The organism is Streptomyces sp. NPDC104309, from assembly GCF_055584025.1.
In genome coordinates this window covers 342,664-400,334 of the sequence record NZ_JBVJMV010000001.1, presented here as the reverse complement: position 1 = coordinate 400,334, position 57,671 = coordinate 342,664, and the positions used below count along the sequence as shown (strand labels likewise).

The 57,671-nt window shown below is 71.9% G+C and carries 4 protein-coding genes (2 of these 4 only partly in view); all 4 read right to left on the bottom strand.

Annotation, left to right across the window (positions count from 1 at the left end; all coding sequences use genetic code 11):
• Positions 1-19,845: the 5' portion of a type I polyketide synthase gene (locus ACZ68L_RS01255; RefSeq protein WP_469573318.1), read on the bottom strand. It extends 1,146 nt beyond the left edge of the window; only the first 19,845 of its 20,991 coding nucleotides appear in the window; it begins with the start codon at positions 19,843-19,845; its stop codon lies off the left edge, out of view.
• Positions 19,846-19,890: 45 nt separating this feature from the next.
• Positions 19,891-29,415, bottom strand: coding sequence for a type I polyketide synthase (locus tag ACZ68L_RS01250; protein ID WP_469573173.1), 9,525 nt, complete (start codon positions 29,413-29,415; stop codon positions 19,891-19,893).
• A gap of 104 nt (positions 29,416-29,519) precedes the next feature.
• Complete coding sequence (locus ACZ68L_RS01245) at positions 29,520-39,827, bottom strand: type I polyketide synthase (RefSeq protein WP_469573172.1); 10,308 nt, start codon at positions 39,825-39,827, stop codon at positions 29,520-29,522.
• A gap of 626 nt (positions 39,828-40,453) precedes the next feature.
• On the bottom strand, positions 40,454-57,671 hold the 3' portion of the coding sequence (locus ACZ68L_RS01240) for a type I polyketide synthase (RefSeq protein WP_469573171.1). Its footprint extends 12,593 nt past the window's final position; only the last 17,218 of its 29,811 coding nucleotides appear in the window; its start codon lies off the right edge, out of view; the stop codon is at positions 40,454-40,456.

Here is a 57,671-nt window from a genome sequence, read left to right as displayed (position 1 = left end):
GTCGCACGCGGCGACCGTGACCCGCACGCCCGTCCCCGCGAGCTCGTCGCGCAGCCGCTCGACGCCCGGCGCCCGCAGCCCGCTGCGGCCGATCAGGACGACGTGTTCCGCGCCACTGCCGCCGAGCCGGCGGGCCACCCGCGCCCCTATCGCCCCGGTACCGCCGGTGAGCAGCACCGTGCCCTCCGGCTCCCAGGCCCGGCCCGCCGCCGTCGCCGGCGCGGGCAGCAGCCGCCGGGCGAGCACGCCCGCCGACCGCACCGCCAGCTGGTCCTCCTCGCCGCCCGCGGCGAGCAGCGCGCCCAGCCGGGCCACCGCACGCTCGTCGAGCACCTCGGGCAGGTCGATCAACCCGCCCCAGCGGTCCGGGTGTTCGAGCGCGGCCACGCGGCCGAGCCCCCATACCTGCGCCTGCGCCGGGCGCGCGGCCCCGTCCGCGGAACCCGTGGACACCGCACCCCGCGTCAGGCACCACAGCGGCGCCGTCACGTCCGCGTCGCCCAGCGCCTGCGTCAGGGCCAGCGTGGCGGCCAGACCGGCCGTGGCCTCCGGCAGCCCGGGGACCGGCTCCTCGTCCAGGGCGCACAGCGAGAGGACGCCCTCGACGGCAGTTCGGCCGCCCAGTGCTCCGGTCAGCTCCCCGGCCAGCGCCGCGCGGTCGAGCACGTCGCCCGGCACACACCGCACGACGTCGACTCCCAGCCCGCGCAGCCCTTCCGTGACGGCCTCGACGGCGTCACCGCCCGCTCCGGTCCCGGGCGCCACAAGGAGCCAAGTCCCCGACGGGGATGCCGTGTTCTCGACGAGCGGCTTCCAACTGATGCGGTACCGCCAGGAGTCGGCGGCGGCGTTCTCGCGCCGCTGCCGCCGCCACGACGAGAGGGCCGGCAGCACTTCGCCCAGCGGAGAGTCCGGCACCTCCTCCAGATCCAGCGTCGCGGCCAGCGCCGCGAGATCGCCCTGCTCGACGGCATCCCAGAACTGGGCGTCCACCGGATCCACGATGCCTGCGGCCGGCAGGGCCATGGCCTCGGGCCAGTAGCGCTGGCGTTGGAAGGGGTAGGTGGGCAGATCCACATGCGTGGCCTGCTGCCCCGCGAACACCGCCTCCCAGTTCAGCTCCACACCGTGGACGTGTGCTTCGGACAGTGAGGTCATGAAGCGGTGTGCCTCGTCCTCGTCACGCCGCAGGGTGCCCAGCGCCACTGCCTCGCTGTCGGCCGCGTCGAAGATCTCCTGCAGGCCCAGGTTGAGGACCGGGTGCGGGCTCACCTCGATGAACACGGACAGGCCGTCGGCTTCCGCCGCACGCACCGCCTGCTCGAACTCCACCGTGGAACGCAGGTTGCGGAACCAATATCCGCCATCCAGACCCGTCGTATCGTCCAGCAGCGCGCCGGTCAGCGTGGAATAGAACGGCACCCGACGCGACACCGGCACGACACCCGCCAGCAGCCCCGCCAGGTCCTCCTCGATCAACTCCACCTGGGCCGAATGCGAGGCATAGTCCACCGCGATCCTCTTCGCCCGGACTCCCTGCTCCGTGCAGGACTCGACCAGCTCCTCCAACGCATCCGGCTCACCCGACACCACCACGGAAGACGGACCATTGACCGCGGCCACCGAGATCCGTCCGTCCCAGACGGTCAGACGCTCGCGGACCTCCGCGACCGGAAGCGACACCGAAACCATGCCACCACCACCCGACAACGCCAGCAGAGCCCGCGACCGCAAGGCCACCACCCGCGCACCGTCCTCCAACGACAGACCACCCGCAACCACCGCAGCCGCGATCTCACCCTGTGAATGACCGATCACCGCCGCAGGCTCCACACCGCACGCCCGCCACAACTCCGCGAGCGACACCATCACCGCCCACAGGACCGGCTGCACCACGTCGACGCGGTCGAAGCCCGGGGCACCCTCCGCACCACGTACGACGTCCAGCAACTGCCAGTCCGTGAACGGATCCAGAGCCGCCCCGCACTCCGCCATCCGCGCCGCGAACACCGCCGACGACTCCAACAGCCCAGCCGCCATCCCAGCCCACTGCGCACCCTGACCCGGGAACACGAACACCGGACGCACAGCACGGCCCGCCACACCCCGCACCACATCCCCAGCAGCACGCCCCTCGACCACCGCCGACAACGCACCCGCCAAAGAACCCGCGTCACCCGCAAGCACCACCGCACGATGCTCGAACCGCGACCGGCGCACCGCCAGGGCGTTGCCGAGGCCCTTGAGCGAGATGCCCGGGGTGTCGGCCAACGCAGCGTGGATTCGCTCTGCTTGGGCCCGCAGCGCCTCGGCCGAACGGGCCGACACCACGAACGGCAGCACCGCGTCCCCGAAGGGCGGCGTGGTGTCGCCCGGCGCGACGGCCTCGGCGGCCAGGGCCTCTTCAGCCGGGGCCTGCTCCAGGATCACGTGGGCGTTGGTGCCGCTGATGCCGAACGACGAGACACCCGCACGGCGCGGCTCGCCCGTCTCCGGCCAGGTCGTCTGCTCCGTCAAGAGCTCGACGGTCCCTGTCGACCAGTCCACATGAGTGGAGGGCTTGTCGACGTGCAGCGTCCGCGGGAGCAATCCATGGCGCAACGCCTGCACCATCTTGATCACACCCGCCACGCCCGCCGCGGACTGCGAGTGGCCGATGTTCGACTTGACCGAGCCCAGCAGCAGCGGCCTGTCCTCCGAGCGCTCCTGACCGTACGTCGCGATCAGCGCCTGCGCCTCGATCGGGTCACCCAGCGTCGTACCCGTCCCGTGCGCCTCCACCGCGTCCACCTGCGACGCCGACAGACCCGCACTCGCCAACGCAGCCCGGATCACCCGCTGCTGCGACGGACCATTCGGAGCCGTCAGACCATTCGACGCACCGTCCTGGTTCACCGCAGAACCACGCACGACCGCGAGGACCCGGTGACCATTGCGCCGCGCGTCCGAGAGACGCTCGACCAGCACCATGCCGACGCCCTCGGACCAGCCGGTGCCGTCCGCCGCGTCGGCGAACGCCTTGCAGCGTCCGTCCGCCGCGAGCCCCCGCTGACGCGAGAACTCCGCGAAGATGCTGGGGTTCGTCAGGACGGTCACGCCGCCGGCCAGCGCCATGCTGCACTCGCCCGAGCGCAACGCCTGCGTCGCCAGGTGCAGGGCGACCAGGGACGACGAGCACGCCGTGTCGACGGTCACCGCAGGCCCCTCGAAGCCGAACGTGTACGAGACGCGGCCGGAGATGACGCTGGTCGCGTTGCCGGTCAGCAGATGCCCCTCGGCGCCCTCGGGCAGTCGCATCCCCACCCCGTAGCTGGACGAGGCGGTACCGGCGAAGACACCGATGTGGTGGCCTCGTACGGACTCGGGGTCGATGCCCGCGTGCTCGAAGGCCTCCCAGGAGGTTTCCAGGAGCAGCCGCTGCTGCGGGTCCATGGCGACGGCCTCGCGCGGCGAGATCCCGAAGAACGCCGGGTCGAACTCCGCCGCACCGTAGAGGAATCCGCCCTCCAGCGTCGCAGACGTCCCGCCGTCGGCCACCTCCGAGTAGAGGCCGTCCAGGTCCCAGCCACGGTCGGTGGGGAAGGCCGAGATGCCGTCGGCTCCGGTGGCCACGAGGCGCCAGAGGTCGTCGGCGTTCGCCACCCCGCCCGCGTAACGGCAGCTCATGCCGACGATCGCGATCGGCTCGTCGTCCGCGAGCCGCGTCACCGGAGCGACCGCCGCGGCCTCCGGCTGCGTACCCAGGGCCTCTCCGAGCACGTAGTCGGCCAGCGCCTCGGGGGTGGGGTAGTCGAAGATCAGGGTCGCGGGCAGTCGCAGGCCAGTGGCCCGGTCGAGCCGGTTGCGCAGTTCGACGGCGGTCAGCGAGTCGAAGCCGAGGTCCTTGAACGGCCGGGTGACGCCCACCCCTTCGACGCCGCTGTGGCCGAGTACCGCGGCCGCCTGGCCACGCACCAGGTCGAGCAGTGCCTTGCGGCGTTCCGCGCGCGACAGCCCCGCGAGGCGCTGCAGCAGCTTCACCGATCCGGCGAGCGCTCCCGCCCTGCGCCGCGAACTCGTGCGGACGAGTCCGCGGAACACGCCCGCGAGCGCGCCGACACCGGCCTGGGCGCGCAGGACGGCCAGGTCCAGGTGGACGGGGAACAGCGCCGGGCGGTCGAGGGCGAGCCCCGCGTCGAACAGCTCCAGACCTTCGTCGGAGGTCAGCGGAACCACTCCGGACCGGGCCATCCGGCTCGTGTCGCCGTCGTGCAGCCGTCCGACCATGCCGTCCGCGATGCCCCACGGGCCCCAGGCCAGTGACGTGGCCGCGAGGCCGCGGCCTGCGCGGTGCTGTGCGAGGGCGTCGAGGAACGCGTTGGCGGCCGCGTAGTTGCCCTGTCCCAGCGAGCCGAAGGTTCCGGCGACGGAGGAGAACAGGACGAACATCGACAGGTCGAGGTGCTCGGTGAGTTCGTGCAGATGCACCGCGGCGTCGACCTTGGGCCGTAGCACGACGTCGAGCCGGTCGGCGGTCAGCGAGGACACGACGCCGTCGTCGACGACACCGGCGGCGTGCACCACTCCGGTCAGCGGCCGCTCAGTGGGAATCGCGTCGAGCACCGCGGCAAGTGCGTCCCGGTCCGCGACGTCGCAGGCAGCCAGGGTCACCTCGGCACCAGCGCGGGTCAGCTCGGCGGCGAGCTCCGCCGCACCCGGTGCCTTGGCGCCGCTGCGGCTGGTCAGTACCAGGCTGCGTACGCCGTGCCGGTCGACGAGGTGGCGCGCGATCAGGACACCGAGGGCGCCGGTCGCGCCGGTCACCAGGACCGTGCCGTGCCGCTCGGGCTCGGGCTCGGGCTCTGTCTCCGGCACCAGCTCCGACGCGGACTCGTGCTCGGGCTTGGGCTTGGGCTCGACGAGGGCCTCTTGGGGCACGGTCCGGGCGAGGCGCGGTACGAGGACGCTGCCCTCGCGGACCGCCACCTGCGGTTCCCCGCCGGCCAGGATCTCGGTGAAGACGTCCACAGGGGTGTCGTCCAGGTCGGCGAGGAGCAGCCGTCCCGGGTTCTCGGACTGGGCGGACCGCACGAGACCCCAAGCGGCGGCGCCCGCGAGGTCGACCGGGCCGGTGCCGTCGCCCGCGGTGACCGCGCCCCGGGTCACGACGGCAAGGAGCGCGTCGCCGTACCGATCGTCGGCCAGCCACTCCTGCACCGTCGCGAGGACGGCGTGCGCGGCGGCACGTACGGAGGCGGCCAAACCGTCGCCCGTGCCGGGTGCGGGGGCGGGCGTGGGGGCGTAGAAGACGACGTCCGGCACTCGGTCCAGGGAGGCGAGGTCCTCATACGTGGGGATGCCGAGCGCTTCGAACGCGGCCGACTCCCCCAACAGCGCCCAGTCCCTTGCCCCTTCCTTTGTCCCTTCCTTTGTCCCTTCCTTCGCCGACGCCGAAGCAGAGCCCGAAGCGGAGCCCGACGGCGACGCGGGTGCCGTCTGCGGCGACCACTCCAGGGTGAACAGGGCGTCCGTACTGCCGGTCTCGCTCCGGAGCAGCTCGGGCGAGACCGGGGCGAGCGTCACACGGTCCGCCACCGCGACCAGCCCGCCGGTCTCGTCGGCCACGGCCACCGAGACGCCCTCGCGTACGGGACGGACCCGTACGCGCAGCGCGGTCGCGCCCACAGCCGCCAAGGACACTCCGGACCACGCGGACGGCACCCCGCCCGCTGCCGCGTGCAGGGCGGCGTCGAGGAGCGCCGGGTGCAGGCCGAAGCCGTCGACGTCCGTGCCCTCGGGCAGCGCGACCTCGGCGTACAGCTCGTCACCTCGCCGCCACAGCGACCGCAGCGCGCGGAACGCGGTGCCGTGGTCGTAGCCCTCGTCGGCCAAGTCGTCGTACACGCTCTGCGCCGCCGCCTCGACGGCGCCCCTCGGCGGCCAGACGGCGAAGTCCGACTCGTCCGCCGACTGCGGCTGGGCGGGGGTCAGTTCGCCGGTGGCGTGCAGGTTCCACTCCGCCTCGGGGCCGTCGGCCTCGGCTCGCGCGTACACCTCCACCGTACGGCGCCCATCCGCGTCCGCCGCACCCACGGCCAGCTGGACGGCGACACCCGCCCGCTCCGGAAGCACCAGCGGAGTCCGTACGTTCAGCGTGGCCAGCGAATCGCAGCCGAACCGCTCCCCCGCGTGCAGCGCCAGCTCGACGAAGACCGTGCTCGGCACGACGACCGTGCCGTACACCTGATGGTCGCCGAGCCACGGGTGCGTCTCGACCGAGAGCCGTCCGGTGAACAGGAACCCGTCCGAACCGGCCAGCCGCACGCCGGCCGCCAGCAGCGGATGACCGGCACCGCTGAGGCCCGCCGCCGTGATGTCGCCCACGGGGGCGACCGGAGCGGAGAGCCAGTAGCGGTCGTGCTGGAAGGCGTAGGTGGGCAGGTCGACACGGCGGGCGCCGGTGCCGGCGAAGTACGCGGTCCAGTCGACTGCCCTGCCGCGTACGTGGAGTTCGGCGAGGGCGGTGAGGAGTGCGTCGGGCTCGTCACGGTTCTTGCGGAGGGCGGGTACGAAGGCGAGCTCATCGCCGTCCTCGGAACGGGACGTCACACAGTCCTGCGCCATGGCGGAGAGGACGCCGTCCGGGCCCAGTTCCAGGAAGGCGGTCACGCCCACAGACTCCAGGGCGCGGATGCCGTCCAGGAAACGGACAGCCTCACGGACGTGGCGGACCCAGTACTCCGGGTCCTGGACCTCATCAGCCGACAGGACCTCACCCGTCACGTCGGAGACGATGGCCAGCTGCGGGGCGTTGAAGCTCAGCCCCTGCGCGACCGCCCGGAAATCGTCCAGCATCGCGTCCATGCGGGGCGAGTGGAACGCGTGGCTCACCCGCAGACGCTTGGACTTGCGACCTTCGCCTTCGAAGTGCGCGGCAATGGCAACTACCGCGCTCTCGTCGCCGGAAATCACGGTGGCGGACGGCCCGTTGAGCGCGGCGATCGAGACGCCGTCGACCAGCAGCGGCAGCACCTCGTCCTCCGCCGCCTGCAACGACACCATCGCGCCACCCGCCGGGAGCGCCTGCATCAGACGACCCCGCGCCGCCACGAGAGCGGCAGCGTCTTCGAGCGACAGCACCCCGGCCACATACGCGGCCGACAGCTCACCGATGGAGTGACCCAGCAGATAGTCCGGCTTAACGCCCCACGACGTCACCAGCTCGAACAGCGCGACTTCGAGGGCGAACAGACCGGCCTGGGTGAACTGCGTCTGATCCAGCAGTTCACCGCCTTCGAAGACCACCTCTCGAAGAGGCATTTCCAGGTGCCGGTCCAGCTCCGCACAGACCGCGTCGAACGCATCCGCGAACACCGGGAAAGCCGCATGGAGCTCACGCCCCATGCCGGCACGCTGCGAACCCTGCCCCGAGAACAGCACACCCGTCTTACCGGGCGATACCGAACCCTCCACGGTCCGCTCGCCGAGCAGGACCGCCCGGTGCTCCAGCACCGCACGCGATGTCACCAGCGAGAAACCGACGTCGAGCGGCGACAGCTCCGGGCGCTCGGTGACGAACGTCCGCAGCCGCTCCACCTGCCCCGACAGCCCCGCCTCCGACTTCGCGGACACCACCCACGGCACCACCGGCAGCGCCACCGGAGCCGCAACCGCCGCCGGCTCATCGGCCTCCGGAGCCTGCTCCACGATCACGTGGGCGTTCGTACCGCTGATGCCGAACGAGGACACCGCTGCACGGCGCGGTGCGCCGGTCTCCGGCCACGCCATCGGCTCCCGCAGGAGCTCGACGGCGCCGGCCGACCAGTCCACATGGGTGGACGGCTCGTCCACGTGCAGGGTGCGCGGGAGCACACCGTGGCGCATCGCCTGCACCATCTTGATCACACCCGCCACACCGGCAGCCGCCTGCGTGTGACCGATGTTCGACTTGATCGAGCCCAGCAGCAGCGGCCGGTCCTCCGCACGCTCCTGCCCGTACGTCGCGATCAGCGCCTGCGCCTCGATCGGGTCACCGAGGCGGGTGCCCGTGCCGTGCGCGTCCACGGCGTCGATCTCGTCGGCGGTGACGCCCGCGTTGGCGAGGGCCTGGCGGATGACGCGCTGCTGGGACGGTCCGTTGGGGGCGGTCAGGCCGTTGGACGCACCGTCCTGGTTCACCGCACTGCCACGCACGACCGCGAGGACGTCATGGCCGTTGCGGCGGGCGTCCGAGAGACGCTCCACCAGGACCATGCCGACGCCCTCGGACCAGCCCGTGCCGTCGGCGGCCTCCGCGAACGGCTTGCAGCGGCCGTCGGGAGCCAGACCGCGCTGGCGGCTGAACTCGACGAAGATGCCCGGGTCGGCCATGACGGTGACGCCGCCGGCCAGGGCCATCGTGCACTCGCCGGACCGCAGCGCCTGCACCGCGAGGTGCAGGGCGACCAGCGAGGAGGAGCACGCGGTGTCCACCGTGACGGCCGGGCCTTCCAGGCCGAACGTGTAGGCCACCCGGCCCGACACGACGCTGGTCGCGCTGCCGGTCAGGGCGTTGCCCTCGAAGCCCTCGGGCAGTTGGGCGCCGGCTCCGTACACGTTCGAGGACGCGCCCGCGAACACTCCGGTCGCGCTCCCCCGCACAGTGGCCGGGTCGATGCCCGCGTGCTCGAACGCCTCCCAGGCGGTTTCGAGGAGCAGCCGCTGCTGCGGGTCCATGCCCAGGGCCTCACGCGGCGAGATCCCGAAGAAGCCCGGGTCGAAGTCGCCCGCTCCGGACAGGAAGCCGCCCTCGCGCACGACGGTCACGCCGGTGTCCGCCGATTCGGCGGGATTCAGCCGGGCGGCGTGCCAGCCGCGGTCCTCGGGGAACGCCGTGATCGCGTCGCCGCCGTCGAGCAGCAGCCGCCACAGCTCGTCGGGCGAGCGTACGTCGCCGGGGAACCGGCAGCTCATGCCCACGATGGCGATGGGGTCGCCGTCCGCGGCGACCGCGTCGGGCAGCGTGCTCGTGGTCTCCGGGACGACGCCCAGGACCTCGGTCAGGAGGAAGGCCGCGAGCGCGGCGGGTGTGGGGTAGTCGAAGACGAGGGTCGCGGGCAGTCGCAGGCCCGGGACACCGAGCGTGGCGTTCAGGCGGTTGCGCAGCTCGACGGCGGTCAGCGAGTCGACGCCCAGTTCCTTGAACTGCTTCTCCGCGCCCACCGTTTCGGGCCCGGCGTGGCCGAGCACGACGGCTGCCTGGGTGCGGACGAGGTCCAGCATCTCGCGGTCGCGCTCCTCCGGGGCGAGCCCCGCGAGTCGCTGTCCGAGCGTCGACGCGCCCGCCGCGGCGGCCAGGGCCTTGCGCCGGCCGGGGGCGCGGACGAGCCCGCGGAACAGTCCGGGCAGCACGCCCGCGGTGGCCTGTGCCTGGAGGGCGGTGAGCTCCAGGGCGACGGGCAGCACGGCGGCGCGTGCGCCGTCCAGGGCCGCGTCGAAGAGGGCGAGGCCCTGCTCGTCGGTGAGCGGCAGGATGCCGGAGCGAGTCATGCGCTCCACGTCGGCCGTGTCGAGCCGGCCGAGCATGCCGTCCGCCGAGGCCCACGGGCCCCAGGCCAGTGAGGTCGCGGTCAGCCCGTGGGCCCTGCGCTGCTGGGCCAGGCCGTCGAGGAAGGCGTTGGCGGCCGCGTAGTTGGCCTGGCCGGGGCCGCCGAGTACGCCCGCCGTGGAGGAGAAGGTGACGAACAGGGACAGGTCGAGGCCTGCGGTCAGTTCGTGCAGGTGGGCCGCGCCGTCGACCTTGGGACGCAGTACCGTGTCGAGCCGCTCCGGCGTCATCGACGAGACCACTCCGTCGTCGAGCACACCGGCGGCGTGCACCACGCCGGTCAGCGGCCGTTCCGCGGGGATCTCGGCGAGGACCGCCGAGAGCGCATCGCGGTCGGCGACGTCGCAGGCGGCGAGCACCACGTCGGCGCCGGCCGACGTCAGTTCGTCCGCCAGTTCCCTCATGCCGGGCGCGGCCGCACCGCGACGGCCCACGAGCACCAGGCCGCGTACGCCGTGCTCGGCCACGAGATGGCGTGCCACCAGGGCGCCGAGCGCGCCGGTGGCGCCGGTGACGAGCACCGTCCCGTGCCGCTCCACAGGCTCGGGCACGGTCAGAACGACCTTGCCGATGTGGCGGGCCTTGGCGAGGAAACGGAACGCCTCCGGGGCGTGGCGCACGTCCCACGTACGGATCGGGAGCGGCTTGAGCGCGCCGCTCTCGAAGAGCGCGAGGACCTCGGTCAGCAGTTGGCCGATCCGCTCGGGCCCGGCCTCGATCAGGTCGAAGGCCTGGTAGGCGACGCCGGGGAACGCCTCGGCCACCGCCTGCGCGTCACGGATGTCGGTCTTGCCCATCTCCATGAACCGGCCGCCGCGTGGCAGCAGGCGCAGCGAGGCGTCCACGAACTCCCGGGCGAGGGAGTCCAGGACGACGTCGACGCCGCGTCCTTCGGTGGCGTCGAGGAACCGGCCCTCGAAGTCGAGGGTGCGGGACGAGGCGATGTGCGCGCCGTCGAGCCCGAGGGAACGCAGCACGTCCCACTTGCCGGTGCTCGCCGTGCCGTAGACCTCGGCCCCCAGGTGCCGGGCGAGCTGCACGGCGGCCATGCCGACGCCGCCGGCCGCGGCGTGCACGAGGACGGACTCCCCGGACCGCAGTCCCGCCAGGTCGACCAGCGCGTAGTAGGCGGTCATGAAGACGACCGGGGCCGATGCCGCTTCGGTGAAGGACCAGCTGTCCGGGATCCGCGCCAGGGTGCGGCGGTCGGTCACCGCCACCGGGCCGAAACCGCCGGAGAAGAGACCCATGACGCGGTCCCCGGGCGCGAGTCCGGTGACGCCGGGACCGACCTCAAGGACGACACCGGCGCCCTCGATGCCCATGGTGGCGTCGCCGGGGTACATGCCGAGGGCGATCAGTACGTCGCGGAAGTTGACGCCCGCGGCGCGCACGCCGACCCGGACCGCTCCGGGAGCGAGCGGCCCGGCGGCATCGGGGCACGGGGTCAGGGAAAGGTTGTTGAGAGTGCCCTTCTCCGTGATGTCGAGCCGCCACGGGCCGTCGCCGGACGGGGGCACCAGGGCACCGTCGGAGGTGGCGCGGGCGAACCTCGGCACGAGGACATCGCCTGCCCGCAGGGCCAGTTGGGGCTCGCCCGTGGCCAGCGCCGTGGTCAGCGCGGCGTACGAGTCGTCGTGTCCGTCGAGGTCGACCAGGACCAGGCGGCCGGGGTTCTCGGACTGCGCCGAGCGGATCAGACCCCAGGCAGCGGCACCCGCCAGGTCGGACACTTCGTCCTCGCCGCTCGCCGCGACGGCGCCGCGGGTCGCGACGACGAGCGGGGTGTCGTCGGTGAAACGCGTGTCGGCCAGCCACTCCTGGATCAGCGCGAGCAGCTCCTGGACGTCGCGGCGCACACCGGTCGCCAGGTCGGCCGCCGCCTCCGAGGCGTGCAGGACGACGACGGCGTCGACGTCCGGGGCCACGGAGGCCAGGTCCCGGGTCGGTTCGGCACCGTGGGGCACGGCCCAGTCCGCGTCGCCGAGCACCGCCCACCGCCGGGCGGGCTCGCCCTCGGGCGGCGGCGACACGGCCGGCGGCGACCATGCGAGGTGGAACAGCTGGTCGGGCTCGGTACCGGGCGCCGCCAACTGCTCGGCGGACACCGGACGCAGCACCAGGGAGTCCACGCGCGCCACGGGTGCCCCGGTGCCGTCGGCGACCTCCAGGCCGACGCCCGACGCCGTGGGGGTGATCCGTACCCGCAGTGCGGCGGCACCCACCGCGTACAGCGACACTCCGGACCAGGCGAAGGGCAGACCGACACCGCCGGCCGCACCGGCGTTCTCCTCGCCTGCGTTCTCCGCACCGTGCAGGCCCAGCGCGTGCAGGGCGGAGTCGAGCAGCGCGGGGTGGAGCCCGAACCGGTCGGCATCCGCGCCGTCGGGCAGCGCGACCTCGGCGAAGATCTCCTCGCCACGCCGCCATGCCGCACGCAGCCCCTGGAACACCGGCCCGTAGCCGTAGCCACGCTCCGCCAGGTTCTCGTAGTGCCCCTCGACGGCAACGGGAACGGCGTCCCGCGGCGGCCACACGGCCGGCTCTCCACCAGCGGCGGCATCTGCGGCGGCCGTACCGGCGACGACATCGGCCGACGCCAGCGTGCCTGCCGCGTGCTGCCGCCACGGCGCCTCGTCGTCCCCTTCGGCGGGCCGCGAGTGCAGGGCGACGGAACGCCGCCCGTCCGCGTCCTCCGCACCGACCGTCACCTGAACCGCGACTCCGCCGCGTTCGGGCAGCACCAGGGGCGCCTGCAGCGTCAGCTCTTCGAGGACACCGCATCCGAGGCGCTCGCCGGCCTGCAGAGCCAGCTCCACGTAGGCCGTGCCCGGCAGCAGGACCGAGCCCAGGACGACGTGATCGCCCAGCCAGGGATGCGACTGCAGCGACAGCCGCCCCGTCATCATCAGGCCGTCCGCCTCGGCGAGCGTCATCACCGCACCGAGCATCGGGTGCCCCACCGACCGCAGCCCGAACGCGGTCGCGTCACCGGCCCACACCCCAGTGGTAGGCCAGAAGTGCTCGTGCTGGAAGGCGTAGGTGGGCAGGTCCACGCGACGGGCGCCGGCGCCGGCGAAGTACGCGGTCCAGTCAACTGCCCTGCCGCGTACGTGGAGTTCAGCGAGGGCGGTGAGGATTGCGTCGGGCTCGTCACGGTTCTTGCGGAGGACGGGTACGAAGGCGAACTCATCGCCGCCCTCGGAGCCGCCGCTCACGCAGTCCTGCGCCATGGCGGAGAGGACGCCGTCCGGGCCCAGTTCCAGGAAGGCGGTCACGCCCGCAGACTCCAGGACATGGATGCCGTCCAGGAAACGGACAGCCTCGCGAACGTGGCGGACCCAGTACTCCGGGTCCTGGACCTCCTCCGCCGACAGGACCTCACCCGTCACGTCGGAGACGATGGCCAGCTGCGGGGCGTTGAAGCTCAGCCCCTGCGCGACCGCGCGGAAGTCGTCGAGCATCGCGTCCATTCGGGGCGAGTGGAACGCATGGCTGACCCGCAGTCGCTTGGTTTTACGACCTTCGGTCTCAAAGTGCGTGGCAATCTCAAGAACCGCCGCCACGTCACCCGAAATCACGGTGGAGCGCGGGGCGTTGAGGACGGCGATCGAGACGCCGTCGACCAGCAGCGGCAGCACCTCGTCCTCCGCCGCCTGCAACGACACCATCGCCCCACCCGCCGGAAGCGCCTGCATCAAACGCCCCCGCGCCGCCACCAGAACGGCAGCGTCTTCCAGCGACAGCACCCCGGCCACATACGCGGCCGACAGCTCACCGATCGAGTGACCCAGCAGAAAGTCCGGCTTAACGCCCCACGACGTCACCAGCTCGAACAGCGCAACTTCGAGAGCGAACAGACCGGCCTGCGTGAACTGCGTCTGATCCAGCAGCCCACCCTCGCCCTCGCCCTCGCCCTCGCCCTCGCCCTCGTCGAAGACCACCTCACGAAGAGGCCGGTCCAGATGCCGGTCCAGCTCCGCACACACCGCGTCGAACGCGTCCGCAAAGACGGGATACGCCGCGTACAACTCCCGGCCCATACCGGCCCGCTGCGACCCCTGACCCGAGAACAACACACCTGTCTTACCGGGAGTCAGCGGGCCTTCCACGGTCCGCTCGCCGCCGATCAGGACCGCCCGGTGCTCCAGCGCCGCACGCGTCGTCGCCAGCGAGAAGCCGACGTCGAGCGGCGACAGGTCGGGGTTCTCGGTGACGAACGACCGCAGCCGCTCCACCTGCCCCGACAGCCCCGCCTCCGACTTCGCCGACACCACCCACGGCACCACCGGCAACCCCACCGGAGCCACAACCGCCGCCGGCTCCTCGACCTCCGGCGCCTGCTCCAACAGCACATGGGCGTTCGTGCCGCTGATGCCGAACGACGAGACGCCCGCACGCCGCGGCGAGCCGGTCTCCGGCCACGCCATCGACTCCGTCAGGAGCTCGACGGCGCCGGTCGACCAGTCCACGTGGGTGGACGGCTCGTCCACGTGCAGGGTCTGGGGCAGGACGCCCTCCCGCATCGCCATGACCATCTTGATGATCCCGGCGACGCCCGCGGCGGCCTGCGTGTGACCGATGTTCGACTTCACCGAACCGAGCCAGAGCGGACGTCCCTCGGGGCGCTCCTGGCCGTACGTCGCGAGCAGCGCCTGCGCCTCGATGGGGTCGCCCAGCGTCGTGCCCGTGCCGTGCGCCTCCACCGCGTCGATGTCCGCCGCCGACAGGCCGGCTCCGGCGAGGGCCTGGCGGATGATGCGCTGCTGGGACGGGCCGTTGGGGGCGGTCAGACCGTTGGAAGCGCCGTCCTGGTTGATCGCAGAACCGCGGACGACCGCGAGGACCTCGCGGCCGTTGCGGCGTGCGTCCGAGAGGCGCTCGACCAGCAGTACGCCCACGCCCTCGCCCCAGGCCGTGCCGTCCGCCGACTCGGCGAACGCCTTGCAGCGGCCGTCGGGAGCCAGGCCGCCCTGCCGGGAGAACTCCACGAACGTGCCCGGCATCGACATGACGGTGACGCCGCCCGCCAGCGCCATCGAGCACTCGCCGTCGCGCAGGGCCTGCGCCGCGAGGTGCAGGGCGACCAGCGACGACGAACACGCTGTGTCGACCGTCACCGCGGGACCCTCAAGGCCCAGCGTGTAGGAGACGCGGCCGGACAGGACGCTGGCCGAGCTGCCCGTGGCGCCGTAGCCCACGACCTCGTCGCCCGCGCCGCCCAGCACATAGCCGTAGTCCTGGCCGTTGGTACCGGTGAACACGCCGATACGGTCGCCCTTGAGTGACGTCGGGTCGATGCCCGCCCGCTCGAAGACCTCCCAGGAGGTCTCCAGGAGCAGCCGCTGCTGCGGGTCCATCGCCAGCGCCTCACGCGGCGAGATCCCGAAGAACGCCGGGTCGAAATCCGCCGCGTCGTGCAGGAAGCAGCCCTCTGCGACGTAGGAGGTACCGACGCCGTCGGGGTCCGGGTCGTACAACGAACCCAGGTCCCAGCCGCGGTTCTCCGGGAAGCCCGATATGCCGTCGGCACCCGCCGTGAGCAGCTCCCACAGCGCTTCCGGGGACTCCGCGCCGCCGGGGAAACGGCAGCTCATCCCGACGATGACGATCGGGTCGTCGGCGCGGTCCACGGCCACCGGCGCGCTGTCCGCCGCGACGACGCCGTCGCCGAACACCTCGGTCCTGAGATGTCTGGCGAGTTCCGCCGGGGTCGGGTAGTCGAAGACCAGGGTGGCGGGCAGGGAGAGACCGGACTCCTTGGTCAGCCGGTTGCGCAGTTCGACCGCCGTGAGCGAGTCGAAGCCCAGCTGCTGGAACGCCCGGTCGGCCGGGACCGCCTCGGCGCTGCGGTGCCCGAGGACGGCCGCGGTCTCGCGGCGTACCAGTGCGAGTAGTTCGGCGTCGCGCTCGGCGGTGGAGAGGCCGGCGAGCTGTCGCCGCAGTTCGGAGTCCGCGTCACCGCGCGCGCCCCCGGAGGCGCCTTCGGAACTCTCGGCGAGGTCGCGCACCTCGGGCAGGCCCGTGAGGAGCGGGCTCGGGCGCAGCGCGGTGAACGCGGGCGCGAACCGCTCCCAGTCGACGTCGGCGACGGCGACATGGGTGTCGTCCTCCGTCAGCGCCTGGTGGAGCGCGGTGATCGCCGACTCCGGTGCCAGCGTGGGCAGTCCGCGCCTGCGCAGCTCGGCCTCGCCGACGTCCTCGATCATGCCGCCCTCGCCCCACGGCCCCCAGCTGACGGAGGTCGCGGTCAGGCCACGGGAACGCCGGTCCTGCGCGAGGGCGTCGAGGTGGGCGTTGGCCGCGGCGTAGGCGGCGTGACCACCGCTGCCCCATACGGCGGAGATCGACGAGAACAGCACGAAGGCGTCCAGGTCTTCACCGTCGACCGGGGCACTGAACAGGGCATCGAGGTGCGTGGCGCCTTCCACCTTCGCCCGCAGCACCTCGGTGAACTCCTCGGCGCTCATGTCGGACAGCGCCGTCACCTGCCCCAGGCCGGCGGCGTGGACGACCGAGCGGACCGGCGTACCGGCCCGGCGAAGCCCCTCCACCAGCCCGGCCAGCGCCTCCCGGTCGCTCACGTCACACGCAGCGACCTCCACCGCCGCACCCAAAGCCTTCAGCTCGGCCACCAACTCGACCGCACCCGGAGCCTCCGGACCACGACGGCTCGTCAGCACCAGCCGCTCGGCACCGTTGCTGGCCGCCCAACGGGCCACATGCGCACCGAGCGCACCGGTACCGCCGGTCACCAGGACCGTGCCACGCGGCGACCACCCACCCGACGCCGTACGACGGTTGCCAGGCGCGTGCACCAGACGACGCCCATACACACCCGACGCACGTACCGCGAGCTGGTCCTCACCAGCAGAACCGGTGCCCATGTCCGTGCCGGTCAGCGCGGCGCAGACACGGGTCACCGCCCGCTCGTCCAAGGTCTCGGGCAGATCGATCAACCCGCCCCAGCGGCGGGGATGTTCCAGCGCGGCCACCCGGCCCAGACCCCACACCTGGCCCTGTGCCGCATCCACCGCACCATCGGAACGACCCACCGACACCGCACCCCGCGTCACGCACCACAACGGCACGGACAACTCCGCATCGTCCAGCGCCTGCACCAGCGACAGCGTGCCCAGCGCCGCACCCTCCCGGCCCAGGGCCAGCAACGACACCACACCGGCGAACTCGGAGGCGTCCTCGGCGAGCCGCGCGGCCAGCGCTTCACGGCTCACCTCACCGCCCTCCACCAACCACTCCACGACTTCTCCGCCACGCGCACGCATCCCCGCCACCACCGGGTGATCCGCACACGCCGACGGCGAAACCACCAGCCACCGCCCGGACAGCCCGGCACGGTCGGCACCGGAGACCTGCTGCCATGTGACCCGGTAACGCCACGCGTCGGCGGCCGCAACCTCACGGGACTGCCGACGCCACGACGACAGAACCGGCAGCGCCGCGCCCAGCGACTCCAGCTCGTCCGAGCCCAGAGCCGCCGCGAAGGCGTCCACGTCCTCCTGCTCCACGGCGGCCCAGAACGCACCGTCCACCGAGGAGGCGAGCGAGGCGGACGCGTCCGCCATGAACGGCGAACCGGCCTCCGGCCAGAAGTGCTCATGCTGGAAGGCGTAGGTGGGCAGGTCGACACGGCGGGCGCCGGTACCGGCGAAGTACGCCGTCCAGTCAACTACCTTGCCGTGTACGTACAGTTCGGCGAGAGCGGTGAGCAGGCTCTCCGGCTCCTCACGACTCTTGCGCAGAGCGGGTACGAAGGTGAGCTCATCGCCAGCCTTGGAACCGGACATCACACAGTCCTGCGCCATCGCGGAGAGGACACCGTCGGGGCCCAGCTCCAGGAACGCGGTCACGCCCGCAGATTCCAGGCTGCGGATGCCGTCCAGGAAACGGACCGCTTCGCGGACGTGGCGAACCCAGTACTCCGGGTCCTGGACCTCATCGGCCGTCAGGACCTCACCCGTCACGTCCGAGACGATCGACAGCTGCGGAGCGTTGAAGGTCAGCCCCTGCGCGACCGCACGGAAATCTTCCAGCATCGCGTCCATACGCGGCGAGTGGAAGGCATGGCTCACCCTCAGACGCTTGGTCTTACGGCCCTCACCCTCGAAGTGCGCGGCGATCTCAAGAACCGCCGCCACGTCACCCGAGACAACCGTGGAACGCGGGCCATTAAGCGCGGCGATCGAGACGCCGTCGACCAGCAGCGGCAGGACCTCGTCCTCCGCCGCCTGCAACGACACCATCGCCCCACCGGTCGGGAGCGCCTGCATCAGACGACCCCGCGCGGCCACGAGAGCGGCAGCATCTTCGAGCGACAGCACCCCGGCCACGTACGCAGCCGACAGCTCACCGATCGAGTGGCCCAGCAGATAGTCCGGCTTCACGCCCCACGACGTCACCAGCTCGAACAGCGCAACTTCGAGGGCGAACAGACCCGCCTGCGTGAACTGCGTCTGATCCAGCAGCCCACCACCCTCGAAGACCACCCCGCGAAGAGGCGTTTCCAGGTGCCGGTCCAGCTCCACACAGACCGCGTCGAACGCCTGGCTGAAGGCGGGATACGACTCGTACAACTCACGGCCCATACCGGCCCGCTGCGAACCCTGACCCGAGAACAGCACACCCGTCCTGCCGGGCGAAACAGAACCCTCGGCCACCCGCTCGCCGCCGAGCAGCACCGCCCGGTGCTCCAGCGCCGCACGCGACGTCGCCAGCGAGAAGCCCACATCCATCGGCGACAGCTCACGGTTCTCGGCAACGAACGACCGCAGCCGCTCCACCTGCGCCGCCAGTGCCGCCTCGGAGCGTCCCGAGACCACCCAGGGCACCGCCGGCAGCGCCGCCGGATCCCCGGCCGCCGTCGGCTCCTCCGCCTCCGGCGCCTGCTCGACGATCACATGGGCGTTCGTGCCGCTGATCCCGAAGGACGAGACGCCCGCACGGCGCGGCTCGCCCGTCTCCGGCCAGGCCACCGGCTCGCTGACCAGCTCAACAGCCCCTGCCGACCAGTCCACGTGGGAGGACGGCTCGTCCACGTGCAGGGTCTGGGGCACCACACCGTGGCGCATTGCCATGACCATCTTGATGACGCCCGCGACACCGGCGGCGGACTGCGTGTGACCGATGTTCGACTTGATCGAGCCGAGCAGCAGCGGCCGGCCCTCGGGGCGCTCCTGGCCGTAGGTGGCGAGCAGTGCCTGCGCCTCGATGGGGTCGCCGAGCGTCGTGCCCGTACCGTGCCCCTCGACGACGTCGACCTGCGTCGGGGAGAGCCGGGCCCCGGACAGCGCCTGGCTGATGACGCGCTGCTGGGACGGGCCGTTGGGGGCGGTCAGACCGTTGGACGCGCCGTCCTGGTTGACGGCGGAACCGCGTACGACCGCGAGGACCTCGTGGCCGTTGCGGCGGGCGTCCGAGAGCCGCTCCAGGAGCAGCAGGCCCACGCCCTCGCCCCAGCCCGTGCCGTCCGCCGCCTCCGCGAACGCCTTGCACCGGCCGTCCATGGCGAGGCCGCGCTGACGGGAGAACTCCACGAAGACACCGGGGTTGGACATGACAGTGACGCCGCCGGCGACGGCCTGGGTGCACTCGCCCGAGCGCAGGGCCTGGATCGCCCAGTGCAGGGCGACCAGCGACGACGAGCACGCCGTGTCGACCGTCACCGCGGGGCCCTCAAGGCCCAGCGTGTAGGAGACGCGGCCGGACAGGACGGATGCCGCGTCGCCGGTCAGGGCGTGCGCGTCCGAGCCCGGGGCGGCCCCCGCACCGATGCCGTAGCCCTGGGTGGAGGCTCCGATGAAGACGCCGGTGCGGCTGCCGCGCACGGAGAGCGGGTCGATGCCGGCGCGCTCCAGCACCTCCCAGGTGGTCTCCAGGAGGAGCCGCTGCTGCGGGTCCATCGCCAGCGCCTCACGCGGGCTGATCCCGAAGAGGCCCGGGTCGAACTCGGCGGCGTCGTAGAGGAATCCGCCCTGGTTCGCGTAGGAGGTGCCCACATGTTCCGGGTCGGGGTCGTACAGCTTCTCCAGGTCCCAGCCGCGGTCCGTGGGGAACTCCGCGACGGCGTCGCCACCGGACGCCACCAGTTCCCACAGCTGCTCCGGGGAGCGCACGTCACCGGGGTAGCGGCAGCTCATCGCGACGATGGCGACGGGCTCCGACTCCTCCGACTCGGCATGGCGAAGCCGCTGGCGCGTCTGCTGGAGCTCGGCGACCACCCGTGCCAGGTAATCGCGCAGCTTCTCTTCATCCGCCATCAGTACATCGCTCCCGTGAGTCGTGCAGGAAAGTTCGTTCTTGTCACGTCAAGAGATCCCGAGGTCGTTGTCGATCAGGTCGAACAACTCCTCGTTCGTCGCGGACTCGAGCCTCTCCGCGGCATCCGTCCGGTCCCCGGGCCCGTGGGTCTCGTTGAGCCTGGACAGGAGGGACTCCAGGCGCATGACCACCCGTACGCGCCCGATGTCGTCGTGTGCGCGGGCGGCGAGGACCTGTTCGAGACGGTCGAGTTCGGCGCCGGGCGGCAGATCGCCCTCCGTGTCCTGCAGGATCTCCGTCTGCAGGTGGCGGGCGAGCGCGGCCGGCGTCGGATGGTCGAACACGGAGGTCGCGGGCAGCCGCAGGCCGGTCGCGGCGGCGAGCCGGTTGCGCAGTTCGACCGCGGTGAGCGAGTCGAAGCCGAGCTCGCGGAAGGCCCTGCCCGGTTCGACGCCGTCCGGCGTCGCATGCCCGAGCACCGTCGCCGCATGCTCCCGCACCAGGTCGAGGAGCAGCCGTTCCCGGTCGGCCTCGGCCAGCACGGTCAGTTCCGCGCGGAGCGTGTGTGCCTCGCCCGTCTCTTCGGCCCGGCCCGCGTCCGGGGCCGCCACCGCCGCCCTCACCTGCGGAATGTCGCCGATCAGGGGGCGTTCTCGGGCCATGGTGAAGACGGGCGCGAAACGCTCCCAGTCGACGTCGGCCACCACCACGGACGTGTCGTCGTTCTCCAGGGCCTGCCGCAGCGCGGTCATGCCCGTCTCCGGCTGGATGAGGCGCACGCCCTGGCGGTCGAGGAGGATCTTCGCGTCGTCGCTGACCATTCCGCCGCCGGCCCACGGGCCCCACGCCACCGACAGGGCGGGCACGCCCTCGGCCCTGCGCTGCTCGGCGAGGGCGTCCGTGTATGCGTTGGCCGCCGCGTAGGCGCCGTGGTCGCCGACGCCCCAGATCGCCGAGACGGACGAGAAGTAGACGACCGCGTCGAGGCTCTCCCGGTCGAGGAGCTCGTCCAGGTGCCTGGCCCCCGCGACCTTCGCCGACGCGATGTCCGCGAAGAGGGCGTCGTCCGTCACCGTCAGGGGCGCGAGCACGCCGACTCCGGCGGCGTGCACGACGGTGCGCACCACGTCGCCGTCCGCGGCGAGCTGCTCCAGGAGCGCGGCGACCGCCGCGCGGTCGGTCACGTCGCACGCCGCGACGGTGACCCTGGCGCCCGACTTCTCGATGTCCACGACCAGTTCGTCGACACCTGCGGCCTTGCCACCGCTGCGGCTGGTGAGGACGACGTGCTCGGCTCCGTTGCCGGCGAGCCACCGCGCGACATGGCCGCCGAGCGCGCCGGTGCCTCCGGTGATGACCGCCGTGCCCGACGGCTTCCAGGGCCTGGCCGGCACCGGACCGTCGAGCGGAGCGGGCACCACGCGCCGGGTGAGCACACCGGCCTCGCGCACGGCCACCTGGTCCTCGTGGTCGGTACGCGCGAGAACGGACATCAGACGGTTCAGCGCGGTCGTGTCCACCCGCTCCGGCAGGTCGACCAGGCCACCCCACAGCTTCGGGTGCTCCAGCGAGGCGACCCGCCCGAGCCCCCACGTCTGGGCCTGCGCCGGCCGCGCGAGGACGTCGGAGCGGCGTACCGAGACGGCGGTCCGCGTGGCACACCACAGGGGCGCCTCAAGACCCAGCTCGGTCATCGCGCGCAGCAGGGCCAGCACGGCGAACGAACCGACGGGCAGCGCACCGTGCACGGGGTGCGGCCGCTCGTCGAAGCTGAGCAGCGACAGCACTCCGGAGAGCGTCCCCGGCTCGGCGACCGCTTCACCGAGCCGCTCGGCGACGTCCTTCACGGTGTCCCTGCCGCCGTCCACGGGCAGCACGATCACGTTCGCGCCGTGCTCGCCGAGCGCCGTCGCGCAGTCGGTCAGGGCGGTGCTCGCGGCATCCGACTCGGGCACCGCGAGCACCCACGTCCCGTTCAGCAAGGGGGTCTTCTGCGCGGCCGTGGCGCCCGAGGTGCCCTGGGTGCCCGCATCCGCGAGCGGCTGCCACGTGACGCGGTACCGCCATCCGGCGACGGCCGAGTCCTCGCTGCGCTTCCGGTGCCAGCTGGAGAGCGCGGGGAGCACGCTCGCCAGAGAGGACTCTCCGCTGTCCGCGAGGTCGAGGGTCCTGGCCAGCTCGTCCACGTCGCCGCGCTCGACCACGCCCCAGAACTCGGCGTCCACCGGGCCCTGTCCACCGTCCGCCCGGACGGCCACCGGTGCGGGCGCGGCGCTCGGCCAGTAGCGGTCGTGCTGGAAGGCGTAGGTGGGCAGGTCGACGCGTCGGGCGCCGGTGCCGGCGAAGTACGCGGTCCAGTCAACTGCCCTGCCGCGTACGTGGAGTTCGGCGAGGGCGGTGAGGAGTGCGTCGGGCTCGTCGCGGTTCTTGCGGAGGACGGGTACGAAGGCGAGCTCATCGCCACCCTCGGAGCCGCCGCTCACGCAGTCCTGCGCCATGGCGGACAGCACACCGTCGGGACCCAGCTCCAGGAACGCGGTCACACCCGCGGACTCCAGGCTGCGGATGCCGTCCAGGAAGCGCACCGCTTCGCGAACGTGGCGGACCCAGTACTCCGGATCCTGGACCTCCTCCGCCGACAGAACCCCACCCGTCACGTCCGAGACGATCGACAGCTGCGGAGCATTGAAGGTCAGCCCCTGCGCGACCGCCCGGAAGTCGTCCAGCATCGCGTCCATGCGCGGCGAGTGGAACGCATGGCTCACCCTCAGACGCTTGGTCTTACGACCCTCACCCTCGACGTGCGCGGCGATCCGCAGGACCTCCGCTTCATCACCTGAGATCACGGTCGCGGAAGGCCCGTTGAGGGCAGCGATCGAGACGCCGTCGACCAGCAACGGGAGGACCTCATCCTCCGCCGCCTGGAGCGAGACCATCGCCCCATCGGTCGGGAGTGCCTGCATCAGACGACCCCGAGCCGCTACCAGCACCGCCGCGTCTTCCAGCGACAGCACCCCGGCCACGTACGCAGCCGACAACTCACCGATGGAGTGGCCCAGCAGGTAATCCGGTCGTACCCCCCATGCCTCGACGAGACGGAAGAGGGACACCTCCAGCGCGAACAGACCGGCCTGCGTGAACTGCGTCTGATCCAGCAGCCCGCCCTCGCCCTCGCCGAAGACCACCTCACGCAAAGGCCGGTCCAGGTGCCGGTCCAGCTCCGCAGACACCGCGTCGAACGCATCCGCGAAGACGGGATACGACTCGTACAGCTCTCGGCCCATGCCCGCCCGCTGCGAACCCTGACCCGAGAACAGCACACCCGTCCTGCCGGGCGACACCGAGCCCTGAACCGTCCGCTCACCGAGCAGCACTGCCCGGTGCTCCAGCACCGCACGCGACGTCACCAGCGAGAAACCCACATCCACCGGCGACAGCTCAGGGCGCCCGGCAACGTACGACCTCAGCCGCTCCACCTGCGCCGACAAGGCGCCCGCGGAACGTCCCGACACCACCCACGGCACCACCGGCGGCACCACCGGAGCCGCAACCGCAGCCGCAACCGCCTCCGGCTCCTCGGTCTCCGGAGCCTGCTCCAGGATCACATGCGCGTTCGTGCCGCTGACGCCGAACGAAGACACCGCGGCGCGCCGCGGTTCGCCCGTCGCCGGCCAGTCGACCGAGTCCGTGAGGAGCTCGACGGCGCCCGCCGACCAGTCCACGTGGGAGGACGGCTCGTCGACGTGCAGGGTCTGCGGCAGCACACCCTCCCGCATCGCCATGACCATCTTGATGATCCCGGCGACGCCCGCGGCGGCCTGCGTGTGGCCGATGTTGGACTTCAACGAGCCCAGCCACAGGGGGCGGTCCTCCGGACGGTCCTGACCGTACGTCGCGAGCAGCGCCTGCGCCTCGATGGGGTCGCCGAGAGTCGTGCCCGTGCCGTGGCCTTCCACGACGTCGATCTGTGCGGGTGAGAGGCCCGCTCCTTCGAGGGCCTGGCGGATGACGCGCTGCTGGGACGGGCCGTTGGGGGCGGTCAGACCGTTGGACGCGCCGTCCTGGTTGACGGCGGAGCCGCGCACGATACCCAGCACCTGGTGGCCGTTGCGGCGGGCGTCCGAGAGGCGCTCCAGGAGCAACAGGCCCACGCCCTCGCCCCAGCCCGTGCCGTCCGCCGCCTCCGCGAAGGACTTGCACCGGCCGTCCGTGGCCAGCGCGCCCTGCCTGCTGAACTCCATGAACGCCGCAGGGGTCGACATCACGGTGGCGCCGCCCGCCAGGGCCATGGCGCACTCGCCCGACCGCAGCGCCTGCACCGCGAGGTGTAGGGCGACCAGCGACGACGAGCACGCCGTGTCCACCGTCATCGCCGGGCCTTCCAGGCCGAACGTGTAGGAGAGGCGGCCCGACACGACGCTGGCCGCGTTGCTCGTGGCGAGGGAGCCCGCACCGGCGTCGGCCGAGCCGAGCAGGACCGTCGCGTAGTCCTGGCCGTTGGTGCCGGTGAACACGCCGGTGCGGCTTCCGCGTACCGATGCGGGGCTGATCCCGGCGCGCTCGAAGGTCTCCCAGGCGGTCTCCAGGAGCAGCCGCTGCTGGGGGTCCATGCCCAGGGCCTCGCGGGGCGAGATGCCGAAGAGAGAGGCGTCGAACTCCGCGACGTCGTGGACGAATCCGCCCTCGTGGGCCTGGGTGGTGGCGGGCTGCCCGTTGTCGCCGCGGTACAGCCGGTCCATGTCCCAGCCGCGGTCGTGCGGGAACTCGCTCATCCCGTCGCCGCCCGATGCCACCAGGCGCCACAGGTCCTCGGGCGTCCGGACGCCGCCGGGGTACCGGCAGCCCATGGAGACGATGGCGATGGGCTCGTCATCGGCGTGTGCCGACAGCCGGCCCGCCGTCTCCCCGGCCGCTGCCGCGGTCGGGTCGGCGGCGCCGAGCTGAGGTGCGAGGAGGCGCAGGGCGATATCGCCCGCTGTGGGGTGGTCGAAGACGAGGGTGGTGGGCAGAATCAGGCCGGTGGCCGCGTTCAGACGGTTGCGGAGTTCGACGGCGGTGAGCGAGTCGAAGCCCAGCTCGCTGAAGGCCCGGTCCGGGGCGACCGCGTCGGGCGACGGGTGGCCGAGCACGGCCGCGGCCTCCGCCCTGACCAGATCGAGCAGCGCCCGGTCGCGTTCGGCCGTCGACAGCGCGGCGAGCCGCTCGCGCAGTGCCTCCGCGACGTCCCGTCCGCTCGCGCCGTCGGCCTCCGGCGCCCGCAGAGCTTCGGCCACTTCGGGGATGTCGTCGATGAGGGGCCTGGGGCGCGCCATGGTGAAGGCGGGTGCGAACAGCGCCCAGTCGACGTCCGCGACGGTCAGGCAGGTCGCCCCCGCACCGACCGCCTGGACCAGGGCGCCGACCGCGAGTTCCGGGTCCATTCCGCCGAGTCCGCGGCGGGCGAGCATCTCCTGTGCCGTGCCCACGGCCATGCCGCCTCCGGACCAGCCGCCCCAGGAGATCGACGTGGCCGTGAGGCCGCGGGCCCGCCGGTGCTCCGCGAGGCCGTCGAGGTAGGCGTTGCCCGTGGCGTAGGCGCCCTGTCCCGCGCCACCCCACACACCGGCGCCGGAGGCGAAAAGGACGAAGGCGTCCAGCGAATCGCGGGTGTCGGCACCGAAGAGCGCGTCGAGGTTGGCGGCGCCTGCCGCCTTGGCGGCGAGGGCGTCGGCGAAGGCGGCAGGCGCCGCGTCCGCGAGGCCCGCCTGTGTGGTGACACCTGCGGCGTGGACCACCGTGCGGATGGGCCTGCCGTCCGCCTCCTGCACGTGGGCGACGAGTTCGGCCAGCGCCTCGCGGTCGGCGACGTCGCAGGCCGCGATCGTCACCCGGGGTCCCGACGCGGTCAGTTCGGCCTCAAGTTCGGCGGCACCCGCCGTCTCCGCGCCTCGCCGGCTGGTCAGTACCAGATGCTCCACGCCGGCGCGGGCGAGCCACCGCGCGGTGTGGGCGCCGAGGGCACCCACTCCTCCGGTGATCAGGGCCGTACCCTGCGGGCGCCAGGGCTCGGGCGTCTGCTCGTCGCCCTCCGGGGCCCGGACGAGACGGCGTCCGAACACGCCGCCCGAACGCAGCGCCACCTGGTCCTCGCCCGCCGGGTCCGCGAGGACGCCCGGCAGCCTCGACCAGGCACGTGCGTCCAGCGCCCCCAGCTCCGCGGGAAGGTCGATCAGCCCGCCCCAGCGGTCGGGGTGCTCCAGGCCGAAGACCCGGCCCAGGCCCCAGGTCTGCGCCTGCACCGCGCCGGAGACCGATTCGGACCTGCCGATGGACACGGCGCCGCGCGTCACGCACCACAGCGGAGCGTCCACGCCCCGCTCCACCAGGACCTGCATCAGAACCAGCAGGGAGGCGACACCGCCAGGGAGCGTCGGGTGGGCGTGGTCGGGCGCCTCGTCGAGCGCGGTCAGCGACACGATGCCGCCGACCGGCCGGTCCTCGGGCAGCGCTCGGCGCAGCGCCCGTGCGAGCTCGACGCGGTCGGCACCGCCCGCCGCGACGGGCACCGTCACGACCTCGGCGCCACCGGCGGAGAGCGCCCGACCAACGGCCTCCGCCGTCTCGTCGGCCCCGACGTCGGGCACGACCAGCAGCCAGGGCTCGCCGATTCCGGTGTCCGCCTGAAGCGTCAGCGGCTTCCAGGTGATGCGGTAGCGCCAGCCGTCGACCTTCGACGCGTCCCGCCGCTGCCGCCGCCACGCGGACAGCACGGGCAGCAGATCGCCGAGCGCCGCCTGTGTCTCGTCCTCGACGCCGAGCGTGCCGACCAGCGCCGCCAGGTCACCCTGCTCGACGGCCTCCCAGAACCGGACGTCCACCGGATCGGCCGAGGCGACGACCGAAGTGGGGGCCTGTCCCTGCGGCCAGAACTGCTGGTGCTGGAAGGCATAGGTGGGAAGGTCCACGCGACGGGCGCCGGTGCCGGCGAAGTACGTCGGCCAGTCGACTGCCTTGCCGTGTACGTGGAGTTCGGCGATGGCGGTGAGGATTGCGTCGGGCTCGTCGCGGTTCTTGCGGAGGGCGGGTACGAAGGTGAGCTCATCGCCACTCTCGGAGCCGCCGCTCACGCAGTCCTGCGCCATCGCGGAGAGAACGCCGTCCGGACCCAGCTCCAGGAACGCGGTCACGCCTTCCGCTTCGAGCGTGCGGATGCCGTCCAGGAACCGCACGGCCTCGCGGACGTGGCGCACCCAGTACTCCGGGTCCTGGACCTCCTCCCCCGACAGGACCTCACCCGTCACGCCCGACACGATCGACAGCTGCGGAGCATTGAAGGTCAGCCCCTGCGCAACCGCCCGGAAGTCGTCCAGCATCGCGTCCATGCGCGGCGAGTGTGACGCATGGCTCACCCGCAGACGCTTGGTCTTGCGGCCTTCGGTCTCGAAGTGCGCGGCAATCTCCAGAACCGACGCCTCATCGCCCGAAATCACCGTGGAACGCGGACCGTTGAGGGCGGCGATCGAGACGCCGTCGACCAGCAGCGGCAACACCTCGTCCTCCGCCGCCTGCAACGACACCATCGCCCCGCCCGCCGGGAGCGCCTGCATCAAACGCCCCCGCGCCGCCACCAGAACGGCAGCGTCTTCCAGCGACAGCACCCCGGCCACGTACGCGGCCGACAGCTCACCGATCGAGTGACCCAGCAGATAGTCCGGCTTCACGCCCCACGCCTCGACGAGACGGAAGAGAGAAACCTCCAGCGCGAACAGACCCGCCTGCGTGAACTGCGTCTGATCCAGCAGCTCACCGCCCTCGAAGACGACCTCGCGAAGAGGCCGGTCCAAATGACGGTCCAGCTCCGCGCAGACCGCGTCGAACGAGTCCGCGAAGACGGGATACGACTCGTACACCTCCCGTCCCATGCCCGCCCGTTGCGAACCCTGACCCGTGAACAGCACACCCACCCGACCCGGCGACGCCGAGCCCTGAACCGTCCGCTCACCGAGCAGCACCGCCCGGTGCTCCAGCACCGCACGCGACGTCACCAGCGAGAGACCGACATCCACCGGCGACAGGTCGGGGTTCTCGGTGACGAACGACCGCAGCCGCTCCACCTGCCCCGACAGCCCCGTCTCCGACTTCGCCGACACCACCCACGGCACCACCGGCAACCCCACCGGAGCCACAACCGCCGCCGGCTCCTCCGCCTCCGACGCCTGCTCCAGCACCACATGCGCATTCGTACCGCTCACACCGAACGACGAGACACCCGCGCGACGCGGCTCCCCCGTCTCCGGCCACGCCACCGACTCCGTCAGCAGCTCAACAGCACCCGCCGACCAGTCCACCTGCGGCGTCGGCTCGTCCACGTGCAGGGTGCGCGGCAGCACACCCTCCCGCATCGCCATGACCATCTTGATGATCCCGGCGACGCCCGCGGCGGCCTGCGTGTGACCGATGTTCGACTTCAGCGAACCGAGCCACAGCGGCCGGTCCTCCGGACGGTCCTGACCGTACGTCGCGATCAGCGCCTGCGCCTCGATCGGGTCACCCAGCGTCGTACCCGTACCGTGCGCCTCCACCGCGTCGATCTGTTCGGGTGCGAGCCTCGCGCCGGCCAGGGCCTGGCGGATGACACGCTGCTGTGACGGGCCGTTGGGCGCCGTGAGGCCGCTGCTCGCGCCGTCCTGGTTGACCGCGGAACCCCTTACGACGGCCAGCACTCGGTGTCCCAGGCGGCGTGCGTCGGACAGGCGCTCCACCACGAGCATGCCCGCGCCCTCGGCCCAGCCAGTGCCGTCCGCGCTCGCGGCGAAGGACTTGCAGCGGCCGTCGAACGACAGTCCGCCCTGGCGGCTGAAGTCCACGAACGTGCCAGGAGTCGCCATGACCGTCACACCGCCGGCCAGCGCCATCGAGCATTCGCCCGATCGCAGCGACTGCACCGCGAAGTGGAGGGCGACCAGCGACGACGAGCACGCCGTGTCCACCGTCACCGCAGGCCCTTCGAGGCCGAGCGTGTAGGAGACGCGGCCGGACAGGACACTGCCCGAGTTGCCTGTGCCCAAGTAGCCTTCCACGCCGTCCGGTACGGACTGAAGCTGGCTGATGTAGTCGTGGTACATCAGGCCCGCGAACACTCCCGTCCTGCTCCCCTTGAGCGAGGTCGGGTCGATGCCGGCGCGTTCGAAGGCCTCCCAGGACACTTCGAGGAGCAGCCGCTGCTGCGGGTCCATCGCCAACGCCTCGCGCGGCGAGATCCCGAAGAAGCCCGGGTCGAAGGCGCCGGCCTCGTGCAGGAAGCCGCCTTCGTGCACGTACGACGTGCCGGACTCGCCCGGGTCGGAGCTGAAGAGCCCTTCCACGTCCCAGCCGCGGTCGGTGGGGAACGGGGATATCCCGTCCCCGCCCGCGGCGACGAGCTCCCACAGCTGCTCGGGGCTGTTGACGCCGCCGGGGTAGCGGCAGCTCATGCCCACGATCGCGATGGGCTCGCGCTCCCGGTCCTCCATCTCGCGCAGCCGATGGCGAGTCTCGCGCAGGTCCGCCGTGGCCCGCTTGAGGTAGGCGAGGAACTTCTCCTCGTTCGCCATGGGGGTGTCACTCCTTGAAGAGGTGATCGACGTGATCGGGATGTTCGAGGGGTTGGGGGTGTTCGGGGTGGGCGGAGGCAGATACGGAGGGAACCCGGAACCCGTCAGGACGTTTCGAGCTCCTCGTCCAGCAGGTCGAAGATCTCGTCGGCCGTGGCCGATTCGAGGTCCTGGCCGCCCGGTGCGTCGACCTCGGTTCCGCCGCCGTTCCACGCGGACATGAGCCCCCGCAGCCGGTCGGTGACCGCGGCCCGGTCGGCGTCGTCCGACGCGACTACGGCCAACGCCCTTTCCAGCCGGTCGAGCTCGGCGAGGAGGGCCAGCGCCGAGGTCGCCCCGTCCTCGACGAGCTCGTCCCGCAGGTGGGCGGCCAGCACCTCCGGGGACGGGTGGTCGAAGACCAGCGTCGAGGGGAGCCGCAGGCCGGTCTCGGCGTTGAGCCGGTTGCGCAGCTCCACCGCCGTGAGCGAGTCGAAGCCGATCTCCAGGAAACCGCGGGTGACTTCCACGGCCGCGGGAGAGCCGTGGCCGAGCACGTCGGCGATGGCGGTGCGCAGGGTGTCGAGCATGATCCGGTCCCGCTCCGCGGTGTCCGCGGCGGCCAGTCGCTGCTTGAGGTCCGCGGCCGACGCGCCCGTCGGACCGCTCTTGCCGGCCGCCGCCGGCCGGACCGGTCCGCGGATCAGCCCGCGCAGCAGCGGCGGGATCGCGTCGGGCCGCATCTGCGGGGAGCCCGCGGTGAGCCGCGTCGGCATGAGCACCGCGTGCCCCGCCGCCCGGCCTGTGTCGAACAGCTCGATGCCCTGTTCCTGCGTGAGGGGCGCGAGCCCCGAGCGGGCCATGCGGGCGATGTCGGCCTCGTCCATCCGGCCCGCCATGCCGCTCTCCGCCCAGGGGCCCCAGGCGAGGGAGACGGCGGGGAGGCCCTGGGCACTCCGGTGCTGGGCCAGTCCGTCGAGGAAGGCGTTGGCGGCCGCGTAGTTGGCCTGTCCCGGGCCGCCGAAGGTGCCGGCGGCCGAGGAGAACAGTACGAACTCCCGTACCGCGAGTTCCTTGGTCAGCTCGTGCAGGTGCCAGGCCGCGTCGACCTTGGGACGGAGGACGTCCGCGAGCCGCTGCGGGGTCAGGGACGCGAGGACGCCGTCGTCCACGATGCCCGCGGCGTGCACCACCGTGGTCAGCGGGTGCGCCGCGGGGATCTCCGCGAGCACCGCGGCGAGCGCGGAACGGTCCGAGGTGTCGCAGGCGGCGAAGGTGACCTCCGCACCCGACTCGGCCAGCTCCTCGGCGAGTTGCGCCGCGTTCGGCGCGTCAGCGCCGCGGCGGCTGACCAGCAGCAGGTGGCGTGTGCCCCGCTCGGCGAGGCGGTGGGCGACCAGGCCGCCGAGGAAGCCGCTGGCGCCGGTGATCAGCGCGGTGCCCGGCTGACCGACGGCGCCTACCTGGTCTGCGTCTTCCCGGTCGGCTGCGTCGGGGCCGGGGTCGGCCACCGACTCGGCGTCCACCTCGGCGACCGCGACCCGGTCCAGGCGCGGGACGAGTATCTCCCCTGCGCGGATGGCGAGTTGCTGCTCACCGCAGGCGACGGCCGTCACGAGGCTCTGCGCGGACACGTCCGCGTCATCGATGTCGACGAGCACGAACCTGCCCGGAGCCTCGGACTGCGCGGAGCGCAGCAGCCCCCACACGGCCGCCTGTGCCAGGTCGGTCACGTCCTCGCCGTCGACCGCCACCGCGCCCCGCGTCGCGACGACCATCAGGACGTCGGTGAACCGCTCGTCGGCCAGCCATGCCTGGACGGTTTCCAGGGCCTCGGCCGTGCGTTCATGAGCGGCCTCGGAGACGGCCGCGTCCGTGGCGGACGGGGCGAAGGCGAGCAGGGCGGCGGGCGGCGGAGTGGGCGCGGCCGCCAGGTCGTCGAGGCCGGCGAAGGCGTCGACGCCGACACCGGATGCCGCGAGACCGAGGTGGTCGGCCCCGAGCACGGCCCAACGGGCGTCGGGGAAGGTGCGGTCGACCGCGGTGGGTGACCAGCCGAGGCGGAACAGCGAGTCGTGGTGTGTGGACTGCCGCGCCCCGTCGAGCTGTGCCGCTGTGACGGTGCGCAGTACCAGGGACTCGATGACCGCGACGGGCGCGCCCTTCGGGTCCGCGAGCGTCAGCGAGACCCCCTCCGGGCCCTTGGCACCCGTGGAGCCCTCAGTACCCGTGGAGTCCTGGGAGTCCTTGGGGGTGATCCGCACGCGCAGGGCGTCGGCGCCCGCCGCGTACAGCGTCACGCCGTTCCAGGCGAACGGCAGACGGTTGCGGCCCCCGCCGTCACCGTCGGCGTCGTGCGACGTGCTCAGGCCCATCGCGTGGAGCGCCGAGTCGAGGAGCGCGGGGTGCAGTCCGAACCGTGCCGCCTCGGTCTCCGTGCGGTCGGGCAGGGCGACTTCGGCGAAGACCTCCTCGCCGAGCCGCCATGCCGCGCGCAGACCCTGGAACACCGGGCCGTAGCCGTAGCCGATGGCTGTGAGGTAGTCGTAGAGCCCGTCGACGGGCACTTCGGTGGCGCCTTCCGGCGGCCAGACCGTGAGGTCGGCCGCGTCCGGCCGGTCGCCGCCCGACGTGAGGGTGCCGCTCGCGTGGCGTGTCCAGGCCGCCTCCGCTCGGCCGAGGTCGCGGGAGTGGATCTCCACGGCCCGGCGGCCTGCCTCGTCGGCGGGCCCCACCCACAGCTGGAGGCCGACGGCCCCTTCGGGGGACAGGACGAGCGGTGCCTCGATGGTCAGTTCTTCGAGGTGGTCGCAGCCCACGTCGTCACCGGCCTTGACGGCCAGTTCCACGAACGCGGTGCCGGGCATCAGCACCGTGCCCATCACGGTGTGATCGGCGAGCCAGGGGTGGCTGTCCAGCGCCAGCCGGCCGGTGAAGACGTACTCGTCGGAGTGGCCGAGCTCGACCGTGGCATTCAGCAGCGGGTGATCGGCCGTCCCGAGCCCCGCCGCCCGGACGTCTCCCGCCGCCGCACCGCCTTCGAGCCAGTAGTGGCCGTGCTGGAAGGCGTACGTGGGCAGGTCGACCCGGCGGGCACCGGCGCCGACTTCGGAGAAGTACGTCCCCCAGTCAACTGCCTTGCCGCGTACGTACAGTTCGGAAAGGGCGGTGAGCAGACTTTCCGGCTCGTCACGGTTCTTGCGGAGGGCGGGTACGAAGGTGAGCTCATCGCCACCCTCGGAGCCGCCGCTCACGCAGTCCTGCGCCATCGCGGAGAGGACACCGTCCGGGCCCAGCTCCAGGAAGGCGGTCACGCCCGCAGACTCCAGGGCACGGATGCCGTCCAGGAAACGCACAGCTTCGCGGACGTGGCGCACCCAGTACTCCGGGTCCTGGACCTCATCGGCCGACAGAACCTCACCCGTCACATCGGAGACGATCGACACCTGCGGAGCGTTGAAGCTCAGCCCCTGGGCAACCGCACGGAAGTCGTCGAGCATCGCGTCCATGCGCGGCGAGTGGAACGCATGGCTCACCCGCAGACGCTTGGTCTTGCGTCCCTCACCCTCGAAGTGCGCGGCGATCTCAAGAACCGACGCCTCGTCGCCCGAAATCACTGTGGCGGACGGCCCGTTGAGGGCGGCGATGGAAACGCCGTCGACCAGCAGCGGCAGAACCTCGTCCTCCGCCGCCTGCAACGACACCATCGCGCCACCCGTCGGGAGCGCCTGCATCAGACGACCTCGCGCGGCCACGAGAGCGGCAGCGTCTTCGAGCGACAGCACCCCGGCCACGTACGCGGCCGACAGCTCACCGATCGAGTGACCCAGCAGGTAATCCGGCTTCACGCCCCACGACGTCACCAGCTCGAACAGCGCAACTTCGAGAGCGAACAGACCGGCCTGGGTGAACTGCGTCTGATCCAGCAACCCACCCTCGCCCTCGCCCTCGCCCTCGCCGAAGACCACCTCGCGAAGAGGCCGGTCCAGGTGCCGGTCCAGCTCCGCACACACCGCGTCGAACGCATCCGCGAAGACGGGATACGACTCGTACAACTCACGGCCCATGCCCGGCCGCTGCGAACCCTGACCCGAGAACAGCACGCCTACCCGGCCGCGCGCTCCCGCGTCCCGAACCAGTCCTGCGGCGGTTCCCTGGTCGGCGAGGGCGGTGAGCCCGTCGAGGAAGGCGTCGCGGTCGTTCGCGACCACCACGGCGCGGCGTTCGTGGACGGATCGGGTGGTGGCCAGCGAGTACGCGACGTCCAGCGGATCGAGACCAGGGGCGGCGACGACCGTCGTGCGCAGGCGCTCCGCCTGGCCGCGCAGCGCTTCCTCGTCCCGTGCGGACAGCACCCACGGCAGTGCCGCGGGCCCGCCCTGCGTGCGGGGCGCGGGCGGTGAGATGGCGGCGGGGGTGTGCTCCGGAGCTTGTTCCAGGATGACGTGGGCGTTCGTGCCGCTCACGCCGAACGAGGAGATGCCGCACCTGCGGGGGTGGCCGGTCTCCGGCCAGTCCCGCCGCTCGGTCAGGAGTTCAACGGCGCCTTCCGTCCAGTCCACGTGGGTGGAGGGCTCGTCCACGTGCAGGGTCTTCGGGAGCACTCCGTGCCGGAGCGCCATCACCATCTTGATGATTCCGGCGACACCTGCGGCGGCCTGGGTGTGGCCGATGTTCGACTTCAACGATCCGAGCAGCAGCGGCAGTCGGCCGTCCCGGTCCCTGCCGTACGTCGTGAGGACGGCCTGCGCCTCGATGGGGTCGCCCAGCGTCGTGCCGGTGCCGTGCGCCTCCACCGCGTCCACCTGGTTCGCGGTGAGGCCCGCGTTGACCAGGGCCTGGCGGATGACGCGCTGCTGCGAGGGTCCGTTGGGGGCGCTGATGCCGTTGCTGGCGCCGTCCTGGTTGATGGCGCTGCCCTTGACGACGGCCAGCACCCGGTGGCCGTTGCGCTCGGCGTCGGACAGCCGCTCCAGGAGCAGCACGCCGACGCCCTCGCCCCAGCCCGTGCCGTCGGCGGCTTCCGCAAACGCCTTGCAGCGGCCGTCGGACGACAGGCCGCCCTGGCGGCTGAACTCGGCGAAGACCGCCGGCGTTGCCATGATCGCGGCGCCGCCGGCCAACGCCATGGAGCACTCGCCCTGACGCAGCGCCTGCGCGGCCAGGTGCAGGGCGACCAGCGACGACGAGCACGCGGTGTCGATGGTGACGGCCGGGCCTTCGAGGCCGAGCGCGTAGGCGATGCGGCCGGAGATCACGGCGGTGGCCGTGCCGGTGAGGAGGTAGCCCTCGACGCCCTCCGGCGGCTGGCGGACGTCGCTGGCGTACCCCTGCGACGAGGCGCCGATGAACACACCCGTGCTGCTTCCGCGCACGGCCGCGGGGACGATCCCGGAGCGCTCGAAGGCCTCCCAGGAAGTCTCAAGGAGGAGCCGCTGCTGCGGGTCCATCGCCAGCGCCTCACGCGGGCTGATCCCGAAGAACCCTGCGTCGAAGGCGGCCGCACCGCTGAGGAAGCCGCCCATCGGCGTGAAGCCGGGGCCGCTGCCGTCGTCGGCGAAGGCACGCTCCCAGCCACGGTCGGCGGGGAACCCGGATATGGCGTCGGTGCCGGTGGCGGCGAGGTCCCACAGCTGTTCCGGCGTCCGCACGTCACCGGGGAAGCGGCAGCCCATGCCGACGATGACGATCGGGTCGTCGTCGGCGGCGGAGGCGCCGGCCGTCGGGGCGGTCACGGCGGTGTCGTCCTCGTGCCCGAGGGACTCGGCGAGCAGGTGTTCGGCCAGGACGGTGGCCGTCGGGTAGTCGAAGACCAGGGTGGTGGAGAGCCGCAGGCCGGTGGCGGCCTTCAGGCGGTTGCGCACCTCGACGGCGGTCAGCGAGTCGAAGCCGACCTCGCGGAAGGCCCGGTTCGCCTCCAGGGCCGCGGCGTCGGCCAGGCCGAGCACGGCAGCGGCCTCGGTGCGTACGAGGTCGAGGACCGCGGCAGGACGCTCGTTCTCCGGCAGTTCGGCGAGGCTGCGCTGGAACGCGGAGAGGTCGCCCGTCTCGGCGGCTTCGACGGCCGCCGCGTCGTCGAGGATCCGGCGCACTTCGGGCAGGTCCGCGAGGAGCGGGCTGGGCCGGGCCACGGTGAACGTCGGCACGAACCGCTCCCAGCGTACGTCCGCGACCGTCAGCATGGTCTCGTCGTGCCCCACCGCGTCCTGCATCGCGTCGATGGCGAGCTCGGGGTCCATCACGGGTAGACCGCGCCTGCTCAGGATCTCCTCGGCCGAGCCCTTGGCCATGCCGGCGCCGCCCCACGCGCCCCAGGACATCGCGGTGGCGGCCAGGCCGTCGGCGCGGCGCCGCTGCGCGAGCGCGTCGAGATAGGCGTTGGCCGCGCCGTAGGCTCCCTGGCCACCGCTGCCCCAGATGCCGGAGATCGACGAGAACAGGATGAAGGCGTCCAACTTCTCGTCGCCGAAGACCTCGTGGAGGTGGGCGGCACCAAGGACCTTCGCCCGGAGGACATCGGCGTACTCCGCGCGGCTCGTCTCGTCGATCACGCTGAGCTGGCCGACACCGGCGGCGTGCACGACCGCCGTGATGCGGTCGCCCGCGTCGCGCAGCCCCTGGACCGTCGCGGCCAGCGCGTCGCGGTCCGCCACGTCGCACGCGGCAAGGGTGACCCTGGCACCGAGTGCGGTCAGCCGCTCCTCCAGTTCCCGCGCGCCGGGGGCGTCGGCGCCCCTGCGGCTGGTGAGCACGACGTGCTCGGCGCCCTGGTCGATCAGGCGGTGTGCGATGAACGATCCCAGGGCACCCGTACCGCCGGTGATCAGCACGGTGCCGCGCGGCGTCCATCGGGTCCCGGCGGAGCCCTGGCCGGGCCTGGCGCGCTGGAGGCGGCGCCCGAAGACGCCGGACGCGCGCACCGCCACCTGGTCCTCGGCGTCCTCGCCGCCGCTGAGCACGCCGCAGATCCGGGTCCACGCGCGGTCGTCGAGGATCTCGGGCAGGTCGATCAACCCGCCCCAGCGCTGCGGGTGTTCGAGGGCGACGACACGGCCGAAGCCCCAGTTCATGGCCTGCTCGGTGCGGACGGGACCGTCCGAGCGGCCCACCGAGACCGCACTCCGGGTCAGGCACCACAGCGGGGCCGGGCGTCCCGCGTCGCCCAGGGCCTTGACCAGCTCGACGTTGGCCGCGAGGCCCGCCGCGATCACCGGGTGCTCCGGGTCCGGCCCGTGGAGCAGCGCCAGCAGGGACACGACCCCGGCCGGCTCCGGCTCGTCGGCCAGCCGGGCGGCGAGGATTCCGCGGTCCACCTCGGTGCCGGAGACGGTGAACACCGAGACGTCGGCACCGTGCCGCGTCAGCCCACGCACGGTCTCGCACACCGTCTCGTGGTCGGCCTCGACGGCGGGGACGACGAGCAGCCAACTGCCGGACAGGGCAGGCGCGGCCGCCGTCACAGGTTTCCAGGTCACGCGGTAGCGCCACGCGTCGGCCGTCGACTCGTCCCGCCGCTGCCGCCGCCACGACGACAGCACCGGGAGCACTTCGCCGAGCGAGTCCCGGGTGGCGCCGCCGAGTTCGAGGGTCTCGGCAAACGCTTCCAGATCGCCGCGCTCCACCACGTCCCAGAACTCGGCGTCCACGGGGTCCGCCGTCCCCGCCACGGAGACCTCTTGGGCCTCCGGCCAGTAGCGCTCGTGCTGGAAGGGGTAGGTAGGCAGGTCCACGTGTGTGGCCTGCTGCCCCGCGAACACTGCCTCCCAGTCCAACTCGACGCCGTGGACGTGGGCTTCGGCCGCCGAGGTCATGAAGCGGTGTGCCTCGTCCTCGTCACGCCGCAGGGTGCCCAGCGCCACCGCGTCACTGCCTGCCTCCTCGAAGATCTCCTGCAGGCCCAGGTTGAGGACCGGGTGCGGACTCACCTCGATGAACACAGACAGACCGTCGGCTTCCGCCGCACGCACCGCCTGCTCGAACTCCACCGTGGAACGCAGGTTTCGGAACCAATAACCGCCATCCAGACCCGTCGTATCGTCCAGCAGGGCCCCGGTCAGCGTGGAGTAGAACGGCACCCGGCCCGCAACCGGCGCCACCCCCGCCAGGAACTCCGCCAGGTCCTCCTCGATCAGCTCCACCTGGGCCGAATGCGAGGCATAGTCCACCGCGATCCTCTTCGCCCGCACACCCTCCTCCGTGCAGGACGCGACCAGCTCCTCCAACGCATCCGGCTCACCCGACACCACCACAGAAGACGGACCATTCACCGCCGCCACCGAGATCCGTCCGTCCCAGACGGTCAGACGCTCACGCACCTCCGCCACCGAAAGCGACACCGAAACCATGCCGCCACCACCGGACAACGCCAGCAGAGCCCGCGACCGCAGGGCCACCACCCGCGCACCGTCCTCCAGCGACAGGCCCCCCGCAACCACCGCCGCCGCGATCTCACCCTGCGAGTGACCGATCACCGCCGCCGGCTCCACACCGCACGCCCGCCACAACTCCGCCAGCGACACCATCACCGCCCACAGGACCGGCTGCACCACGTCGACGCGGTCGAAGCCCGGGGCACCCTCCGCACCACGCACCACGTCCAACAGAGACCAGTCCGTGAACGGCTCCAAAGCCGCCCCACACTCCACCATCCGCGCCGCGAACACCGGAGACGACCCCAACAGCCCAGCCGCCATACCCGACCACTGCGCACCCTGACCCGGGAACACAAACACCGGACGCACAGCCCGGCCCGCCACACCCCGCACCACATCCCCAGCAGCACGCCCCTCGACCACCGCCGACAACGCACCCACCAAAGAACCCGCATCACTCGCAAGCACCACCGCACGGTGCTCGAACCGGGACCGGCCCAGCGCCAACGCCCGCCCCATCGCAGGCAGTTCCGGCAGCACGCCACCGCCGTCGACAACCAGCCGCAACCGCTCAGCCTGCGCCCGCAGCGCGTCCTGCGACTTGCCCGACAGCACCAGCGGCACACCCGCACCCACCACCGGAGCAGACCTGTCGGCCTCGGACTCCGCCACCACAGACTCCGCCTCCGGAGCCTGCTCCACGATCACATGCGCGTTCGTGCCGCTCATGCCGAACGACGAGACGCCCGCGCGGCGCGGCTCGCCCGTCTCCGGCCAGACACGCTGCTCGGTGACCAGCTCCACCGCACCGGCGGACCAGTCGACGTGCGAGGACGGCGCGTCCACGTGCAGGGTCCGGGGCAGCACTCCATGGCGTACCGCCTGGACCATCTTGATCACACCGGCGACGCCCGCGGCGGCCTGGGTGTGACCAATGTTCGACTTCAACGCGCCCAGGAGCAGGGGCCGTTCGGCAGGCCTGCCCTGGCCGTACGTGGCCATGAGCGCCTCGGCCTCGATGGGGTCGCCGAGACGTGTCCCCGTGCCGTGTGCCTCCACCGCGTCGACGTCCTGAGCCGAGAGGCGGGCGTTGGCGAGGGCCTGCAGGATGACGCGCTGCTGGGACGGGCCGTTGGGGGCGGTCAGGCCGTTGGACGCGCCGTCCTGGTTCACCGCGGAACCACGTACGACGGCGAGGACTTCGCGGCCGTTGCGGCGGGCGTCGGAGAGGCGCTCCAGGAGCAGCACGCCCACGCCCTCGGACCACGACGTGCCGTCGGCCGTCGAGGCGAACGACTTGCAGCGGCCGTCGGCGGCGAGCCCGCCCTGGTCGCTGAAGCCGTAGAACGCCGCGGGGGTGGACATGACGGTCGCGCCGCCGGCGAGCGCCAGGGAGCACTCGCCGGACCGCAGGGCCTGCACGGCGAGATGCAGCGTCACGAGCGAGGTGGAGCAGGCCGTGTCGACCGTCACGGCGGGCCCTTCGAGGCCGAGCGTGTAGGCGATGCGGCCGGAGACGACGCTCGCGGACGTGCCGGTCAGGACATAGCCGCCGGTGCCTTCCGGGGGCGGCTGGAGCAGCGTCGAGTAGTCCTGTCCCGTCGTGCCGGCGAAGACGCCGGTGCGGCTGCCCTTCAGCGTGTCGACCGTGATCCCGGCCCGCTCGAAGGCCTCCCAGGACGTTTCCAGGAGCAGGCGCTGCTGCGGGTCCATCGCCAGCGCCTCGCGCGGCGAGATCCCGAAGAACGCCGGGTCGAAGCCGCCGACGCCGTCGAGGAAGCCGCCCTCCATGGCGAACGAGGGGCCCGCGGAGTCGGTGGCGTCGCCGAGGCTCTCCCAGCCTCGGTCGAGCGGAAACGACGAGATGGCGTCGACGCCCGAAGTGGTCAGCTGCCAGAGGTCTTCGGGGCTGCGCACGCCGCCCGGGTAGCGGCAGCTCATGCCGACGATCGCAATGGGCTCGAGGTCGGCCGCCTCAAGCTCCTGCAGACGCTGACGGGTCTGGTGCAGATCCGCGGTGACCCACTTGAGGTAATCCCGCAGCGTCTCTTCGTTCGCCATTCAATCCCACCCTGAGCAGACAGCACTTAATAGCGATGGAGGACCGGGAACTGGGTGGAAAGTCGTTCGACGTCCCCACTACTGGAGGGTGAATTCCTCGGCATGAATCGGCCGAGGCCACACAACCCTTAACCCATAGCCTTCACATTGCGCATCCTCGAACGCCGACACGCTCCTGTAATTGCATCGGCATTCCAGCAGATCAACTCGCAATGCGAAGCTATTCGCCCCCTCTTGGCCGCACAACCCCTATGGGTTCGGCCCGTCCCCCTAAGGGCTGTCCCGCAATCCCTGGCGGGCGCGCGACGACAGCTACGGCACCTCGCCGCGTTGTCGGAACGTCCGCATGCATCCAGCATGCGGACGTCCCTCCGCCTTGCGATGCACCGCATCTGACGCCGCGCGCTGATCCACCACGGATTGCGGGACAGCCCCTAGCCAACCGCCCCTGTCGGCTCAGGGGTCGGCGGCCGGTCCGGCGCCCGGGAGCCGGGCCTCGCCGCCCGATTCAGGCGGGTTCCGGGTCACGGGTCCGCAGGGGGCGGGAGCGCGGCGGCAGCCCGCTCGGCCGCCGCCGCGTGGCCGGCCGCCTCGCTCCGCCGACGGGCGGGGCGGGTGCGGGGCCGTCAATTCGAGCGGCCGAGCTCCTGGTTGATGAAATCGAAGATCTCATCGTCCGATGCCGATTCGAGCTTCTGGCTCACATCGGCCTGTTCGGTCTCGGCGCGCCCGTCCGACCACTTGGCGAGGAATGCCTGGAGCCGCATCGTGACCCTTGTCCTCGTCAGGTTGTCGGGCTCCTTTCCTGACATGGCGGCCTCCAGCTTGTCCAGTTCCGCGAGGAGCGATGCGCCCGAGGCATCCGACGCGTCCGAGTCGAATCGGAGTTCCGTGTGCAGGAACGCGGCCGCCGCTGCCGCCGTCGGACGGTCGAAGGCCAGGCCTGCCGGCAGCCGGAGCCCGGTGGCCCGCGTCAGCCGGTTGCGGAGCTCCACGGCCGTCAGGGAGTCGAATCCGAGCTCACGGAAGACCCGGTCGGCTCCGACCTCGTCCACCGGGTGGCCGAGGACCGCCGCCGCGTGGGTGCGCACCAGCCGCACCAGTTCGGCCTCCCGCTCCGGCTCGGACATGGCCTCGAGCCGTCGGCGCAGCTCGTCGGCGGCGTCGTCGTCGACGTCCGCCGGCTCGGCGCCGCCCGCCAGGGCGTCCGCGGCCTCCGGCAGTTCCGCCAGGAGCGCGCTGGGCCGCAGGGCCGTGAACGACGGTGCGAACCGCGACCAGTCCACGTCGGCGACGGTGAGCAGCGGGTCGGCATCGGCGACCGCTTGGCGCAGCACGGTGAGGGCCAGCTCCGGCGCCATCGGGGGCAGGCCCCGCCTGCGCAGCAGATCCGCTTCCTCGGCCTGCCCGGCTTCGTCGTCCCGCACGGTGCCTTCCGTCGTGTCGCCGTCGGCCCACGGGCCCCAGGCCACCGACGTCGCGGCGAGGCCGCGCGCCCGGCGGTTCAGCGCCAGTGCGTCCAGGTAGGCGCCGGCCGCCGCGTACACGACCTGACCGCCGCCGCCCCAGACACCGGCGATGGTGGAGAACAGGACGAAGGCGTCCAGTTCCGTGTCGGCGAGGACCGCGTCGAGATGGGCAGCGCCGACCACCTTGGCGGCCAGCCGGGCGTCGGCCTCCTCCATGCGGATGGTGTCGAGCGGGGCGAGGTGGTTGCCGCCGACGGTGTGCACCACCGCCCGCACCGGGCCTCCCTCGTCGGCGAGCCGCCGGACCAGCGCGTCGAGCGCGGCGCGGTCGGTCACGTCGCAGTGCGCGACGACCGCGCGCTCGCCGAGCGCCGTCACCGCCGCCTCGGCCGGTTCCTGTCCTTCGGGCGTCATCAGGACCACCCGGTCGGCCTCGGTGCCGGACAGCCAGCGTGCGACGTACGAGCCGAACGGCGTCGTGGCGTCGGTGACGAGCACCGTGCCGCGCGGGGCCCACTCGCCACCCGTGGCGTTCGCCGACGCCCGCAGGAGCCGGGGCACGAACACTCCGGCAGGGCGCACCGCGGCCTGGTCCTGGCCGCTGCCGCCGCCGATGAGGGCGAGGACTCGGTCCACCGCGCGCTCGTCCGGCTTCGCGGGCAGGTCGATCAACCCGCCCCAGCTCTGCGGCTGTTCCAGACCCGCGACCCGGCCGAGGCCCCACAGCTGGGCCTGTGCCGGTTCCGGCGCCGCGTCGGAGCGGCCCGTGCTCACGGCTCCGCGGGTCAGGCACCACAGGGGCGCCCGTACACCCGCGTCGCCCAGTGCCTGGACCAGGTCCAGCGTGGCCGCCATGGGTTCCTGGCCGAGGGCCAGCAGGGAGACGACGCCCGCGATGCCCTCGGGGCCCGCGGCCTCGCCTGCTCCGGCCAGCTGCTCGGCCAGTCCGGCCCGGTCACGCGTGCCCGGGTCCACGGACAGGCGGGCGGCGACGGCGCCGTGCGCCTCGATCCCGGCGACGACCGGGTGGTCGAGGTGCTCGTCGGCCGCCACGACCAGCCAGGTGCCGGACAGCGGCGCGCCGGTGTCGTCCGCGATCGCCTTCCACGCGACCCGGTAGCGCCAGGTGTCGACCGTGGACTGCTCGCGGGACTGGCGGCGCCACGACGACAGCAGTGGCAGCACCTCGCCCAGCGGCTGGTCCGCGGTGAGTCCGGCCCCCTCGACGAGTCCCGACAGGTCCTCCTGCTCCACCGCGGCCCAGAACCGTGCGTCCATGGACGACACGGCATCCGCCTCCGGGGCGGCGGGACCGCCCGGCTTCGGCCAGTAGCGCTGCCGCTGGAAGGCGTAGGTGGGCAGGTCGACACGGCGGGCGCCGGTGCCGGCGTGGTATGCGGTCCAGTCGACCGCCGTGCCGCGTACGTGGAGTTCGGCGAGGGCGGTGAGCAGGGCCTGCGGCTCGTCGCGGTCCTTGCGCAGGGCCGGTACGAAGCCGGACTTCTCGGGGTCGACGGTGGTGTCGGTGAGGCAGTCCTGGGCCATGGCGGAGAGCACTCCGTCCGGACCCAGCTCCAGGAACGCGGTCACGCCCGCGGACTCCAGGGTGCGGATGCCGTCCAGGAAGCGGACGGCCTCGCGGACGTGGCGGACCCAGTACTCGGGGTCCTGGACCTCCTCCGCCGACAGGACCTCACCCGTCACGTCGGACACGATGGACAGCTGCGGTGCGTTGAAGGTCAGTCCCTCCGCGACCTTGCGGAAGTCGTCCAGCATCGCGTCCATGCACGGCGAGTGGAAGGCGTGACTGACCCGCAGACGCTTGGTCTTGCGGCCCTCGCCCTCGAAGTGCGCGGCGATCCGCAGGACCTCCGCCTCATCACCCGAGATCACCGTGGAGCGCGGGCCGTTGAGAGCAGCTACGGACACGTCCTCCGTCAGCAGCGGCAGGACCTCCTCCTCCGCCGCCTGCAAGGACACCATCGCCCCGTCCGCCGGGAGCGCCTGCATCAGACGACCCCGGGCCGCAACGAGAGCGGCAGCATCTTCGAGCGACAGCACCCCGGCCACGTACGCAGCCGACAACTCACCAATGGAGTGACCCAGCAGGTAATCCGGTCGTACCCCCCACGCCTCGACGAGACGGAAGAGCGCGACTTCGAGCGCGAACAGACCGGCCTGCGTGAACTGCGTCTGATCCAGCAGGTCACCACCCTCGAAGACCACCTCGCGAAGAGGCCGGTCCAGGTGACGGTCCAGCTCCGCGCAGACCGCGTCGAACGCGTCAGCGAAGGCGGGATACGCCTCGTACAACTCCCTGCCCATACCGTCCCGTTGCGACCCCTGGCCCGAGAACAGCATCGCGAACTGTCCGGACGTGACCGAGTCCACGATCACGTTCGAGTCCGTGCCGTCCTCGGCCAGTGCCTCGATGCCGCGCAGCAGTGCGTCCCTGTCCTTCCCGACGACGACGGCCCGGTGGGCCAGCGCGGCACGGCTCGTGGCGAGCGAGAACGCCACGTCCGACACATCGACTCCGGGCCGGCGCAGCAGGTGCGACCGCAGGAGCCTGGCCTGCGCCGTGAGGGCGCGTGCCGACTTCGCGGACAGCATCCACGGCAGGACCGGGGACGACGAGGCGATCGGGGCGACCGGCCGCGGCTCCGCGTCGGCGTCGGGCGCGGGAGCCTGCTCGATGATCGTGTGGGCGTTGGTGCCGCTGATGCCGAACGATGACACACCCGCACGGCGCGGCTCGCCCGTCTCCGGCCACGCCACCGACTCCCTCAGGAGCTCGACGGCCCCCGCCGACCAGTCCACCTGCGTGGACGGCTCGTCGACGTGCAAGGTCTGCGGCAGCACGCCGTGCCGCATCGCCATGACCATCTTGATGACGCCGGCGACACCGGCGGCGGCCTGCGTGTGACCGATGTTCGACTTCACCGAGCCGAGCAGCAAGGGCTGTTCCTGCGTCCGCTCCCGGCCGTACGTCGCGATCAGCGCCTGGGCCTCGATCGGGTCACCGAGCCTGGTGCCCGTGCCGTGCGCCTCCACCACGTCGACCTGCGACGCCGACAGACCGGCCGAGGCGAGGGCCTGGCGGATGACGCGCTGCTGCGCGGGCCCGTTGGGGGCGGTCAGACCGTTGGAAGCGCCGTCCTGGTTCACGGCGCTGCCGCGCACGACCGCGAGGACCTCGTGGCCGTTGCGGCGGGCGTCCGAGAGACGCTCCACCAGCAGCATGCCGACACCCTCACCCCAGGCCGTGCCGTCCGCCGCATCGGCGAACGCCTTGACGCGCCCGTCCTCCGCCAGACCGCGCTGGCGCGAGAACTCGATGAACGCGCCGGGCGTCGACATCACGGTGGCACCGCCGGCCAGGGCCAGCGAGCACTCGCCCGACCGCAGCGCCTGGATCGCCAGGTGCAGTGCCACCAGGGACGACGAGCACGCCGTGTCCACAGTGATCGCGGGTCCTTCGAGGCCGAACGTGTACGAGAGCCTGCCCGACACGGCGCTTGCTCCGTTCCCGGTGCCCATGTGGCCCTCGGCACTGTCGGCGGACATGAACAGCAGGGCCGAGTAGTCCTGGCCGTTCGTGCCGGTGAAGACTCCGGTCCGGCTGCCGCGCAGCGACTCCGGATCGATGCCCGCACGCTCGAACGCCTCCCAGGAGGTCTCCAGGAGCAGTCGCTGCTGCGGGTCCATTCCGGTGGCCTCGCGCGGCGAGATCCCGAAGAAGACGGGGTCGAAGTCCCCTACATCACGCAGGAATCCGCCCTCGGTCACATACGAGGTGCCCGCGTGGTCGGGGTCCGGGTCGTACAGCGAGTCGAGGTCCCAGCCCCGGTCCACCGGGAATCCGGTCACCCCGTCCGTGCCGGCCGCCAGCAGTTCCCACAGCTCTTCCGGCGTACGGACACCGCCCGGGAAGCGGCAGCTCATGCCCACGATCGCGATCGGGTCGTCCGGGTCGGTCACCACCGTCGCCGTCGCCGCCATCGCCTCAAGGGCGTCGGCGTGCTCGGCCTCCCCGCCGAACAGCTCGGCCCGCAGGTGCTCGGCCAGAACCGTCGGAGTCGGGTGGTCGAACACCATGGTCGCGGGGAGCTTGAGCCCGGTCTCCTTGGCCAGGCGGTTACGGAGCTCCACCGCAGTCAGTGAGTCGAAACCGAGCTCCCGGAAGGTGCTCGCCGCGGTGACCGAGTCCGCGCTTCCGTGTGCGAGGACGACCGCCGCCTGGTTCCGCACCAGTTCGAGCAGGGCCCGGGTCCGCTCCGCTCCGGTGGCCGCGGCCAGCCGGGCCCGCAGGGCCGAGGCCCCGTCGGCCGCCGCCGCGGTCACCTCCTCCTGGATGTCCCGCACCTCGGGCAGGCCCGTGAGCAGCGGGCTCGGGCGCAGCGCGGTGAACGCGGGCGCGAACCGTGTCCAGTCGACATCGGCCACGGTGACGTGGGTGTCGCGCTCGGCGAGCGCCTGCTGCAGGGCCGCGACGGCCCGCTCCGGAACCATGGCGGGCAGCCCCCGGCGCAACAGCTCCGCCTCGGCCTCGCCCGCCGCCATGCCGCCGTCGGCCCACGGGCCCCAGCTGATGGAGGTCGCGGTCAGGCCGCGGGCCCGCCGGTCCTGGGCGAGGGCGTCGAGGTGGGCGTTGGCCGCGGCGTAGGCGGCCTGGCCGCCACTGCCCCATACGCCGGCGATCGAGGAGAAAAGGACGAATGCGTCGAGCTCGTCGTGCGGCTCGGAGGTGGCCCCCGTGAAGACGGCGTCGAGGTTCGTCGCGCCGGTCACCTTGGCGGACAGGACGGCCGCCAAGGCGTCGTCGTCCAGCATGTCCAGCGGGTGCGAAGCAGCCACACCTGCGGTGTGGATGACGGAGCGGACCGGCGTACCGGCCTGGCGAAGCCCCTCCACCAGCCCGGCCAGCGCCTCCCGGTCGCTCACGTCACACGCGGAGACCTCGACCGCCACGCCCAAAGCCTCCAGCTCGGCCACCAACTCGACCGCACCCGGAGCCTCCGGACCACGACGACTCGTCAGCACCAACCGCTCAGCACCACTACCGGCCGCCCAACGGGCCACATGCGTACCCAGCGCACCCGTCCCGCCCGTCACCAGAACCGTGCCACGCGGCGACCAACCACCCGACGCCGGACGACTGCTACCGGGAGCGTGCACCAGACGACGCCCGTACACACCCGAAGCGCGCACCACGAGCTGGTCCTCACCACCGGCAGTGCCGGCGCCCGTGCCCGTACCAGTTCCTGTGCCTGCCAGCGCGGTACAGACACGGGTCACCGCCCGCTCGTCCAACGTCTCGGGCAGATCGATCAACCCGCCCCAGCGGCCCGGCTGTTCCAGCGCGGCCACCCGGCCCAGACCCCACACCTGCGCCTGCACCGCATCCACCGCACCATCAGAGCGGCCCACCGACACCGCACCCCGCGTCACGCACCACAACGGCACGGACAACTCCGCATCGCCCAACGCCTGCACCAGCGACAGCGTGCCCGAAGTCGGGGCATCCTGCCCCAGGGCCAGCAGCGACACAACGCCGGCGAAGTCGGCACCCTGCTCGGCGATTCGTGCGGCGAGCGCCTCACGGCTCACCTCACCACCGTCGACCAGCCACTCCACTACTTCTCCGCCACGCGCACGCATCCCCGCGACCACCGGGTGATCCGCACATGCCGACGGCGACACCACCAGCCAGGACCCTTCCAGTCCCGCACGCTCGGCACCACCCGAAACCGGCTGCCACGTCACCTCGTAACGCCACGAGTCCACGGTCGACAAGTCGCTCGACCTGCGCCGCCATGAAGAGAGCACGGGCAGTGCCGCGCCCAGCGACTCCAGCTCGTCCGAGCCCAGAGCCGCCGCGAAGGCATCCACGTCCTCCTGCTCCACCGCGGCCCAGAACGCATCGTCCAGGTCCGACGACAGGGAAGCCGCAGCCGCCCCGGCACCGCCCATCAGCAACGCACCGCCCTCCGGCCAGAAGCGCTGACGCTGGAAGGCGTAGGTGGGCAGGTCGACGCGTCGGGCGCCGGTGCCGGCGAAGTACGCAGTCCAGTCAACTGCCCTGCCGCGTACGTGGAGTTCGGCGAGGGCGGTGAGGAGTGCGTCGGGCTCGTCACGGTTCTTGCGGAGGACGGGTACGAAGGCGAGCTCATCGCCGCCCTCGGAGCCGGACGTCACACAGTCCTGCGCCATCGCGGACAGCACACCGTCGGGACCCAGCTCCAGGAACGCGGTCACACCCGCAGACTCCAGGCTGCGGATGCCGTCCAGGAAGCGCACCGCTTCGCGAACGTGGCGGACCCAGTACTCCGGGTCCTGTACCTCCTCCGCCGACAGAACCCCACCCGTCACGTCCGACACGATCGACAGCTGCGGAGCGTTGAAGGTCAGCCCCTGCGCGACCGCACGGAAGTCGTCGAGCATCGCGTCCATACGCGGCGAGTGGAAGGCATGGCTCACTCGCAGACGCTTGGTCTTACGACCTTCGGTCTCGAAGTGCGCGGCAATCTCAAGAACCGCCGCCACGTCACCGGAAATCACGGTGGAGCGCGGGCCGTTGAGGGCGGCGATCGAGACGCCGTCGACCAGCAGCGGGAGCACCTCGTCCTCCGCGGCCTGCAACGACACCATCGCCCCACCGGTCGGGAGCGCCTGCATCAGACGACCTCGCGCGGCTACGAGAGCGGCAGCATCTTCGAGAGACAGCACCCCGGCCACGTACGCAGCCGACAGCTCACCAATCGAGTGGCCCAGCAGATAGTCCGGCTTAACGCCCCACGACGTCACCAGCTCGAACAGCGCAACTTCGAGGGCGAACAGACCCGCCTGCGTGAACTGCGTCTGATCCAGCAGCTCACCACCCTCGAAGACCACCTCTCGAAGAGGCATTTCCAGGTGCCGGTCCAGCTCCACACAGACCGCGTCGAACGCCTCACTGAAGGCGGGATACGACTCGTACAACTCCCGGCCCATACCGGCCCGCTGCGACCCCTGACCCGAGAACAACACACCCGTCTTACCGGGAGTCAGCGGGCCTTCCACGGTCCGCTCGCCGCCGATCAGGACCGCCCGGTGCTCCAGCGCCGCACGCGTCGTCGCCAGCGAGAAGCCGACGTCGAGCGGCGACAGGTCGGGGTTCTCGGTGACGTACGACCGCAGCCGCTCCACCTGCCCCGACAGCCCCGCCTCCGACTTCGCCGACACCACCCACGGCACCACCGGCAACCCCACCGGAGCCACAACCGCCTCCGGCTCCTCGACCTCCGGCGCCTGCTCCACGATCACATGCGCGTTCGTGCCACTGATGCCGAACGACGAGACACCCGCACGCCGCGGCTCGCCCGTCTCCGGCCAGGCGCGCTGCTCAGTGACCAGCTCAACAGCACCTGCCGACCAGTCCACCTGCGGCGTCGGCTCGTCCACATGCAGGGTCTCGGGCACCAGGCCGTGTCGCATCGCCTGCACCATCTTGATCACACCCGCCACACCGGCAGCCGCCTGCGTGTGACCGATGTTCGACTTGATCGAGCCCAGCAGCAGCGGCCGGTCCTCCGCACGCTCCTGCCCGTACGTCGCGATCAGTGCCTGCGCCTCGATCGGGTCACCCAGCGTCGTACCCGTCCCGTGCGCCTCCACCGCGTCCACCTGCGACGCCGACAGACCCGCACTCGCCAACGCAGCCCGGATCACCCGCTGCTGCGACGGACCGTTCGGAGCCGTCAGACCATTGGACGCACCGTCCTGGTTCACCGCAGAACCACGGACCACCGCGAGGACGCGGTGCCCGTTGCGGCGGGCATCGGAGAGCCGTTCCAGCAGCAGCATGCCGACACCCTCGCCCCAGCCGGTGCCGTCGGCCCCGGCCGCGAACGACTTGCAGCGACCGTCAGCAGCCAGACCACGCTGACGCGAGAACTCGATGAAGCTGCCGGGCGTGGCCATGACGCTCGCGCCGCCGGCGAGCGCCATCGAGCACTCACCCGACCGCAGCGCCTGCGCCGCGAGATGCAGGGCTACCAGGGACGACGAGCACGCCGTGTCCACCGTCACCGCGGGACCCTCAAGGCCAAGCGTGTAGGAGACGCGGCCGGAGACGACACTGCCCGAGGTGCCTGTCGCGAGGTATCCCTCGACTCCTTCGGGCACGGTGGCCAGTTGCGCCACGTAGTCGTGGTACATCAGACCCGCAAAGACGCCGGTGCTGCTGCCGCGCAGCGAGCCCGGATCGATGCCCGCGGACTCGATTGCCTCCCAGGAACCTTCGAGCAGAAGCCGCTGCTGCGGGTCCATCGCCAGCGCCTCACGCGGCGAGATCCCGAAGAAGCCGGGGTCGAACTCCGCGGCGTCGTGCAGGAATCCGCCCTCGCGGGTGAACGACGTACCCAGGCGGTCCGGGTCGGGGTCGTACAACGCGTCGATGTCCCAGTTACGGTCCGTGGGCAGTCCGGTGATTCCCTCGCCACCGGTGGCCACCAGGTCCCAGAGCTTGTCCGGCGATTCGGCGCCGCCGGGGAACCGGCAGCTCATACCGACGATGACGACCGGGTCATCCGCCGTGTCGACGGCCACGGGAGCCGAAGGTACGGCTCTCGCCGCCTGATCGCCGACGATCTCGGCGCGGATGTGATCGGCCATCGCGACCGGTGTCGGATAGTCGAACACGAGGGTCGCCGGCAGGCGCAGCCCGGAGGCCCCGCTCATCCGGTTGCGGAGTTCGATGGCCGTGAGCGAGTCGAAACCCAGCTCGGTGAAGGCCCGCTGGGGCTGCACCGCGTCGCCCGAGGCATGGCCGAGCACTGCCGCAGCCTCCGCACGCACGAGATCCAGCACGAGGTCACGCTGTTCGGTTTCGGGGAGTGCGAGGAGCGTGCGCGCGAAGGACTCCGACTGATCCGCGCCCGACGCCGCCACCCGCCGACTCGGCACCCGCACCAACCCACGCAACAACAACGGCGTCAACTCCGGACGCGCCCGCAACGCCGCCACATCCACCCGGACCGGCACCACCACCGACGCATCCACACCCCCCGCCACATCGAACAACCCCAAACCCTGACCCGACGACAACGGCACCAGACCACCCCGCGCCAACCGCCGCAGATCCCCCTCACCCAACTGCCCCGTCATCCCACTCGCCTGCGCCCACAACCCCCACGCCAACGACTGACCCACCAAACCCTCACCACGCCGCACCCCCGCCAACGCATCCAAGAACGCATTCGCCGCCGCATAATTCGCCTGACCCGCACCACCAAACACACCAGCCGCAGACGAGAACAACACAAACAACGACAGATCCAGGCCACGCGTCAACTCATGCAAATGCCACGCCGCATCCACCTTCGGACGCAACACCGCACCCAGACGCTCCGAAGTCAGGGAAGACAACACACCATCGTCCAGCACACCGGCCGTATGCACGACACCCATCAGCGGATGCTCGACGGATACGTCTGCCAGCACCGCCGCCAAAGCCTCACGGTCAGCCACATCACACGCAGCCACCCGCACCGCAGCACCCAGATCCGTAAGCTCTGCGATCAACTCCGAAGTGCCCGGAGCCTGCCCCCCACGACGCGACACCAACAACAGATGACACACACCCCGCTCCGTCACCAGATGCCGGGCCACCAGACCACCCAGAACACCACTGGCACCCGTCACCAGAACCGTGCCCGCACCACCCAAATCACCCACCGCCCGCCCGGCGTCCACAGCCGCCCTCGCCAGGCGCGGCACAAACACCTCACCACGCCGCACCGCCACCTGCGGCTCACCCGAAGCCACCACAGCGGACAGCACCGCACGCGACGCCTCACCCCCATCAAGATCCACCAGGACAAAACGATCCGGGTTCTCCGACTGCGCCGTACGCAGCAGACCCCACACCGCAGCCTGCACCGGATCCGGCACCTCAGCCCCACCACAAGCCACCGCACCCCGCGTCACCACCACCAACCGCCCCTGACCAGCCTCCTCATCCGCCAGCCAGCCCTGCGCCACCTCCAACGCCCGGACTACCGCCTCATGCGTCCGCGCGACCACACCCTCCCCGACACCCACGCCCAGGCCCTCGACCACCCGCAGCCCAGACACATCCACATCCACGACCACAGGCACAGACACCGCCGACCACTCCACCCGGAACAACGCATCCCGAGCCACATCACCACCACCAGCACCCCGCAACTGCTCCGCAGTCACCGGACGCAACGCCAACGACTCCACCGACGCCACATGCGCACCCGAACCATCGGCCAACAACAACGACACACCCGAACCCGAACGCACGATCCGCACCCGCAACACCCGCGCACCCACCGCCGAGAGCGACACCCCCGACCACGCGAACGGCAGACCCACACCGCCCTCGACCGCCTCTGGGTCACCATCGGCAGCGAGCCCGATCGCGTGCAAGGCCGAATCCAACAGCGCCGGATGCAACCCGAAGCCCTCGGCATCCGCCCCCTCGGGCAGCACCACCTCGGCGAAGACAGCACCGCCCTGTCGCCAGGCCGAACGCAGGCCCTGGAACAGCGGACCGTACTCGTAGCCCGAATCGGCGAGTTCCTCGTACAGAGCGTCGATCGTCACCGCCTGGGCGCCCGCCGGCGGCCACTGTGTCAGCTCTTCCGCCACCGGCACGGCGACCTCGGCCAACACACCGCTCGCATGCCGTGTCCAGACTCCGTCCGCGGCATCGGCGGGACGCGAGTACACCGTCAGGTCACGTCGCCCGGACTCGTCGGCCGCGGCGACCGCGACCTGGACGGCGACCGCGCTCTGGTCGTTGAAGACCAGCGGGGCCTCGATGGTGAGCTCTTCCACCAGGTCGCATCCGACCTGGTCAGCTGCGTGCAGCGCCAGTTCCACGAACGCGGTGCCCGGCAGCAGCACCGAACCCCACACCGCGTGATCCGCAAGCCACGGATGCATCTCGACCGACAGCCGGCCGGTCAGCAGGACGCCATCGGTACCCGCGAGACCGACCGCACCCGACAGCAGCGCGTGGTCGACCGAGTCGATTCCTGCGGACGACACGTCCAGGTTCCCCTGCCCGAGGGCACCACTCAGCCAGTAGCGCTCGCGCTGGAAGGGGTAGGTAGGCAGGTCCACGTGCATGGCCTGCTGCCCCGCGAACATCGCCTCCCAGTTCAGCTCGACCCCGTGGACGTGTGCTTCGGACAGTGAGGTCATGAAGCGGCGTGCCTCGTCCTCGTCGCGCCGCAGGGTGCCCAGCGCGACCGCGTCGTTCTGGCCGGCCTCCTCGAAGGTCTCCTGCAATCCGAGGTTGAGGACCGGGTGCGGGCTCACCTCGATGAACACGGACAGACCATCACCCACCGCCGCCCGCACCGCCTGCTCGAACTCCACCGTGGAACGCAGATTGCGATACCAGTAACCGCCGTCCAGGCCCGTCGTGTCGTCCAGCAGACCGCCGGTCAGCGTGGAGTAGAACGGCACCCGGCCCGCAACCGGCGCAACCCCCGCCAGCAACTCCGCCAGCTCGTTCTCGATCAGCTCCACCTGGGCCGAATGCGAGGCATAGTCCACCGCGATCCTCTTCGCCCGGACTCCCTGCTCCGTGCAGGACGCGACCAGCTCCTCCAACGCATCCGGCTCACCCGACACCACCACAGAAGACGGGCCATTGACCGCGGCCACCGAGATCCGTCCGCCCCAGGCCGTGAGGCGCTCGCGGACCTCCGCGACCGGAAGCGACACCGAAACCATGCCGCCACCACCGGACAACGCCAGCAGAGCCCGTGACCGCAGGGCCACCACCCGCGCACCGTCCTCCAGCGACAGACCACCCGCAACCACCGCCGCCGCGATCTCACCCTGCGAGTGACCGATCACCGCCGCCGGCTCCACACCGCATGCCCGCCACAACTCCGCGAGCGACACCATCACCGCCCACAGGACCGGCTGCACCACGTCGACGCGATCGAAGCCCGGGGCACCCTCCGCACCACGCACGACGTCCAGCAACTGCCAGTCCGTGAACGGATCCAGAGCCGCCCCGCACTCCGCCATCCGCGCCGCGAACACCGGAGACGACTCCAACAGCCCAGCCGCCATACCCGCCCACTGCGCACCCTGACCCGGGAACACGAACACCGGACGAGCCGAAACCCCGGCCACACCACGCACCACACCCGCGCCCGAACCGGCACCCAGCGCCACCGTCTCCAGACCCGACCGCAACTCCTCCACACCACCCGCAAGCACCACCGCACGATGCTCGAACCGCGACCGGCCAAGCGCCAACAACCGCCCCACAGCCGACAGTTCCGGCAGCACACGACCGCCCTCCACCGCCAGCCGCAACCGCTCCGCCTGCGCCCGCAGCGCACCCTCCGACTTGCCCGACAGCACCAGCGGCACACCCGCACCCACCACCGGCAACACCACCGGAGCCACAACCGCCTCCGGCTCCTCGACCTCCGGAGCCTGCTCCACGATCACATGCGCGTTCGTACCGCTGATCCCGAACGAGGACACCGCAGCACGCCGCGGCTGACCCGTCACCGGCCAGGCACGCTGCTCCGTAACCAGCTCCACCGACCCTGCCGACCAGTCCACCTGCGACGACGGCGCATCCACATGCAGCGTCTGGGGCAGCACTCCATGGCGTACCGCCTGGACCATCTTGATGATTCCGGCGACGCCCGCGGCGGCCTGGGTGTGACCGATGTTCGACTTGATCGAGCCGAGCAGCAGCGGCCGGTCCTCCGGGTGCTCCTGACCGTACGTCGCGATCAGCGCCTGCGCCTCGATCGGGTCACCGAGACGGGTGCCCGTGCCGTGCGCCTCCACCGCGTCCACCTGCGACGCCGACAGACCGGCGTTCGCCAACGCGGCCCGGATCACCCGCTGCTGCGACGGACCGTTCGGAGCCGTCAGACCATTCGACGCACCGTCCTGGTTCACCGCACTGCCCCGCACCACCGCCAGGACCTGGTGACCATTGCGGCGGGCATCGGAGAGCCGCTCCACCAGGAGCATGCCGACACCCTCGGACCAGCCGGTGCCGTCCGCCGCATCGGCGAACGCCTTGCAACGACCGTCGGCCGCGAGCCCCCGCTGCCGCGAGAACTCCACGAACGTCGCCGGGGTCGCCATGACGGTGACACCGCCGGCCAACGCCATCGAGCACTCGCCCGAGCGCAGCGCCTGGATCGCCCAGTGCAGCGCGACCAGGGACGACGAGCACGCCGTGTCCACGGTCACCGCAGGCCCCTCGAAGCCGAACGTGTACGAGACACGGCCGGACGCCACGCTGCCCGAGTTGCCCGTGCCGATGAACGCCTCGACGCCGTCGGGCACGGAGCCGAGCCGAGCCGCGTAGTCGTGGTACATCAGGCCGGCGAAGACACCGGTCCGGCTCCCGCGCAGCGAGGCCGGGTCGATGCCCGCACGCTCGACGGCCTCCCAGGAGGTCTCCAGGAGCAGCCGCTGCTGCGGGTCCATCGCCAGCGCCTCACGCGGCGAGATCCCGAAGAACGCCGGGTCGAACTTCCCCGCCTCGTAGAGGAATCCGCCCTCGATGGTGCGGGACTTGCCTTCCTGGTCGGCGTCCGGTTCGTAGAGGCCGTCCAGGTTCCAGCCACGGTCGGTCGGGAATCCCGCGATTCCATCCCCTGCCGTGGCGACCAGCTGCCAGAGGCCCTCGGGGTCGGTCACCCCGCCGGGGTAGCGGCAAGCCATGCCGACGATCGCGATCGGCTCGTCGTCCGCGAGCCGCGTCACCGGAGCGGTCGCGGCCGCCTCGGGCTCCGCGCCCAGCGCCTCGGCGACCAGGAACTCCGTCAGTTCGCTCGGCGTCGGGTAGTCGAAGACGAGGGTCGCCGGCAGGCGGAGGCCCGTAGCCGTGTTGAGCCGGTTGCGCAGTTCGACAGCGGTCAGCGAGTCGAAGCCGAGCTCCTTGAACGCGCTCCGGGACTTGATCGCCTCGCCGGAGCCGTAACCGAGCACCGCCGCGACCTGGCCGCGAACCAGGCCGTCGACGAAACGGATCCGCTCGTCGGGCGACATACCGGACAGGCGTACGGCGAAGCTCGATCCGGACTCTCCCGAGGTGGCCGCACGGCGGCCGGGGACACGGACCAGCCCGCGGAAGAGGTGCGGCACTCCCTCCGTGGCGGCGCGCTTGCGCCACACCGGGAGGTCGAGCCGCACAGGCACCAGCGCCGCGCGCCCAGCGCCTTCGGCGGCGTCGAAGAGTGCGATGCCCTGCTCGGCCGAGAGCGGCGGAACGCCGGACCGGGCCATGCGCTGCGCATCGGCGTCGCCGAGCTGCCCCAGCATGCCGCCTTCGGCCCACGGGCCCCAGGCCAACGACTGACCCGCCAGACCCTCACCACGCCGCACCTCGGCCAACGCATCCAGGAACGCATTCGCCGCCGCATAGTTCGCCTGACCAGCACCACCGAACACACCGGCCGCGGAGGAGAACAGCACGAACATCGACAGATCCAGGCCACGCGTCAACTCATGCAGATGCCACGCCGCGTCCACCTTCGGACGCAACACCGCACCCAGACGCTCCGAAGTCAGGGAGGACAGCACACCATCGTCCAGCACACCGGCCGTGTGCACGACGCCTACGAGCGGATGCTCGACGGATACGTCTGCCAGTACCGCCGCCAGCGCCTCACGGTCGGCCACGTCACACGCAGCCACCCGCACCGCAGCACCCAGATCCACGAGCTCCGCCACCAAATCGGCAGCACCCGGAGCCTGCTCCCCACGACGCGACACCAGAAGCAGATGACGCACACCCCGCTCCGTCACCAGGTGCCGGGCCACCAGACCACCCAGCGCACCACTGGCACCCGTCACCAGGACCGTGCCCGCACCATCAAGATCACCCACCGGCCGCCCGGCGTCGACAGCCGCCCTCGCCAGGCGCGGCACAAACACCTCACCACGCCGCACCGCCACCTGCGGCTCACCCGAGGCCACCGCCGCAGGCAGCACCGCACGCGACGCCGCATCGCCGTCGAGGTCAGCGGTCAAGTCTCCGGCCATGCCTTCGGCCAGTGCCGGGTCGAGATCGGCGAGGACGAAACGGTCGGGGTACTCCGTGTGCGCCGTACGCAGCAGACCCCACACCGCAGCCTGCACCGGATCCGGCACCTCAGCCCCACCACAAGCCACCGCACCACGGGTCACGACCACCAGCCGCGACTGTCCGAACCGCTCATCCGCCAGCCAGCCCCGCACCAACTCCAGTGCGCCACCGGCTACTTCATGCGTGCGGGAAACGACGTCACCGGCGCCACCGATGCCTTCGTCCGTGCCCACACCCGTAGCCGTAGCCGTACCGGCACCGGCGAACGACACCGCCACCACGCCCGGCACCGACTCGCCTGCACCGAGTGCGGCGGCGAGCGCCTCCAGATCGGCGTAACGCACACCCGGCACGGCAACCGTGTCGCCGAGCACGGCCCAGCGCGCCTCTGCCCTCTCCTCCGTCACCGCGTGCCCGACCCAGTCCACCTGGAACAGGGCGTCACGGGTTGCGCTATGGCCGGCCGAGGCGACCTGCTCCTGCGACACCGCGCGCAGCGCGAGCGAATCGACCTGGGCAACCGGGGCACCAGCACCGTCGGCCACGGTCAGGGACACACCGGAGCCCGCAGGGCTGATCCGGACCCGCAGGACCGTCGCGCCCACAGCGGAGACCGTGACCCCGCCCCACGCGAACGGCAGCCCCGCCGCACCGGCCTCCGCACCGGCGTCGACGCCACCCGGCAGGCCCAGGGCGTGGAGCGCGGCGTCGAGCAGCGCCGGATGCATACCGAACCCGGTGGCATCCACCCCTTCGGGGAGAGCCACTTCGGCGTACACGTCGTCGCCCTTCCGCCAGGCGGCCCGAAGCCCCTGGAACACCGGGCCGTATCCGAGGCCCAGTTCCGCAAGGTCGTCGTACAGACCCGTCGTCTCGACGGCCACCGCGTCGCGCGGCGGCCACTGCTCCAGCGCCTCACTCACGGCCACTAGTCCCGCGGACAGCGTTCCGACCGCGTGCTGTGTCCACTCCGCGTCGGCGTCCTCCGCCGGCCGCGAATGCACCGTCACCGCACGGCTTCCGTCACTTTCGACAGCACCCACGGCCACCTGCACGGCCACCGCGCCGTGCTCAGGGAGCACCAACGGCGCCTGGAGTGTCAGATCACCCAACACCCCACAGCCGACGGCTTCTCCCACGTGGAGCGCCATGTCCACGAACGCGGTACCCGGCAGCAGCACCGAGCCCATCACCACGTGATCGGCCAGCCACGCATGCGAGTCCACGGACAACCGACTCGTGAACAGGAACTCGTCCCCCTGAGCCGGCACCACCTTC

Bases quoted from the DNA above. Each gene is read 5' to 3' on its own strand.
- ACZ68L_RS01250 (WP_469573173.1), bottom strand. From the start codon at position 29,415: ATGGCGAACGAGGAGAAGTTCCTCGCCTACCTCAAGCGGGCCACGGCG.
- ACZ68L_RS01245 (WP_469573172.1), bottom strand. From the start codon at position 39,827: ATGGCGAACGAAGAGACGCTGCGGGATTACCTCAAGTGGGTCACCGCG.